Origin of the sequence: Pseudomonas sp. R28(2017) (assembly GCF_002112505.1) — a bacterium.
Taxonomy (GTDB): Bacteria; Pseudomonadota; Gammaproteobacteria; order Pseudomonadales; family Pseudomonadaceae; genus Aquipseudomonas.
Genome location: NZ_NEHW01000021.1, coordinates 1 through 57,671 on the forward strand (window position 1 = coordinate 1; position 57,671 = coordinate 57,671).

The window sequence follows — 57,671 nt, forward strand, 5'->3', positions numbered from 1 at the left end:
CCAGTTTGAAGGTGTATCGGGAAGGCAGACTTAGCGCCTGCCCACCCTGATATGTGCGTTGGTCGGGTGGAAGCGAAAGACAGTTGGCTCCTACGTTTGCTTCGGGCCAATTATTCCTGAGGATTTTCGCGCGAACGCCTTGGCGCATGGCGCGATATCGCGTCGTACCAACAAGGCGGTCGCGCGCGCCTGGCACAGGCGTTACTGGCCGGAAACAAACGTAGGAGCGAGCGCAGCTCGCGATGCGCCGCGCGGGCGGCGCTCGATCTCCCAGGCGCTGCAAATCTCAAGGCATACCCTTCAATGCCCGGGCGAGAAACGCGGCAGTGCGGCTGTCAGCACACCCAGCCACCACTTGCGGCGTGCCACTGACCACTACCTGGCCGCCGGCATCCCCAGCCCCCGGCCCGATGTCGATCACCCAGTCACTCTGCGCCACCACGCGCATGTCGTGCTCGACCACCACCACACTGTGCCCAGCCTCGACCAACCGGTTGAGCTGCACCAGCAAGCGGTCGATGTCCTGTGGATGCAGCCCGTTGGTGGGCTCGTCCAGCACATACAAGGTCGCCCCACGGGCCACGCGCTGCAGCTCGGTGGCCAGCTTGATCCGCTGCGCCTCGCCGCCGGACAGTTCGGTCGCCGGCTGGCCCAGGCGCAAGTAGCCCAGGCCGATGTCCTGCAGCACCTGCAGGCAACGCCGCGCCGCCGGCTGCTCGGCGAACACCCCAAGCGCCTGCTCGACCGTCAGTTGCAGCACCTGGGCGATGTTCATGCCCTGCCACGTCACCGCCAGGGTCTCGGGGTTGTAACGTGCGCCATGGCAGGTCGGGCAGGGCGCGTAGACGCTGGGCATGAACAACAGTTCGACGCTGACGAAGCCTTCACCCTCGCAGTTGTCGCAACGGCCCTTGGCCACGTTGAACGAGAACCGCCCGGCATCGAAACCGCTGGCCTTGGCCTGCTCGGTGGCGGCGAACAGCTTGCGCACATGGTCGAACAACCCGGTGTAGGTCGCGAGGTTGGAGCGCGGCGTCCGGCCAATGGGCTTCTGGTCCACCTGCACCAACCGCTTGATGCTGTCGAGCCCCGCGCTGACACGCCCGGCGCTGAACTGTTCGGGTTCATCCTCAAGGCTTTGCTCTTCAGGTTCGGCCCGTTGCTCGGCATGGCCGAGATGGGCACCGACCAGCTCCAGCAGGGCCTGGCTGACCAGGCTCGATTTGCCCGAACCGGAAATACCGGTGACCGAGGTGAAGCAACCCAGCGGAAAGCGCGCGCTGAGGTTGTCGAGGTTGTTGCGGGTGATGCCTTCGAGTGCCAGCCAGTCGTGCGGCTGGCGTGGCGTGTGTGCGTGACGCTGCTGCTCGGCGAACAGGTAGGCGGCGGTGCGCGAGGCTTCGACCTGCGCCAGTCCAGCCGGTGGGCCGCTGTACAGCACCTGCCCGCCGTGCTCGCCGGCTGCCGGGCCGACGTCCACCAGCCAGTCGGCGCGGCGCATGGTGTCCAGGTCGTGCTCTACCACATACACCGAGTTGCCGGCCTGCTTGAGCCGCTGCAAGGCATCGAACAACGCTTCGCTGTCGGCCGGGTGCAAGCCCGCCGAGGGTTCGTCGAGCACGTAGATCACCCCGAACAGCTGTGAATTGAGCTGGGTGGCCAGGCGCAGCCGTTGCAGTTCGCCAAACGACAGCGTCGGCGTGCTGCGCTCCAGCGCCAGGTAGCCCAGGCCCAGGTCGATCAGGGTGTCGATGCGCTCCAGCAATTCATTGGCGATGCGTTGCGCGGCCAGGCGCTTTTCCAGGGTCAGGTTGTCATCGTGCTGCTCCAGGTAGCCTGGCGCCGCGACCTGGCGGAACACCTCGGCCAGCGCCTGCAATGGCAGCCGCGACAGCTCGCCGATGTCGCGCCCGGCAAAGGTCACGTCCAGCGCTGCACGCTTGAGCCGCTTGCCCTGGCACGACGGGCACGGGCTGGGGCGCATGTACTGCGACACGCGCTTGCGCATCTGCGCGCTCTGCGAGTGCATGAAGGTATGCAGCACGTAGCGCCGGGCACCGCTGAACGTTCCCTGGTAACTCGGTTCCAGTTTGCGCTTGAGTGCGGCGCGGGTCTGCGCCGGGGTCAGGCCGGCATACACCGGCACGGTGGGCGTCTCTTCGGTGTAGAGGATCCAGTCGCGCTGTTCCTGGGGCAGGTCACGCCAAGGGATGTCGACGTCATAGCCCAAGGTCACCAGGATGTCGCGCAGGTTCTGCCCCTGCCAGGCCATCGGCCAGGCCGCAACGGCACGCTCGCGAATAGTCAGTGAAGGGTCGGGGACCATGGTCGCTTCGGTCACTTCATAGACCCGGCCCAGCCCATGGCACTCCGGGCAGGCGCCTTGCGGGGTATTGGGCGAGAAGTCTTCGGCGTACAGCATCGGTTGCCCGGCCGGGTAGCTGCCGGCGCGGGAGTAGAGCATGCGGATCGAGCTGGACAGGGTGGTGACGCTGCCTACCGACGAGCGCGCGCTGGGCGTGCCGCGTTGCTGCTGCAGGGCCACGGCCGGCGGCAGGCCTTCGATGGCGTCGACGTCCGGCACGCCGACCTGGTCGATCAGGCGCCGGGCATAGGGCGCGACCGATTCGAAGTAGCGGCGCTGGGCTTCGGCGTAGAGGGTGGAGAAGGCCAGTGACGACTTGCCCGAGCCAGACACGCCGGTGAACACCACCAGCGCGTCGCGGGGGATGTCGACGTCGACGTTCTTCAGGTTGTGCTCGCGGGCGCCACGGACGCGGATGAAGCCTGTTGGGGTGGTGGGGCGTGGCGACATGGCGCAGTCCTTGGCGGTGGGGAGCGCTCACGTTAACAGCATTTTCAACGGCAGGCGCGACCGGGCATGGTTTGTGGCGGGGGTGCTTCTGGGTAGACTGTGCCTTTTCAAGGAGCACTGCCCCGCATGACGCCTTTTGTTACCCGCTTGCCGCGCTGCCTCGGTTTTACCTCCCTCGCCATCGCCGTAGTCGGTGTGCTGTTCTCGCTCTATACCGCCTTCGAGGTAAATGGCTTTACGCCATTTCTGAGCAGCAACCACCCAGCCATTTGGGGCCTGGTGTTCTTCTTGCTGACTAACATGATTACCTCGGTATTGAATGCTCTGGTCTGGGTGTGTGGGTACCGGCCCAAGTGGTTCAGTTGCACCGTTGCCGTGCAGTTGCTGGTGACCATCGGCTTGCTGTTGTTGGACGGGTAACGCTACAGGCGTCTCAAGCTGCTGGTCAAACGATCCCAGAACTGCAGGGCTTGCGCGTCATTCATGAATCCCGGGCCGCTGTCCACGGTGCTGAGTTCGAGTACGGTGTAGGGCTCCAGGCTGGAATCTGGCGTGCCGGGGTATTCGAGGCGGAAGGCGTAGACGTTTTTGCCCTCGGCTCTGGACCTGATCAGCAGTTCGTCGAACATCAGGCCTGCTACTTCTTTTCGCGTCTTCCTCAATACAGTTGAGCGAGTGATGAGCTTCATCAATAGCGGCATGACGAAGCCCGACGTTCTTTGCTCATATCGCGCGATCAGCCCAGGCTCCGGCCGGCCTATGACTCGGGTGTCGAATGTCAAGTGAATGCCCGGAATCGAAGTCACCGGAAGGCCGATGGAAACTTGCTCGTTGAACTTGTCGATCGGTAGCTTCATGTAGCCATTTTCGATGGCAAACGTGTTTGTTGGTGGTGGATCGGAGAGGCTTCGGAAATGAATGTAAGAGTTCACTTCACGAGCCAGACTGGTGGCTTTGTTCAATGATGGGAGATCTATCATGTCTACTTTCTGGCGGTAGAGCATGTTTTTGTCGGTCAGATAAAATATGTCAAAATCATAATATCTATCTTTCGATACCACGATGGCCCCACCGCCATCCAGGCGAATGGTTTGGTCATAGGCGGCATATCCAAATTTCTGCATTTTTTTGAGGCCTGCAATGCGCTCGTCAAGATGCTTGTCGATGTCCTGCCTGCCATCGTGGCTGATCAGCTCGATTCTTTCGCCTATCACGTCGTAGGCTGACCAGATGCCGCTGCCGTCCGTGGGGGCAGTGAAGGTATACCTGCCAAAATAATACGCTTGATCGTCGCTGGGCATGGGCGGAGTCTGACTAAGCGAACAGGCACTCAAGGCAGCAACGAAGGTGCTGCCTAGAAGTAGCCATCTGGCTATTGTCGACTCTTTGAGCAGCGCCGATTTCATGACCTTGGCTCGCGGGTACCCAGTACATCGCGAATGTTGTCCACGACATTGCTGTCCTTGATTACATCGCTCAGCCAGCCTTCCAGCGGCATGTTGCCCCACTTGATGGCGCGCTCGATCAGGTACGGCACCGGGCTTTGCGGTTCGCTCTGCTTGAAGAACTGGGCAATGCCCGCGAGCATGGTGAAGGCCTCGTCGCGAGTCAGTGGCGTGGTGCGCATGGACGCGGGCGCGGTGGCCTGGGCGGGCGTGTTCATCGGTTCACCTGCTTCGCTGATTGGGGCAACGGTGGCGACGGGGTCTGCGACTGGCACGACCGCCGGGTGCAACTCGACGCCGCGGTCCTTGAGCAGTTTCTCGGCCAGCTGGCTGGCGCGCGACAGCATGTCGGCAAGGCTGGCGAAGCTTGGGGCTTCGTGGCCGAACAGGCGGTCGGTACTGGCTTGCAGGCGGTTGCAGGCCTGCAGGCTGGCGGCAATCTGCAAGGCCTTGGTGCGCAGGTGCTCGGTGTCGCTGAGGGCCACCGAGCGCTGGAAGATCTCGGCGTTGATCTTGCCTTCGTTCAACGCGGTCTGCATCGCCTTGGGGTTCTGCAAGGCGAGGTTTTCTACATGGCGTGATTCGTCATAGCGCAGTACGCCGAAATTCTGCCCTTGGGTGATGGGCAAGCCACCGGCAATGTCGGTAAGCGTGGTCTTGAGCCAGGAAAGGCGCGCGGCGCGCTCGTCCAGGCCGTCTTCGAGCGACGGGTAGACGCTGTCCCAGAACGTGTCGAGGATGCGTTCGGTCAGCTCGAGGCCGAAGCTGATACCTTCGAAATGCTCGCGCTGGGCCAGGCCTTCGCTGAGCCAGGCGACCAGCATCAGGTCCTTGCTCTGTTGCGCCAGCCCCTGGGCCGAAAGCTGGACGACCTGCTCCCAGTCGGCGGTTTTCAGGTCGGTCTGCCAGTCGCCCTGGGTCAGGTAGTCAGGGTCTGCCCGGCGTGCCTCCTTGATCTGGTCGAACAAGGCGGAGAAGCTCAAGTCTTCGCCACTGCCACCGTCGATCGGTGCGGCCAGCTCGGCCAGCGAAAGGTCGTTGAGGATTTCAGGCATATCACACTCTGATCAGGGGAGGGGAGCGGCGTGCCGGGCAAGCCGGCACGCTGCGGAACATGGGCCGCCTGCGCGGCCCATGGGCAAGCAAGTGCTTAGGCGAACACTTTGTTCGCGGTGCGGTCCCAGCCACCGACGATGTTGCCGCCAGCCTGGCCGTCGGTACGGTTCTGCTGGGTGTAGGTGGTCTTGATGCGGGCGAAGTTGAAGCTGATCTCTTCGATCGGCAGGTCGCTCACGGCCTTGTCTTCACCGCCCTGGTTGCCACCGGCGACGAACTTGACCGACGACACCACGACTTCTTCCATGTCGATGGTCAGGTAGGTGACCTTATCGCCACCGGCACGGTTGACGTTCAGCTTCAGCTTGGCGATGTGCTTGCCGGTGCAGCAGTGTTCGAACAGCTTGGCCGAAGCCTTGTCGACTGCCTTGCGGATCTTGAAGTCGCTCAGGGCAACACGCTCGGAGGACGCACCGCCCGAGGAGCTGGCGGTAGCCGAGGTAGCTTGGGTGGCGCCGTACTCGTAGCCCAGCACTTCGATCCAGTCCTTGTGTTTTTCATCCAGTACTTCGCCTGGGATGCCGTCGATTTGGATATACGCGTCAAAAGCCATTGTGAAACTCTCCATTAACATCATTTGAAGGGTTGCTCATGCACCCCTTGGTTTTGACCTCGCCGAACACGTCGGCCGAGGTAGCTTGCCGCCCTCCGGGCCTCCTCCTGTGAGGCCCAGGTGGCCGGTTCTTGCGGCGCGGCCTCAGTTGAGCCCGCGCACTTCGATTTCTACCCGGCGGTTGGGCTCAAGGCACTTGATCAGCTGCGCTCGCGGCTGCTGCATGTCGCAGTTGACCAGCGGCTTGCGGCTGCCTTCGCCCTGGGCGACCACCAGTTCGGCGGGCACGCCCTTGCCCACCAGGTAGGTGCGGATGGTCTGCGCCCGTTGTTTCGACACCTGCAGGTTGCCCTGGCTATCGCCGAGCTGGTCGGCGTGGCCGGAGATGACGATCTTGCCGATATTGGGCGTGTTCAGCAGTTTGCTGGCGATCGCGCTCAACTGGTTCTGGCCCTCGTTCTTCAGGCTCTGGAAGTCGGCGCGGCCGAAGGCGAACAGCGTGTCGGACTCCAGCGTGATGGTCTCGATCGAGCGCAGCGACTGGGCACGCAGGCTGTCGATGTAATTGCGCGAACTGGACATCAGGAACGCGTTGTCGAGGATGCGTGGCACGTCCGGCTCACGGATCTGGTCGCTGTAGAAAGTGATCTGGCGGCTGGCGTACAGGTAGTCCTGGTTGCCACTCTCGCTGCCGGCCACAGCCAGGCTCTTGCCGGTTTGGCGGGCGATGGCCGGGTACCAGTAGTCCGGCAGGCGTGCCTTGAGGAAGGCCGGGTCGGCCTTCTCGCGCTGGGCCGGGGATAGCATCACGTAGGTGTCCAGGGTCGCCTTGCCGAAGTCGGCGATGGATTGCGCGCGGTTGTCATGGGGCAGGGCCTCGGCCTCGACGCTGTCGACACCGCTCACCGGCTGCAGCTCGCGGGCGTTGCGCTGGTAGACCTTGAGCGTGGTCAGCAGGTACAGGGTGCGGGTCAGGTTGTCGGCCGTGGGCTTGAGCATCACGTTCTGAAGGGTGGCGAAGTAGCGATTGCGCAGGATCGGCTCCACCTCATGGCCCTGGTACAGGCCCAGGCGCATGCCCAGCGGCACGCCCTGATCGTGGTGCTGCTGATAGTAGTGCGCGGTCCAGAAGCGCAGGCGGTCAAGGCTGCGCCAGGCGGTGTACTGGCCGCTGGCGGCCTTGTCTTCGGCCTTGGCCTGGGCCAGTTCGCTGGCAATGCTGGCCAGGGTGGCGCGGTTGTTCAGGTACGACCAACCCCACAGGCTGCACAGCACCAGGCCCGCCAGGCTGGCAGCGGCCACCCAGGCGCCCTTGCGCCGGCGTTCGCGGTGGTTGCTGGTGTACAGCGCCACCAGGTGCTGGTCGGGGATGATCACCTTGCGGAACAGGCTGTTGATGAACAGCGGCGCCGGTTGGCTGCCGGCACCCGCGGCGTCGGCGTCCTGTTCGAGGGAGAAGCGTTCGGCCACATGCTGGCCGTGGCTGCCCCATTGGGCCTCGTCAGCCTCCAGTGCGGCGGTGAAATAGAAGCCACGCAGCATCTCGGCATGCTGATACGGGTTGGCACGCAACAGGCTGTCGACGAACTGCTGCAGGCGCGGCTTGAGCGCTGCCAGCTCCAGCGGGAAGCGGTAGGCGGCGTTGTTCTGCAGGGTCACCTGGATGTCCTGCTGCACCAGTTGCTGGCTCGCCACCTGCTGCCAGTAGCCGGTCAGCTCGTCCATCGCCCTGCCAAAGCGCTGGCCCCAGTCGGCCTGCTCAAAGCCCTTGTGCGAGAAGGTCTTGCCCATCACCTCGCCGCGCGCGGCGTCATCCAGCTGGCGGTAGAACGGGGTGAAGCCGGGGATCAGGTCGCACTTGGTGAACACCAGGTAGATCGGCAGGCGCACTTCCAGCAGCGCGCAGCTTTCCTGGATGCGTTCGCGCAGGCGCTTGGCCACGCGTTCCTGGTCTTCGGCCGAGCCATGCAGGATGTCGGTGATGCTGACGCTGACGATCAGGCCATTGAGCGGGCGGCGCTGACGGTGCTGGCGCAGCAGCTGCAGGAAGCCGCGCCACTTGCCGGCTTCTTCGGGGCTGTTCATGTAGCGCCCGGCGGTGTCCAGCAGTACCGCTTCGGAGCTGAAGAACCAGTCGCAGTTGCGCGTGCCGCCCAGGCCCGACACCCGTGCGCCTTCACGCTCGGCATAAGGGAAGTTCAGGCCCGATTGCAGGATCATGGTGCTCTTGCCCGCCGCCGGCTGGCCGATCACCAGGTACCAGGGCAGGGCGTACAGAGCATCCTTGGCAGCGCTACCGCGCTGTTTGTTGCTGTGCAGGCGCTCGATGCTCTGCAGCAGGCGTTCGCGCAGCAGGCTGATTTCCTCGCGGTCGGCCGGTACGGCGTTGAGCACGGCCTGGTCGGCATCGTCGCGCAGCAGGCCTTCGAGGTTGTGGTGCTGGCCGGCACCGCGGTACAGCAGCAGTACATAGCCCGCCGACAGCAGCAGGAACACGCCGATGCCCGCCAGCAGGCTGTGCAGCGAAGCGAAGCCCAGGGCGCGGCCGATGGCCCAGACCAGGAAAATCGCCAGAAAGAACGCCACCCCCAGCAGGTAGGGTTGGTAACGCAGGCAGTAGTACTTGATCTTGTTCATACAGGCGTCGCATCCAGCGCATCGACGAACTGGTCGATGACGTGTTCAAGAGGTCGGTCGTAATCGTGTGCGCGCGGCACCGCAGCCAGCGGGCTGAGCAGTTCCAGGTGCTGCTGCGTTTCGGCGCAGCCACTGAGCAGGCGATAGGCACTGCTGGCGTGGCGCGACGGGAAGCAGTAAAGGCGCGGGTGCATGAAGTCGTCGGCCAGCAGGCTCACCGCCGGCACGCTCGGTTGCCCGCTCATGCGCGTCAGCCAGGTCAACCAGAGGTCGGCCGTGGGGTTTTTCAGGCCGCGTTCGGCCGGCAGCGGCAGTTCGATGCCGCCTTCGAAGTCGCCGTGCAGCGTGGTCCGGCTGGCCTGCAGCCGCGCCAGTGCGGTGGCACTGTCGAAGCCCGGCCAGGAGCCGTGCAGGGCGCGGGCGACGTCTGCGAAGCTGTAGTCGTGGAGGAACTTGGCGTGCACACGGCGGAACAGGTCGAGGTCCTGGGCCTGCAGCGGGCGCAGGGCCTTGATCCGTTCGAACAGGCTGGCGCAGTCGGCGCCTTGCACTGCCTGGTGCAGCAACGGCTTGATCTGAGCGCTGAACAGCTCACCGAGGGTGAACGGGTTGACCAGCGCCGCGCCTTCCTCGCCCTTGAGCAACTGGAAGATGAAGAACGGGTAGCGCCGCTGGCTGGCGTCACGTGAGCTGAGCAGGCCACCGAGCAGCCAGTTGCCGTTGCGCGCACGGTAGTTGAACAGGCACATCGGCAGCGCGTCGAACAACGCCTGCCAGTCCTCGCGGTGGCGCATCGCCGCCAGCGAAGACTGCAGCCAGGCGTCGAACTCGCAGACTTCCTCCGCCGCGCCATGCAGGCTGACGAAGTCTGCGCTCGACGGCAGCTTGCCGAAGCAACCGATCATTGCGCGCCCCTGTCGTTGAGGGCGCTGAGGGCCTTGACGTCACCCAGGTCGGTCAGCTTTACCCCACCGAAGTTGCGCACCACCAGGCTCACCCGGCCGTTGGCGGTGTTCCAGCTGAAGCGCTGCTGGATGCCGTCGAGGTCTTCGACCCGGGCGCTTTCGTTCATGCGCAGCAGGCCCCAGCGCCCCGGGAAGTCGAACACGGTGACCCGTGCGCCGCTCAGGGTGACCACGTCCAGGCGGGCGCCAGGCGCGTTGCTGGTGCCCGGCCAGGCAAAACGGTTCCAGCTGCTGCGACCGTTCCGGTAGTGCTGTTCCTGGCCGTCGAGGGTGAACACGATGTCAGTAAAGTTGGCCGATGGGTCGAGCATGATCTCGAAACCGTTGTCACGGTCCGACAGGCTGGCGATCACCTGGCCCACGGAGCTGGCCTTGTCGATGCTGTTGAGCATGCGCGGGTTGACCAGCGCCGGTCCCTTGCCGTCGCCGGCACCCAGGCCTTCACCGCCGGCCAGGTTGCCGATCTCGTTGCGCTTGAAGGCTGGCAGCAGGCCGCTGTCAGGGTCGACGAAGCGCTGCAGGTCTTTCACCGATGCCTCGTTGCGGCTACCGCCAGCAATCGGGTAGCGGTGCGCCATGACCTGTTCCCACGGTTTGGCAATCTGCTGTGCCCAGGCTTTGGCGATCTGCTGGCCGGCTGGGTCGCGCAGGGTCGCCCAGGCGTACTGGATCGGCAGGCTGAACAGCCCCTGCAGCGAGCGCGACAGGCCGTCCTGGCTGGTGTCGATACTGCTTTCCACGTAGTTGCGCACGGTGGTGACTTCGCTCGGCTGGCCTTCCAGGGTTTCGCTGATCAGCTGCTTGCTGCTCTTGCCCACATCCTGCGAGCGCTGGATGTTGTTCATGCGCACCTTGAGCTTGCGCAGCGCAGCCAGGTAGCGGTCCATGATGGTGCTGTCGGCGCCTTCGGCATTGTTCTCGGCAAACACCCGCGCCACCGGCTCGAAGCGCTTGGCCAGGCTGCCGTCATCGACCGCCGGCAGTACCGGGGCGACGTTGACGGGGAGGGCGTCTTTGCTGTCGATCAGGCCGGAGACCTTGCTCCAGAAGCCGTCCTCGCGGGTGGCACCAGGGGTCGGGATGGCGTGCTTGACCGGCAGGTCCCACTGGGTGTTGTCGTTGACCGCCGCCAGCAGGTTCTTCACCGGCGAGTTCTGCACATCACTGAGCAGGCCCAGTTGCTGGGTGGCCGAGGCCAGGTCGGCAAAATGACGCACGCCGACGCTGCTGACCATCTTGTACCAGGCCTGGGTGTAGTCGCGCTTGTAGCGGGTCATGAACTCGCGAACGAAGTTGGCCTTCTGCACGATGGCATCGCCGCCTTCGCCGTCCAGTACCCAGTCAGACTCGTTGCGCAGGTTGCCTGATACCAGCTTGATCAGCTCGGGCTTGACGAAGGTGTCCCAGCCCTGACGGGTGTAGATCGCTGGCACGCCGGCAGAGCCATACAGCAATGCGCGCCCCGGTTGCGGCACCAGGTCATTGAGGCTCAGCGCCGGGAACTGGCGGCTCGATTCGAGCTGCAGGCGCAGGTATTCGCGATCGACCAGCGAGCTGGAGATCATGAACGCCTTGAGGTTTTCCCGGGTTTCGTTGATCAGCTGCTCGTTGCGTGGCAACGACGGTGCTTCGCCTTGTTCCAGCAACTGCACGTACAGGGGGGCGTTTTCTTCGATCACGCCGGCATCGGCCGGGGTGCCTTCACCGGCGGCGCTGGCCCAGGCCTGCGGCAGGCTGGCGGCGACGAAGGCGGCGTCTGGATGGGCCTTGGGCTCGGTCAGCAACAAGTAGAGCTTGAGGGTGTTGTAGGCATCGATGATCGACGCCACTTGCTGTTCGTCCAGGCGCCCGAGCATTTCCTCGGACAGCGACAGGCCACCGGTGGTGGCCGACAGTTCGGCGGCATCGCTGGCGGTGGCCAGGTTGACCTTGGCTGCATAGGCGCCGGCGCGGGTGTTGCCCAGCGCGGCCTGGGCCCTGGCGGCAACGGCGGGTGCCAATGGCTTGCCGTTGCGCTTCTTCGGTTGCGGCGCGGGGGTGAACTCCAGTTCCTGGTTGATGCCGCTGGCGAAGGTGTTGAAGGCGCGCATCTGCACTTGCAGGCTGCGGGCGATCGGCTCCAGCGCCTGGCTGCGCAGTTGCGTCAGGTAAGCCGTGCGGGTTATCTGGTGGATGGCCTCGCCATGGTACAGGCCGGCGCTCAATGGCAGCGGCACACCTTGCAGGCGATGGGCCTCGACGGTGGCCATTTGTTCGCGCAGCACTTCCAGGCCCTTGCCGGCGGCCAGCAACTGCTCGCGGTCTTCGGCCTGCTCGATCTGCGCCAGTTGCCCGCGCAGGCTGTAAAGCCACTGGCGGTTGTTGGCGAACGACAGCGCCTGCCAGCCGATGAACAGCACGCCGGTGGCTGCCGCCAGGCCCAGCAGCAGCGGGCTGAATGCACGCTGGCGGCCCATGCGCGACTGGAACAGCGTCAGGTCACGATCGGGGAAGATCACCCGGCGGAAGGTATCGGTAATGAAGTAGCTGCGGTTACCCGCGGCCTTGCTGGCGTTTTCAGTGCCGTCATCATAGGCGAGCTTCAGGGCGAACTCGTCGGCGATGGCATCTTCGTAGACCTGCCCAAGGTGCTGCTCGGTCTGCAGGGCACTGGTGAAGTACAGGCCGCGCAGCAGCAGCGGGGCGCCGCCGCGGTGGCCGTGGGTGAAGTGTTCGAGGAACTGTTCGAGAATGCCGCTCAGTTCGGCGAAGTACTGTGGGAAGTTCAGCAGGGTGCTGTCAGCCTCGGCGCCAAGGGCGATCATCTGCGCGTCGACGTGCTGGCGAACATGGCCCTGGAGGTTCTTCAGGCGCGTCTGCAGCACGGCATGCAGGCCATTGTTGCGGATTTCCGAAAGGCCGAAGGTCATGCCCAGCGGCTGCTGGCGTTCGTGCAGGTCGAGGCCGTCGAAGGCCTGGTTGAAGCCCGGCAGCTGGTCGGTCTTGCTCAGCATCAGGTAGATCGGCGGGTTGGCGCCAAGGCACTCGGCGTACTCTTCCACCCGCGCCGCCAGTTGGGCGGCCCAGGCAGTGCGTTGTTCGCTATTGGCAGCCAGCAGTTCGGGCAGGCTCACCACCAGCACCAGGCCGTTGATCGCGGCCTTGCCACGCTGCTTGCGCAGCATGCGCAGGAAGGCCGAGAACTCGCTGGCCGACTGGTCGTCGCGCAGGTAGCGGCCGGCAGTGTCGATCATCACCGCGTCAGGGCTGAAGTACCAGTCGCAGTGCTGGGTGCCGCTTTCACTGTCGCTGGCCGTGGCGATGCTGGCCGACAGGCCCGAATGGGTCAGCAGCGAGGTCTTGCCGGCGGCCGACATGCCGATCACCAGGTACCAGGGCAGGTCGGACAGCGCCGCCTTGCCGCCACCGCCGGCGGAGCGGTCGGTGCGCAGCATGGCGATGGCGTGCTTGAGGCGCTCGCGCAGCACCTGCTGGTCACGGAATTCGCCGGTGGCATTCCACGAGCGGTCGACCTCCATCTGCAGGAGGTTCTCCAGGTTGTGCTCGGCGCGGATGCGCTGGTACTGGCGCAATACGATCACCAGCAGGAAGCAGGCGCTGATGATCGCCAGCGCTTCGGGCACGTGATGGCGCAGCCACGGCACCAGCGGCGCGACCAGCCAGCAGATCAACAGGCTCGCCAGCCACAGCAGTGGCAGGAGAATCCAGAAACTTTTCAACAGACGCAGTAATGTTTTCATGTCTTCCTGACTCGGCTACCTGAGGTGTGCTCAGGCACTGAACAGCTGGCGGATTTGTTCGGAAAGCGCAGCGACGTCCTTGTCCAGCAACCAGTCGAGCGTCAGGTACACGGCGACGCAGACCAGCGCGATCAGCGCCAGGTACACCCACAGCGGCACCTCGTGGCGCAGCATCTGCGACACCTGGTCGGGCAGCGCCCAGTCCGGTGACAGGGCCTTGGGCGCCTTGCGGTAGCGGGCGATGTCCTGGCCGAGGGTGTTGGCCAGGTAGCGCAGCTGGTCCTTCTGGCCGACGCTGAACTTGCCTTCGAAGCCCAGTGCCAGGCACAGGTGGTACACCTCCAGCACGTCGATGTTCTGCTTGACGTCGGCACGCAGTGCGTCGACCTTCTCGTAGAAGCCTTCGCCGGCAAGGTGCACACCGAAGTAGCGGAACTGCAGCGGCTGCAGCTCGAAGTGCCGGCGCAGTTCGTTGTCACCCGAGCGCAGCACGCTTTCATCGAGGAACGCGCACAGGGCGTACTGGGTGTCCTTGACCTGCTCGACGCTGTAGTTGGCGGCACGGGCATCGCGTTCGAGGTTGGCGAAGAAGCGCTCGACGCTGCCTTCGAAGGCCTGCACCGAGGTGACCTGGCGGCCACGGCGCACGATCAGCGCCATGCTGATGAAGTCCTGGACCAGGTCCTTGAGCGTCGGTTTGTCGTTGGCGGCCGCGACGGCGCCCTGTTGCAGTACGGCTTCGGTCATTTGAGCACCGCCATCAGTTCAAGCTTGAGGTTGGTAAAGGCGCTGGGCGCGTAGAAGCAGATGGTCTGGGCATTCATCATTCGCTCGTACACATGGCCGTGGGGCTCGATGGCGAAGTACTGGTTGTCCAGGCGCACCGGGATCGCGTTCGGCAGGCGTGCAGCGTGGTTGAGGGTGACGCCAGGCATGGCGCTGTTGACCACCACCTCGATGTCTTCCGGCGAGCCGACCTTGAAGGCCCGCGGCACCAGCTCCAGCAGGCTGGCACCGGGCATGTCGGCGTGCACCGCGATATAGAAGTCGGCTTCGACCAGGCGCGGGTCGCGCAGCTTGCCCTGCCAGTGCCCCGGTTTGGTCAGGGTCAGGTCGATGACGATGCACTGGTTGGGCACGACGTTGTCGAGCATCACCCGGATCATTTCGTCGAGCTTGACCAGCGACGCCGCCGGGTCATGGTGATCGTACTCGGGGATATCGCTGAGCTGGGTGTCCAGGCTGAAGGTCAGCAGGCCGCCAGCCAGGTCGGCGAGGAACAGGTACAGGCGCTCCGGGTGCAGGCGCGGGTGGGCCAGCAGGTGAGCGAGCTGCGGGTGGGCCCGGTTGACGGTGTTCAGCAACCAGAACAGGGTGACGTCGCTGGAACCGAACTCGGCGATCTGGTCGGCGCGCTCGCGGCGCCGGCCCGACAGCGCCTTGTTCTTGGCCTGCAAGGCGCCCAGCAAACGCTTGCCGATGCCGGCCAGGGTCTCATGGCTGCCCAGGTGCAGGGTCGGGTGAACGAAATGCGGGTCGAGGCTGAAACCGCCCATGCTGTTGCGCGTTAGCTGGGCCAGCGGGCAATGGCTGTAGCCGTCCAGGTTGTCACCGTCGACCAGCAGCACCACGTTCAGGCGCAGGCTGGTGATCTCGTTTTCCAGCTCGCCTTCGTTGAGGTCGGGCAGGGTGTCGAACTGCTTGCGAAAGCGCCGGGCGGCCTTGTGCTCATGGCCATCCTCGACGTAGTTGAGGCCGAACGGCTCGGGCAGCTTGAGCGCGGCATAGACCTTCAGGTCGTTGGCCTTGAGCAGGTCCTTGAGGTCACGCGCGGCCGGCAGCGGGTCGTGCTGCGGGGCGTCGTACAGGCTGCCATCGGGAAACACCAGCTTCAGGCGCTTGAGCTGCAGCGAACCGTTGGCCAGGGCATCCTCGTCCACCTGCAGCGTCTGCACACCCCAATGGAACGGGGTGCCGCGCAGGGTAGCCTCGGCCAGCTGGTGCTGGTGGAACTCATCCTGGTACTGGAAGTGCTGGGGCAGCAGGAACATGCCTTCCGACCACATCACCCGGCTCTGCTTGCTCATTTGACGCTATCCACTAAAGAGTTGAGGGTTTTATCTGCCGCGTTCTGCGCCGACCGGCCGGCAACATCGGTGGCCTTGTCGAGCACCGCGTCCTGCACCTTGTCGGTGAGGGTCGGTTCGGCTTCCTTGGCCTTCTGTGCGGCCGCCAGCTGGTCTGCGGTCGGCGGCTTGTTCAGTACGTCGACGCCGCGCATGGCGCTGATTTCGGTCTTGTCCACCAGCACCCGCAGGCCGTCGGAGGAGAACCAGATGCCGTCCTTGCGCAGCGAGTTGGCGTCGAAGGCGACTTTCCAGCGCGCGTCCTGTTCGTCACGGAAGAACGCCGCCACACCCACGTAGCGCGCGCTCTTGGCCAGCGGCCACTGGTCGATTTGGCCGATGCCCGGCAGCAGGGTGATCTCGCGGGCTTCCACCAGGGTGTTGCCGAGGGCCTTTTCCGGGGTGTCCCAGAGGGTCTCGGCATCGGTGGCGGCGAAGCGTTCGAGGTCGGTCAGCTGGTACACGCGCATCACCACCGACAGCGGTTTGCCCTCGACATCGGGGTTGAGCTGGTTGCCGCCGTCGGACGTCAGGATGACCTTCTCGCTGTCGGCCAGCATGTCGGCCGCCCAGCTGTCATCCATGCGTTTGCCGATACGGTCGGTGACCCCGCAGCCGGCCAATGCCAGCAGCAGGGCGGCGGTGGTCAGGCGCTTGAGGGCGGTGGGCTTGTGGTGCATGACGGCTAAACCTCCTTGTACGGTTCAGGCCAGGCGATAGGCGAAATCGCCATCGCTGCCCAGCTCGATCGCCAGGCGCTCGATCGGCGCGTCCTGGGCCATGCGCTCGAGTACGCGCTGGGCGAGTTCGGGCATCAGGGTCTGGGACAGAATGTTGTCGATGTTGCGCGCACCGCTGTCGACCTCGGTGCAGCGCGCGGCAATGGCCTTGACCAGCGCCTCGTCGTAGCTCAGTTCGGCCTGGTGGTTGCGGGCGAAGCGCTTGGCGATGCGTTCGAGCTTGAGGGCGACGATGCGCTCGAGGATCTGGTCCTGCACCGGGTAGAACGGCACGATGCTCAGGCGGCCGAGGAAGGCCGGCTTGAACACCTGGTTGAGCTCGTCGCGCAGGCCTTCGACGATGGCGGCCGGCGTCGGCAGTTCGGCGGCGTTCAGGCAGGTCTGCATGATGCGCTCGGTGCCGGTGTTGGAGGTGAGGATGATCACCGTGTTGCGGAAGTTGATCTCGCGGCCCTCGCCGTCGTCCAGCACGCCCTTGTCGAACACCTGGAAGAACAGTTCGAGCACGTCGGGGTGGGCCTTTTCCACCTCGTCGAGCAGCACCACGCTGTACGGCTTGCGGCGCACGGCTTCGGTCAGCACACCGCCTTCGCCGTAGCCGACGTAGCCGGGTGGCGAGCCCTTGAGGCTCGACACGGTATGCGCCTCCTGGTACTCGGACATGTTGATGGTGATCAGGTTGCGTTCACCGCCATACAGGGTGTCGGCCAGGGCCAGGGCGGTTTCAGTCTTGCCGACGCCGCTGGGGCCGAGCAGCAGGAACACGCCGATCGGCTTGTTCGGGTCTTCCATGCGCGCGCGGGAAATCTTGATGCGCTTGCCGATCTCGTGCAGGGCGTGGTCCTGACCCAGCACGCGCTCGCCGAGCAGGGCTGGCAGGCGCTGCACGGTGTCGATCTCGTCACGCAGCATCTTGCCCAGCGGGATGCCGGTCCAGCCGCTGATGACCTGGGCGATGGCGCCGCTGTCGACCAGCGCGTGGACCAGTGGCTGGTCGCCTTGCACGCGGGCCAGTTCGCTGCGCAGGGCGTTGAGCTGCGCGGCGTCGGCGTCGTTGGCGGCATCCAGCGCCTTTAGCTGTTCGACCAGCGCCAGCTCCTGCTGCCACTGCTCGTTCAGTTGCTGTTCCTGCTGTTGCTCGCTTTGCAGGGCCGCCTGCAGCTCACCGAGGCGGCGGGCGTGGTCGTGGCCCTTGCCGGCTTCGTGGCCGAGCACGGCGATTTCGGCCTGCAGGTTGTCGATCTGCCGGCGGCAGTCTTCCAGCGCACCGGGCTGCGACGACTGCGCCAGGGCGATGCGCGCGCAGGCGGTGTCGAGCACGCTGACGGCCTTGTCGGGCAGCTGGCGGCCGGTGATGTAGCGGCTGGACAGGCGCACCGCCTGCACCAGCGCTTCGTCCATCACCGCCACCTTGTGGTGCTCGCGCATCTTGCCGAGCAGGCCACGGAGCATGTGAATGGCCTTGTCTTCGTCAGGCTCTTCGACCTTGACCACCTGGAAGCGGCGGGCGAGGGCGGCGTCCTTCTCGAAGTACTTCTTGTATTCGGCCCAGGTGGTGGCGGCGATGGTGCGCAGCTCGCCACGGGCCAGGGCCGGCTTGAGCAGGTTGGCGGCATCGTTCTGCCCGGCCTGGCCGCCGGAGCCGATCAGGGTGTGGGCTTCGTCGATGAACAGGATGATCGGGTGCAGGCTGCGCTTGACCTCTTCGATCACGGCCTTGAGGCGGTTCTCGAACTCGCCCTTGACCCCGGCACCGGCCTGCAGCAGGCCCAGGTCGAGGGTGTGCAGGGCGACGCCCTTGAGTACCGCTGGCACGTCACCCTGGGCGATGCGCAGGGCCAGGCCTTCGACCACGGCGGTTTTACCGACCCCGGCTTCACCGGTGAGGATCGGGTTGTTCTGCCGGCGGCGGGTGAGGATGTCGACCATCTGCCGCACCTCGAACTCGCGGCCCAGCACCGGGTCGATGCGGCCTTCACGGGCGCTCTGGGTGAGGTTGACGGTGTACTGGTCCAGCGCCGGGGTCTTGCCGCCGGCCTTGGTGTTGCTGGCCACCGGTGCTGCCGGGCTGGCAAGGGCGCTGGCCTGTTTCGATTCGGCGCTGCCTTCGACCAGGGCGGCGAGGTTCAGGCGCAGGTCGTCGGCGTTGATTTTCTCAAGCTCAGGTGCCGAAGCGACCACCACGCGGCGCAGTTCGGCATCGTCGAGCAGGGCCTGCAGCAGGTGAGCGCTGCGCACCTGGCCGACGCCGTACTCGATCGAGGCCAGCAGCCAGGCCTGTTCGATCATGCGGGTGATGTGCGGCGACAGCGCCGGGGTGCGGGTGTTGCCTTTCTTGAAGGTGCCCAGGGCGGTAACCAGCTGCGCCTGCAGGCGCTCGGCGACCACGTCGTAGTGGCGCAGGATCGGTGCCAGGTCGCTGTCGTCGTTGTCGAGCAGCTGCAGCAGCAGGTGCTCCACCTCGACGTCGTAGTGGTGCTCCGACAGGCACAGGGCCGCCGCGCTTTCGGTGGCCGTGCGGCTGGTTTCGTTGAGCTTGGCGAACAGAGACTTCAGGTTCACAAGGCGACCCCATCGTAAGGAATGTGGAAAACGGCGCAACGCGAAGGCTCCGCGTCACGGCCAGGGCGTTTGAGCCAGCCCAGCCAGCCCAGCGCGACATTGCCGCTGCGGCCCAGCTGGGCGCGTGGCACGGCCTCGCGCTTGAGGCGCGGGGCGATTTCGAAGTCCAGCTCGGCGCCTATATAGAAGCGCACCAGCTCGACCAGCTTGCGGTAGCACGCGGTACCCGGCTGGAAACGCTGGTAATCGGCAAGGCTCAGCGGGCCCAGTTCGATACGGATGCTCGACTGGTAGTCCCAGACCCGGTTGCCGGCGACCGCACTGTGGCCCAGCTGCGCGTTCTTGCGCCCCAGCTGGGTACATTGCTCGGGCTGCAGGTTCAGCCAGCGCCCGGCGAACTGCTTGGCCTTGATCGGCAGCGAAAAATAGAAGCCGAGCATCACTTCGAGATTGAGCGCGTTGCGTGGCTTCTGGCTGAGCAGCCCGGCAAAGTAGCTGAACAGCTCGCGGCGCAGCGCCGACGGCTGTTCTTCGAACTTGAGCTTCTGCGCACGCGGGCCCAGGCCGACCAGGTTGAGCAGATAGCCATCGAAGCCCGAGGTGCCGTTGCGCTCGTGCTCGATATGGAATTTGTACTTCTGCCAGGCCTCGTAGAACAGCGTGGTCATGCGGTGCGAGAAGATGTCGAGAAACGCATGGGCTGCATCGTCGCGGTACTGCACGTGGCGCTCGAGCAGCAGCTCGGTGTACGGGCGCGGCAGCACGCCCGAGGGCCCGACCAGGCCCATGAAGGTGACTTGCACCTCCGACAGTGGCAGGCCGGCCGCAGATACCTTGCCTTCGCGCTCGAAGTGCAGGTCGCTGACCTCGCTGGCCGGGAACGCCAGCGACAGCTGGGTGCGAAAACGCAGCGGGTCTTCGTGCGGCCGGGTTGCCAGGTCCATGCGCCCGGTACGGCTGTAGTGCAGGCGGAGCAGGCGCACCAATTGAAAGAATTCGAATCGGTGCGGCTCGGCTCGGGCCTGATCGATCAGACCAGGGGCTGATCGCCAGTGCGTGCTGGCCATTGGACGATTCTCTTTTCTCGTTGTTGGGAGCGCAGGCTCAGTTGGGTGAAACTGTTCATCGAGCAGTACTGGCCGAAGAAGTGGTCCAGCACCATGCCGAACAGGAACACGCCGCTGCCGGTGAACTGGCTTTCGTCAAGGGTCAGGGTGATGCCCACGCCCCGCACGAAGTTCGGCCGTGGGTGGCCGATGCGCGCGACCACCGGCTCGCTGCTGATCGCCTTGATGCCGTTGATCTGTTTGCGAATGGCCGAGACATTGCGGTAGTTGTACAGCGACAGCAGCTCGAGCAGCACTTCGCGGCCCTGGCTGACCAGCGACAGGTGGTTCAGCGACAGGTGCGAAATCAGACGCCAGATCAGGCCCTTGCCCAGCGGCACGCGCACGGTGGCGGTCGGTTTGCGCAGGCAGCGGATATCCTTGATCACCGAGTTGGCCGGGAAGTTGAACTCACCCCGGTCGCCACCGAACGGCAGCATCAAGGGCACATCGCGGTTGCTGCAGGTGAGGCCGATGCTGAGGGTGTCAGTGCTGGCGTCGATCAGTTCCAGGTCACGGTCGACCACGCGGATGCTCATGGCCGTGGCGTCGCCCTGGTTGCGCCGCCGGGCGATCCAGAAGCTGGTGTGCGGGTCTTGCTCGCCACGCGGCTCGAAGAACGGCTGGCAGGTGGCGACCTGGTCGATGCCGCCGATCTTGCGCACCCGCCGCACGCGGTCGATCGACACCACTTCGGCAGCATTGTGCAGCCGGGTGTCGGGGATGACCGGGTATTCGTGCTGGGTGTGGGTCAGCTTGATCGGCTCGGCCTGCTGGCGGAACAGGTTGATGATCGGCGTGCAGTTGAGCTTGAAGTTGTTGCGCCCGATGTTCTGGCTCAGCCGCGCCAGGCGCTCGCTGAGGTCGTAGTCGCTGAAGTAGAAGTTGACCTCGACCTCTTCGATCGCCTTGCCCTGCAGGATGCGGGCAAAACCACTGAGGTCGAAGAACATGAATTTGTCGGGGAAGGTGAAGTACTCGTGCAGCAGGCGGTAGCCCAGGAACGAGCGCTCGGAGTAGTCCACCAGGCCTTCGTCGCGGGCATAGCCCACGGCCTTCAGGGCTGTGGCCGGCAGCGCGACTTCGCGGCTGCGGCCTTCGTCCTGGAAGCTCAGGGTGGCTTTGGCCAGGTTGTTGAACAGCAGCTCGTACAGCTGCAGCATCAGCGTCGCTTCGCCGTCGAGGAAGAACCGCAGGCGGTCGATTTCCATCTGGCCGAACAGCGCATCGCTGGTGGCTCGCAGGCGGATGCGCAGGCGTGCCACCAGCGATGCGCTGTGGCCATTGAACGCCGAACGCTCCATCTCTGCGAACGAGGCCTGTTGCACGCTGATCGGCCACAGTTCTACCGGGTAGCAGGTGCGGAACTTGCAAACCACGCCTTCCACGGCATTGGCCTGCATCTCGGTGTGGCGCGCCACGCGGTAGGCCTCGGTGACCTTTTCATGCTTGCCCAGGCTCAGCTCGGCGATCGACATCGACGGCGTAGGGCGCAGGTAGTGCGGGTACAGCACCTCAAGGAAGGATTCGACGATTTCCGGAAACTCGTCATCGAGCTTTTTGTGCACCCGCGCAGACAGGAACGAGAACGCCTCGATCAGGCGCTCGGTGTGCGGGTCTTCGCAGTTGTCACCCTCGATCAGCAGCCGCGAAGCAATCTTCGGGTACTGCGCGGCAAACTCCTGGCCGAGGAAGCGCAGGTGCGACAGTTCCTTTTCGTAGTAGGGCAGCAGTTCGTCGAGCATCAGTTGAGGTTCTGCACTTTGTATTCCTGGGTGTTGACCTGCAGCACGGCGTCGAACGACACCTGGCGGCTGATGTCCTGCAGACGCAGCACGGCGTCCACGCGGAAGGTCAACATGCGGTGGCCGTTTTCCTGGGCCAGCAGTTGCACTTGCACCCGGCGGAAACGCCGGTCGCCGGTGCTGATCGCCCGCTCCAGCTGTTGCTGGATGAGCCGGCGATCATGGGGGTCGAGCACGCTGCGGCTGATGAAGTCGGGCATGCCGTATTCAAGGATGGAACCACCGAGCTGCTTGAAGCCGTCGAGTTCCTCGGCGACCAGGGACTGGCGGGTATTCACCAGCACCTCGAGGTCGCGGACGATGCTCGCCTTGTACTCGGCCAGCGAACAGGTGCGCTGCGCAGCCGCTTCGGCCGACTGGTACGGACGGTCGTCCAGCAGTCGGTCGAGCAGCGAGGGCAGCAGGCGGGCCTGATTACTCATGTGTCATCCCTGTACACAGCGGCCGGTCAGCCGCGGGCGCCTTGCGGCAGTTCGGCGACCAGGCGCAGCGAGGCGGTCAGTTCGTCGAGCTGGTAGTGCGGGCGCAGGTAAGTCACGGCCTTGTACACGCCAGGCTTGCCGGGCACTTCGAACACCTCGGCGCGGGCTTCGCGCAGCGGGAACTTGGCCTTGGCCTCCTGGCTGGCGGTGTCGTCGAGCAGCACGTAGCTGGCCAGCCACTGGTTGAGGAAGCGTTCCACATCCATGCGCGAGGCGAAGCTGCCGATCTTGTCGCGCATGATCGCCTTCATGTAGTGGGCGATGCGCGACGTGGCGAAGATGTACTGCAGCTGCGCCGACAGGCGTGCGTTGGCGTTGGCGATGTCGGTGTTGTACTGCTTCTGCTTCTGCGCCGACTGGGTGCCGAAGAATGCGGCGTAGTCGGTGCCCTTGCAGTGCACCAGGGGGATGAAGCCGAGGTCCGACAGCTCTTTTTCGCGGCGGTCGGTGATGGCGATCTCGGTCGGGCACTTGAGGGCGATTTCGCCGTCGTCGGTCTTGAAGGTGTGGGTCGGCAGGCCTTCGACCAGGCCGCCACCTTCCACGCCGCGAATCGCCACGCACCAGCCGTAGCGGGAGAAGGCATCGGTGACGCGGGTGCCGAGGGCGTAGGCGGCGTTCATCCACAGGTACTTGTTGTGGTCGCGGCCGTCGACGCTTTCGACGAAGTTGAATTCTTCCACCGGCGTGGTATCCGGGCCATAGGGCAGGCGGCCGAGCACGTGGGGCAGGGTGAGGCCGACGTAGCGCGAGTCTTCCGAGGCGCGGAACGACTTCCACTTGGCGTATTCGACGGTGTCGAAGATTTTCGCCAGGTCACGCGGGCCGGACATCTCGGTGAACGAGTCCCAGCCGAACAGCTCGGGCGAGGCCGCCGAAATGAATGGCGCGTGGGCCGCGGCGGCCACGTGCGAGATCTCTTCGAGCAGGTACATGTCTTCGGGGCTGCGCTTGAACTCGTAGTCGCCGATCAGCATGCCGAACGGGGCGCCGCCGAAGGTGCCGTACTCTTCTTCGTAGACCTTCTTGAACAGCGCGCTCTGGTCGAATTCGCTGGCGGCCTTGAGGTCGCGTACCAGGTCCTTCTTCGAGGCGTTGAGCAGGTGGATCTTCAGCGTGGTGCTGGTTTCGGTCTGGTCGACCTGGTACTTCAGGCCGCGCCAGGAGGCTTCCAGCTGCTGGAACTCACGGGCGTGCATGATCTCGTTCATCTGCTCGGAGAGCATCGAATCGATTTCGGCGATGCGTGCGTCGAGCACGGCGATCAGGTCTTTGCTCGGGGTCATTTCGCCCTCGAGCACCTGGTTCACCAGCTCGCCGATCAGGTCGCGGGTGCGGTTGCGCTCGGTGTCGGAGCGGGCCACGCGGCTTTGCGAAATGATGCTGTCGAGCAGCGAAGGCTGAGGGGCGAAGTTTTCCACTTCGACCAGGTCGCCGGCCTGTTGCGGTGCGGTTTGCTTGTCGGTCATGTTCGGGCTCCTGCTCAGGCGCGATCGTCGCTGGACGGGTCTTTCACTTCGGCTTCACGGCCGAATTCCTGGCCCAGGGTCTTGAGCTTTTCGGTGTTCTGCAGCACGTCCATCAGCAGCTCTTCGAGCTTGTCGTTGCCGCCCATCTTGTTGCGCAGGTCGGCCAGCTTGTTGCGCACTTCCAGCAGCTTGCGCAGCGGCTCGACCTGCTTGACCACGTTCTGTGGCTCGAAGTCTTCAAGGCTGTTGAAGTTCAGTTCGACGCCCAGCTGGGTGCCGTTCTTGGCCAGGGTGTTGTCGACGCGGTAGGTCAGGCGCGGCTTGATGCCCTTGAGCACGCCGTTGAAGTTGTCGCGGTCGATGAAGACGAACTTGCGGTCCTTGAGCTTGGGCAGCGGCTCCAGCGGGTTGCCGGAGAAATCGCCCAGCACGCCGACGACAAAGGGCAGCTCTTTCTTCTCGATGGCATCGCCGATGTCCACGTCGTAGGTGATATGGACCCGAGGTGCGCGAACGCGGTCGAGTTTGTGCTGGGTGCTTTCCTTCTTCGCCATCGTGTTCTCCAGTGCGAGCAATTCGCTGCGAATCATTGCGCGGCCCGCGAGCGGGCGCTGCGCGTTACAGTCCTTCGATCGTCAGCAGCAGGCGCTGACGGATGTCGTCGTTCATTTCCAGAATGTTGTCGCGCCCCACCAGCTCTTCGAAGCTGGTGTTGCCGGCAATTTGCGTGCTGCTGCGGATCACCGAATCGTCAGGCAGTTGCGAACGCACCGGCGAGCTGATGACGCAGAACGGCAGGTCGCCAAAGCCCTTGAGACGCTCGAAGCTGAGCCCGTAGCGCAGGCCTTCGAACAGCCGGCCAAGGCCTGGCGATTTGCTCAGGCAGTAGAACAGCACCAGGTAGTGCACCACGAAGCGGTACAGCTCGGCGCTGCTGCGGTTGGGGTCTTTGATGACGGTGCGAAACTGCGCCAGGTCGAAGGCGTGGAAACCCACCACCCAGCGCGTCGGGCTGGTGATGCGGATGACCTGGCCGCTCTGTTCGAGGACCTTGTCGTATTCCAGCGGGAACAGTTCGGGGGTGGTGCTGATCAGGTTCAGCGGCACTTCCAGCTCGCTGACCAGCTGGAACGGCGCGGCCGAGCCGATGCGCTCGTAGAGTTCGATCAACGACTGGAAGTGGCCCTGGGTTTCGCGCCCGCTGCTGCGCTGGGCGCCTTGCAGGTATTCGCCAAACAGGGTCTGCGGACGGATCAGCGGTGCCACGGTGGCAAGGTAATCCGCCGCCTGCGCCTTCAGCGCATCGGAGATCGCCCGCGTCTGGCTACGCAGCTTGATCAGTGCTTCGACATCGAATGTCTGTGTCATCGGTACATCGTCCATGAGCCTGCTTGATCGTCCTGAAACGCCAATGGCGTGGACCTGAAAATCGCGCCTCTCGGCTGCGGCAAATTCGAGTGCTGGCACATGAATATCGTGTTGCCAGCAATGCCGAGTAGGGCACCCCGCTGCGGAAGAAGTTCCGGCAAGGGGCGCGATTTTTTCCCTGTTTTGTGAAGTTGCGCAATGATGGCTGGATAGTGGCTATGTAGGGTTTTGTCTACTGGAGATGGGGCCTTGGCCCCCAAAGTCAGGGGGCTGAAGTGCTAAGGAGACGGTAAAAATTGACGTAAAAAGTTTTTGTTAAAAAGTGAAGCGGGTCTCATTTTTTTGCCCCGATCCGATGGCGCTCGGCTTCCATCGCGGCGCGTTTCAATGATGGCAACGCGACGGAATATGCCGCGCCAAAGCGGTTTCGCAGGGGGTGCTACAGCGGCTTTGCACCGGCCATGCGGCCCTCGACTCCCCACTCCCGCAACCACCCGAGCAAGGCGTGTAATTCATCGGTGGCCTCGACCGACAGCGTGCCGTTTTCATGCAGGACGGCATCGCTGAGCGTACCCATGCCGCAGGGCATCGCGAACACACTCAAACGAACCTGTTCGGGGTCGCTGTGCAGCCGTGCGTGGTAGCCCAGGAGCGTGTTGGCCCAGCTTGGGTAGCCGCCATCGCGCAGCAGCAAGGTTGCTATTCGCGCCAGTACCGCAGCGACTTCCGTCAGCTCCCAGGTGCAGGGGGTGGCCGTGCCGCGCTGGGTGCCAGGTTGCATCATCAAGAGGTGGTCCAGTTCGCGGCGGCGGCAGCGAACGACCATGGGCAGCGCTGCCGAAGGTTCCTTGAGCCAGGCATCGTAGCGGGCCTGGTCGATGCGGTAATACTCTTCGTAATCGACCAAGGGACTGCTCACCGGGATGGACAGGTAGCACTGCTGGGAAGTCAGTTCTTCTCCGAGCGAAAAGCGATGCTTGCAACTTGTGTAGGTATCGTTGAATTTCATGCTGAGAAGCGCCTTCGATGTAAGCAGCTAGCGGCCATCCACCTGGATGCAGATGTTCTGCTTGCCCACGATCTTGCATGGCCAGTTATCGTTGATGTAGCTGTCTGGTGTGAAGCACATGCGCTCATCGTTCACCCAGAACATTTGCCATCCTGAACCCGAGATGCGCAGCTTGGGGCATGACCAGTAGCCCTTGGCGGAGAGTGTGGCAGTGGTCAGCGCGATCATGACAGGCGCTACGACCATGAGTGCAACCGTCAATTGCATCGAGCGCAGTTGGAACCCGTAGAGCCAGGTCTTTTTGGGCGGGGCGAATTTCTGGCCGGTCCAGGCTGCGATCAGGCAGCCCAGGGCCATGACCGGTGCGAACGGTATTGCCGCGACAACGAAGAATGATTTGAGGGACGTTTCCACGACCGGTGCATTCCGGTAGATGCGACCGTAGAGCGGTACGATTTCAGTCCAGAGCACGTAGGCGCCAAGCGCCCCTACGGCCAGTAGGCAAAGGGCCAGGCCAATGCCCGCCAGTTTGAAAAGGATCGGGGATCTTACATGGAGTTCGGCATGATTCTTCACGGTAGCCTCAGCGTTCCTTGCTGCATCGGTCTGGTCTTTGCTGCTGTCTGGACGGGTCGTTGCCAGTGAGCAGCAGGTTCAGCAGAATGTTCGCATGGATGAGCGCAACCCACAGCAAGGAATGAACATGATCGATCTGAGAAGCCCGGATGCAACCCTGAGCGAGTACGCCCAGCGCTACGTCGACCTGCTGCCCGAGTGGTCGCCGCAGTTGCAGCAGCGCATGAGCTACACGATCGAACCCGATGCCCCCAGGCTGCCGCGTATCAAGCCTGCCTGGTTGAGCGACAGGCCCTGCACGTTGTCACCGGAGCAAGCGTTGGACCGTGCACAAGGGGCGCTGTTGGGACTGGCGATTGGTGATGCGGTAGGCACGACCCTGGAGTTTCAGCGGCGCGATCAGGGGCAGGTCAGCGATATGGTCGGCGGTGGCCCTTTCCGCCTGGCGCCAGGTGAATGGACCGACGACACCAGCATGGCCCTGTGCCTGGCGGACACCTACGCGAGCCAAGGCAAGTTCGATTTCGCGACCTTTGCCGATGCCATGGTGCGCTGGTATCGGCAGGGCGAAAACAGCGTCAATGGCCGCTGCTTCGACATCGGTAATGTCACGCGCCGAGCCCTGGAGGGGTGGGAGGCCCAAGGACTTGGGTGGATGGGTAATCTCGAGGCCTCGACAGCAGGCAATGGTTCGTTGATCAGGCTCGCGCCCACGGCCATTTTCCGACGCCATTCACTGTCGGCAACCTGGTGGCAGAGCGTAACGCAGAGCAGTGTGACTCACCGCGCAATTGAGGTATTGGAGTGCTGCAAGTTATTTGGTGCGCAGTTGCATTTGGCGCTCAATGGCGCGGACAAGGAAGAGGCATTGTCGCCGAAGGTGCGCCCCTTGCAGCCCCGGGCCTTGATCATCAATGCCGGCGAGTACAAGCACAAAACCCGTGAGCAGATTCGCTCGTCCGGGTATGTGGTCGATACCTTGGAAGCAGCGCTCTGGGCCGTATGGAATACGGACAATTTCCGGGATGCGATTCTGTTGGCGGCCAACCTTGCCGATGATGCCGACAGTGTGGCGGCGACGGCGGGGCAGATTGCCGGAGCCTTGTATGGCGTGTCGGGCATGCCGCCGGAGTGGGTGGCTAAGGTTGCCTGGTCGCAGCATATTCGTGGCTTGGCAAGGAGGCTGTTCGAGCTGGCACCGCTGGGCGATGAGCTTGATGGCCTCCTTTACAGTGGTAACGGCTAGCACACACTGCTTTGCCTGGGCGACGAGATCAGCTATTGGTCTGCCAAGCCCTGCAGCGGCTCCAGTTTCCTGTGCAGCTAACCAAGAGGCGTCGTGGGTATCATGGCGTACCTAGAGTGATCAGTTTGAAGTGATCAAGGTTTGTTCATTTCAGCGAGTAGCCTCTGAAAAGCTTTCGAGCGTCGTCCGTCGATGAGTTCGATGTAAAAGGAAGCATAGCGCTCTTCAAGGTCACGGTACGCGCCCAGCCGGGTTTCGGTAAAGTAGCGATGGCCAGGGATATCACGCGCCTCCATGGGGGTGGCGATTTCTTCATTCGTAGCACGCTTGAGCAGGCCATCCAGTTCCTTAAGCAATAGGGCCGCAGCGCGCTCATGATGTTGATAGTGCTCAAGCAACCCGCGCAGCGCCGTAGCCGCGTGTTTCAGTGCAGCTGGATTCATGGTGGGGTTCCCGTCATGCCAGGTTGTGGTTCACCTCCCACGGTCGCAGTCGAAACCATAGTCGTTTGGCGGTCGGCGTCCCCTCGGTAATCATTTTTCGCCAGGCAGGCGGATCTTGAGGCCATTGGCTGATTGCTCTGCAATGTAATAAACATGAAGTAATGCCTCGGCGAGGGCTTCGTCCGTGGGTTCAAATTCCTTAGCCGCGATAGCACCAATCGTCAGTCTGTGCAGCTTCGATTTATCCTTCTCCGTACCGTCGAACACGGCCCTGATGTACTTTAACTGATCGATGACGGTGGCATAGACAGGAAAGCCAGGGATGCGTTTTTGGCGGTCAATGGCGAGTGCGAGCGCTTTGTCTACATACTCGAGTGGTGTAGTCGGTTTCATGTTAATCACTTGGGCTTACCAACTTGAAAAATGATTTCTCGGTGGAGGTTATCTGCCTTGCCCCGCCCAGCGTCTGGAAAGGCTGGGCTTTCACGGACCAATCATCCAGCGCGGGCGCAGATATGCTGCGCAGGACAGAGACTTTTTCTGTGGTTTCGTAAACTTTCACGACTTTGGTCGCTAACGTCTCGGTTTTGTAAAGCGTCCCAATGGGGTTGATCCCTAACTGGGTTGGCAACACATCAGGAGTGGGAGAGTACCACATCCCTTGCACGCCACCGGGCACCTGGAATTGCCAAAGTTTTTTCCCGGCATTGAATGTCTCGATGCTCACGGGTTGAGAGAAATCCAGCCCGTTCATGTAACCACGGTAATTTTCGGGGAGCATCCCTTGTGATTCAAAGTAACTTGCCGCTTTGGCCTTGTTGCCGCGAATGTAGATGTCCTTGAGGACATCGCCTGTGCGGCCGAATTTCTCATTGAGGTATTCCCGGCGCGTTACTGCAGCTTGCGGGGGTTCAGCAAGGGTTGGGGGCGCAACCTCAGTCGTACGGGGCGGCTGGTAAAACGGCTGCTCGGGTTCGGCTTTCTTGAGGGGCGTCGCTTCTTTTGCCTGCAGTTCCGGATGCTCCAGTAACTTCTGCTCATTCTTCGACAGCCAGGCAGCCAGTTGCCGATTGGAGATATCCGCCTGTAGCCTTGCACTACGTGTCGCAATGTTTTCCATGCTGCTCATGACGCCGGCCTTCATCTGCCCCCGAGTCAGGTAGGTGACAATGGCCGTCAGCAGCAGCAACACCAGTTGCTCCTGACCGCGGGCCAGTTGGCGCGCGGCGCGCTCGACGCGCTCCTGGGCTTGCGCCGACGAGCCGCCGGTTGGGTCCAGGCCAGCGGGCTTGAGGCCATCCTCGGCAAACCAGGCCGTGGCCATGCCTTGCTGAAGTGTCGACAAACAGGCCGGCAGGCCTTGGTAGAAGTACTCGGCGATGGCGGACAGCCCCAGGCCCATGAGGATCAGGTTGCCGACCTGCAGGCCAATACCAGCCCCGGCCACCGCGCCTGGCGCCGCGCCGACCCCAAAGGCGAACGCCCCGGCCACGCCACCGGCGAGCGAGCCAACCGCCACGCTGCCGCCGAGGATCATCGACACTTCTTTGACCAGCTGCAGCAGTACCGGCAGGATCTGCTCGATGCCGATGGAAGACCACTTGCGCTTGAGGTTGTCCTGGATGATCGGGTAGGACAGGGCCATGGCCTGGCGTACGTTGTCGATGCGCTGGCCACCCAGGTAGCCATAGGCCTGATTGGCACCATTGCTCACCCGGCGGCTGAACCCGTCCCAGGCTTCGTGGGCGCTGTTCAGGCCGCTGTCGACGCTCTGGTTGAGCTCGCTGAATTTCTGCTCGAGATTGCGCTCGATGTCGCCCCAGCTGGGGATGTTGGTCAAAAGATCCATTTTCGCTTCACTGTCCATGGAGGTAGGCGGCGCTTCGGCGGCGAGCGCAGCGTGTCGCGTCAGACCTCAAGATTGGCGTGAAGATCCGACGGAGCGTTCATTGTTCTCACGACAGGGGTGTGGGGCAATGATGGCAATTGAGCATCGTCGCACGAATCATGGCTCTTCGCTTGCCGAAAGTGCCAGTACCACCAGTGCCTACGCTAGCCATTTGCCAGAGGGGATGAATGTCGAAAAATTTGAACCAATCCACGTTATGAAACATTTTTCTCCGCGAGTGCCGTGGACGCAAAAGGAAGCGGACCGCTCGAGTTGGTGTGGTGAGGTATGGGGTCCGATCAGCACTTCAAAAACCTTCTGCTACGGGCCATTCGGCGATGGTCCGTAGCGCTTTGGCGCAGCAGTGACGGTTGCGAAAAGTGGCGATGTGATATCGCTTTGCAGGGCTCTAAGCTCAGCGTTACAAGGCTTGTGATGTGTTGACAGGGCATCATTTGCCGGTGTCTCCTTTTGGGCGCTTCTGCCTGCCTGGCATTCGGAAATGTGAACCAGGTCGCATTAAATTCGACGCATGATGGCACTTCCCATCATGCCGGCAGTCGCATGATTCCGCAGGGCACGCGCGTGATGCGCGCATGCTGAACAAGCCCGCAAGATCAGAGTTGTAGCTGAGCATCGCATTAGCGTGCTGGCCGTGTTTTCAAGGAGATTTCGCATGATCATGGACCTGGCCTCCGCGCTGCTGTCGCCGCAGAACCGCCGCCTGTTCAAGTTTCACAACCTGGCCAACCCCGAGCAGGAGCTGCTGCTGGAAACCTTCAAGGGCACCGAGGCCCTGTCGCGGGCGTTCAACTACGAACTGCTGCTAGTTTGCGAAGACTCCGGCGTGCCGCTGAAATCGATGATGGGCCAACACGTCAGCATCGAGATCGAGCTGGCCGAAGGCGGCCCGCGCTACATCACCGGTTACCTCACACGCTTTGCCAGCATCGGCAGCGACGGTGGCATGGCGCGTTACACCGCTACCCTCAACCCGTGGTTCTCGATGCTCAAGAACCGCTTCGACACGCGGATCTTCCAGGGCAACACGGTCGAGGAAGTGGTCACCGAAGTGTTCGCCCTGTGCCCGGCGTTTTCCCGCCACGAATTCCGCCTGACCCGCCCGCAGAAGCGCTACACCTACATCACCCAGTACCGCGAGACCGACTTCAACTTCGTCCAGCGCCTGCTGGAGGAAGAGGGGATGTTCTACTACTTCGAGCACACCGCCGAAGGCCACACCATGATCATCTGCGATGATTCCAGCACCCTGGTGGACATCCCCGAACAACCGCAGATCCGCTTCCACAGCGCTTCGGTCACCGAGACTGCCGACTCCATCACCCAGTGGAGCGGCAACCGCCAGTTGCAGTCCGGCAAGATGGCCACGCAGACCTTCGACTACCGCCAGCCCAACAACCGCCTGCCGGTGGCGATGAACAGCGTGAACAAGCAGGGCGACGTAGAAAACTTCGAAATCTACGACTTCCCCGGCCAGTACACCCACGGCACCTACGACGAAGGCGAAACCCTGCTGCGCCTGCGCATCGAGGCACTGGAGTTGCGTGGCAAGAAGTTCGAGGGTGCCAGTAACTGTCGGGCCATGAAGCCCGGCTACACCTTCGAGCTGCTGCAGCACTACACCCACGACCAAGGCGCCGTCGAAGACCGTCAGTTCCTGCTGATGAGCGTGGAGAGCGAAGGCCACAACAACTACCTCAGCGGCCAGCAGGCCAGCTACTACAACACCTTCAGCTGCGTGCGCAAGAAGATCCCGTTCCGCCCGCAGCTGAGCACGCCCAGGCCGACCATTGCCGGCCCGCAGACCGCCATCATTGTCGGCCCACCGGGTGAGGAGATCTTTACCGACGAACTGGGCCGGGTGAAGATCCAGTTCCACTGGGACCGCAAGGGCCAGCACAACGACCACAGTTCGTGCTGGGTGCGCGTCGCCCAATCCGGCGCCAGCGGCGGCTTCGGCAGCATCCAGATCCCGCGTGTAGGCGACGAGGTGGTGGTGGTATTCCTCGACGGCAACCCCGACCGCCCGCTGATCATGGGTAGCCTGTACAACAGCTCCAACACCCCGCCATGGTCGCTGCCGGCGAACAAGACCCAGAGCGGCTTCCTGACCCGGTCGATGAAGGGAGACGGCGGTACCGCCAACTTCTTCCGCTTCGAGGACAAGGCCGGTGCCGAGCAGATCATCATGCATGCCGAGCGCAACATGGACACCGAGATCGAGCTCGATGAGACCCATGATGTGGGTAACAACCGTGCGATCACGGTTGGCGGCACGCACACCGAGACGGTCAAGAAAGACACCGTGGTGAAAGTGACCGAGGGCTCGTACACCCTGCAGGTCGACAACCAGTTCATCCAGGTGGCGGCCAAGCAGCACATCATCCTGCAGGTTGGCGACAGCAGCATCACGCTGACCCCGGAAGGCATCGAAATCAAGGGCAAGGTCATTACCACGACCAGCACCGACATCACCAAGATCACAGGCGCCCCGGTGCGGATCAACGACTGAGGCCAGGCTCATGTACAAACCCTCGATCTACGACCGGATCTCCGCCAGGCGCGAAGCGCTGGAAGAGGAGGCGCGCCTTGCCAAGTTGGCGGAAGAAGCCAAGGCCGCCGAACCTTTGCCCGAGCCGGAACCGGTACCCGTGGCGCTGCAGGAGGTGGCCAGCAGTTTCACCTTCGGTGGGTTCAACCTGCAGTTTCCGGGCGGCTTTCGTTTTCGCGACATCCAGACCACCCTCGAACACGAAGGTGAGCCAGTCACCTTGCATATTCGCCGCCGTGAGGTGCGTGCCAGGCAGACCCTGGAGCAGCTGTTCGACGCTGCGATCCAGGCCCTGCGTGAAACCAACCCGCAACTGCGGGTAATCCGCCAGCGTGATTGCTATGTGGCGGGCAGTGCGGCCAAGGCGCTGGATTTCCACTTCAATGCCGGCCATGCGCCTCGACACGGCCGACTGGTTGGTGCGCTGGTCCCGGTCGAAGGAAGCGACATGCCCCAGTGGCTGGATATCGCCTGCGTGGTCGACCCGAGCAGTCCAGGCCTGAGCCAGTGGCTGGTCGAATTCGACCGCATGCTCGATGGCATGGCGCTGCGCTGACACCCCTTATTTTTGCTATCAGGAATTTTCATCGCATGGATTACGAGTTGCAGGAAGGCAGCATCGCGCTGCCGGCAGGTTTCGAGGACCGCACGGTCAACATGTTCGTCCTCGGTGCCAGTGTCCCGGCGCCCTTGAGCATCACTATCTCGCGTGACACCTTGCTACCCGACGAAGCGCTGCAGGCTTATGTCGACCGCCAGATCAAGATGCTTACCTCCAAGCTGCGTGGATACACCCGCATGGGCAACAAGGCTGTCTTGCTCGGCGCGACGGCACCTGTCGCCGGCATCCAGATCGACGCCTACTACATGAACCAGGGCCGCCCGCTGTACCAGCGCCAGGCCGCGTTCATCATCAGCCCCGGGCGTGCGTTGATTTTCTCCACCACCGCGCAAGCCGATTTCAGTGCCCAGCAGAACCAGGACTGGGACAACCTGCTGGCCAGCTTCACCCCGCGCAACCCGGCCATGGCCAACGCCGAGCCCGGCGAACAGGAGTAACCCCTCATGTTCGAAGCGGCCAGGTTCGGCGACGACATATCGCACACCAGCGCGCTAGGAGGCTTCCTGATCGGGGCTGCCTTGGGTATCGCACTGGTGGCCACGGTGGCCATCGCCACCTTCACTTGCGGGTTCGGCGTGGCCTTGCTGGCCGGCCTCGCAGCCGGTATCGGAGGCAGCTTGCTGACCGCCGCCGGAGAGGCGATAGGCAGTATGTTCTCGTCTCCTTCAGGGACGATAACCACTGCCTCACCCAACGTCTTCATCAACAGCCGCAAGGCCGCCCGGGTCGAGAAGAGCATCGGTGCTTGCGACAAGCACCCAGGGCCGGTGCAGATCGCCGAGGGCTCGACCAACGTCTTCATCAACAGCGTTGCCGCTGCGCGCAAGGGCGACAAGCTGACTTGCGGCGCGACCATTTCTGGTGGTTCCGATAACGTCATCGTTGGCGGCGGCACCTATCGCTACCTGCCGGTGGACGACGAGATTCCGCAGTGGCTGCGTACCACCGTGGACGTACTGATGGCCATCGCCGGTGCCGCCGGTGGTATCGCCCAGTTGATCAAGGCCGGCACCCAGGCCGGCATGAAAGCGATCATGCCCTGCGCCCTCAAATTCACTGCAGGCTTCGTTGCAGGGGAGGTGGCAAGCCGCTACGTGGTCGAACCCGTGGCACGCCGAGCCATCGGCGGCCTGGTCGGCAACCCGGTCGACCTCACCACCGGGCGCAAACTGATCCCTGATGAAATCGACTTCAGCCTGCCCGGCCTGATGCCCATCGAATGGTCGCGCTTCTACGCCAGCGACCTCACCGTCGACAGCGTGCTCGGCAGCGGCTGGGTGCTGCCCTGGGAACAAAGCCTGCGCCGCCAGGGCTCATTCATCTACCTCACCGACAACCAGGGCCGCGAAGTTCCATTCGTGACCCTGCAACCGGGCGAACGCATCTACAACCCGCATGAGCAGGTGTACCTGGTCTGCACCGAAGGCGGTCACTACCTGCTGCAGACCCTCGACAACCTGTTCTTCTATTTCGGTGAAGTCCCCGACAGCAACACCGAAGTGCCGCTGCAGCGCATCGAAAACGCCCTCGGCCACTTCCTGCACTTCACCCGCACGCCCGACGGCACCCTGACCGACATCAGCGCCACCGGCGGCACCCGCATCCACCTGCACTACGACAACCCACTGGGTCGCCTGACCGACATCAAGCGCGTGGTCGACAATCAGGCCGTCGAAACCCTCACCCAGTACCGCTACGACGAACATGGCCAGCTGAGCGCGGTGATCAACCGCAACGGCGACACCGTGCGCAACTTCAGCTACGCCGAAGGCCTGATGGTCACCCACAGCAACGCCCTGGGCCTGGGCTGCCACTACCGCTGGGAAATCCTGGGCGATAAACCACGCGTGGTCGAGCACTGGACCAGCGACGGCGAGCACTATCACTTCCGCTACGACCTCGACGCCCGCACCAGCTGGGCCACCGACGTGCTCGGCCGCGAGCTGGAAGTGCAATACAACGCCGACCACCGTGTCATCGCCAGCCGTGACTACGGTGGCGAGCGTTACGCCATCGAGCTGGACGAGCAGGGCAACATGGTCGGCCTGGACCTGCCGGACGGCAACCGGCTCGCCTTCCAGTACGACGAATTCGCCCGCCTGCTGGAAGAAACCGACCCGCTGGGCCGCAAGACCACCTACGAATATCACCACCTGACCACGCTGGTGACCCAGGTCAGTTATCCGGATGGCAGCACCTGGCGAGCGCGCTACGACGACAAGGGCAACCTGCTCGCCGAATTCGATGCCCTCGGCCAGATGACCGAGTACCTCAACAGCGACGACGGCCTGCCGCACACCATCATCGATGCGACCTACAAGTCCAAGTACCTGTGGTGGAACACCCTGGCCCAGGTCGAGCGTTATCAGGATTGCTCGGGCAAGAGCACTTACTACCGCTACGACGAGCGTCAGCACCTGGTCGCGGTGACCGATGCGCTGAACCAGACCACCACCCTGGAGCGCAAGCCGGACGGCGAGGTGGTGCGCATCATTCATCCGGACGGCACGAAGGAAACCTTCAGCTACAACGTCTACGGCCAGGTGCTCAGCCACACCGACGGCAAGGGCCAGACCACCCGCCTGATGCGCACCGCCCGTGGCCTGCCCAGCAGCCGCGAGGATGCCAAGGGCCAGCGGGTACGTTACGAGTACGACAAGGCCATCCGCCTGACCGCGCTGGTCAACGAGAACAACGCGGCCTACCGCTTTGCCTATGACGCCTCGGACCGACTGAGCGAAGAAGTGCGGGTGGACAACCTGACCCGGCGCTTCAGCTACAACGTCGGTGGCCATCTGACCCGACTGGATGAAATCGGCTACGGCGAAAATGCCGAGCGGCCCGAGCGTCACACGCTGTTCGAGCGCGACAGCATTGGCCGCTTGATCGCCAAGCTGAACCGCGATTCACAGCAGCAGTTCACCTACGACGAAGGCGACCGGCTGCTGAGCATCGAGCGGCATCCGAGTGGACTCGGCAAGCAGCTTGGGGTGACCGAGGAAAAGCTGACGTACACCTACGATGTGCTGGGCCGGCTGACGCAAGAAATTACGTTGGAAGGTGCAGTTACCTATGACTATGACCCGCTCAGCAACCTGACCACCCTGACTGTGCCGGATGGGCGCAAGCTCAACTATTTGTATTACGGTAGTGGGCACCTTCACCAGCTGAACCTGGATGGCCAAGTCATCAGCGACATGGAGCGTGATGACCTGCACCGCGAGGTGTACCGGACCCAGGGCAAGCTCACCAGTTGTTTCGGTTACGACGCCATGGGGCGCAAGGCCTGGCAGTTTGCTTCGACCTTGCCCGCCGACAAGCTGTCGCAGGTGCACAATACCGGCATCAATACCTCACTGCTGGTGGAGCATGCCTACAACCCGATTCACCGTCGCTATCAGTATGATCCGGCGGGTGAGCTGGTCCGCACGCTCGACAAGCTGCGGGGCGAGATCAAATACGAGTACGAAGCCAATGGCCAGTTGCGCAGCCGTGATACTGGCTCGCTGGTAGGCAGTGAAGAGTTCCGCTACGACGCAGCCGCGAACCGTCTGGACTTCAATGCTCGGCAGTTCGACAAGGTCAAGGACAACCGGATCAAGCAGTGGCGCGATCAGGAATATCGCTACGACCCGTGGGGCAACCTGATCGAGAAGCGCTCGGGGCACAGCAAGCTGCAGCACTTCGCCTATGACTGCGAGAACCGGCTGGTTAAAGCTGAAAGGTATGTCGGTGGCAGACTGGAGAGCACCGGGCAGTATCGTTATGACAGCCTGGGACGGCGGGTGGCCAAGCAGGCGGAGATCAACGGCGAAGTCGAGCAGAAGCGCTTCCTCTGGCAAGGCTTGAGGATGTTGCGCGAGGAGACGCCTGGGCAAAGCATCTTGTACCTGTATGAGCCGGGGAGCTATGCGCCGTTGGCGCGGGTCGACCAGGCAGAAGGGGAAGAACAGAAGCTCTACTACTTCCATACGGACCAGATTGGTACGCCGCTGGAGCTGACCGACAGCGATGGCAAGATCGTATGGCAGGCGACGTATCGCTCGTGGGGTTCCGTAGAGGGGCTGGCCGTTAGTGATGTCGAACAGAATCTACGATTCCAAGGCCAGTACTTTGATGGCGAAACTGCGTTGCATTACAATACTTTCCGTTTTTATGACGCAAATGTAGGGCGGTTCATCACACAAGATCCCATTGGTTTAACTGGCGGTTTAAATCTTTATCACTACGTCCCCAACCCGATGTCATGGATCGATCCTTGGGGCTGGATGCCATTTTGGAAGCCTTTAAAACCTGATGGCATGGGGCATCATCCGTTTCCTCGACCTCATGCAAACACGCATGGGTTCCCTGAACTCGGAACCAAACTCGACTCACCTTCATGGTTCCCTAATGAGGTTGATGGTTCTGATAAGCTTCATCAGCAGTTCCATGATGCGATTAAAAAGGAAGGCGTGCCATTTAATAAGAAATTCGACGGAACATCTGATGATTTGGTTAAGAAGCTGAACAAAGCTTACGAAGGGTTCCCTCAGAAGGGTACTCTTAAAATTCCTCGTACTGGACAAGTGCTTGCGAAAGATGTGACTATTGGAGAAGCTTTAACTAAGTCGCTTGGTAAAAGTGGTGGCAGTAATTCAGCAGGAGGGTGCGGTTGATGAAGCGAAGTGCATTGGTGGAATTGTATTCCCCTGGAATTGTTTTGTTCGATCCGGTGATGCTGGCGAAGTTTTTAAAAGATTGGAGCGTGGCAGATAGTAATATTTTCAATGCGTTCTTGCAGGACGAGAATTTAGGGCGTCAAGCGATTGAGCAGGGAGTGGTTTGCCCAATCTATCAGATTTCTGAAAATGAGTATGCGGTGTTTGTAGAGGGTGGAGGTGAGATGGCAGGCGGTTTGCCGGAGCCGGTTTTCGTGCATTCAGGTCTGCCCCTGAGAATAGCTTCTGGCATCATGATTGTTTCAGATCTCAATGCCCTGCTTGATTGGGATGAAGGCTTTTTCTTGAATTACAAGGCTGAATTTAGCTCGCGCCTCCCTAATAATGATTACATAGATGTCCGTCCGGGGGATTATAGTTTGTCTGTTAAAGGCTATAAGAGTCTCGGTGGATACGGTTCGGATTTTGGGTATGGGCTAGATTTTACTTCTGTTCAAACTTTGCCAAGGGTTGGAAGTGACGCATCTGTGAGTGATCTAGATTTTGAATTGGTCACTCGGTGATGTCATAGTCACGCGACCGGGACTGTAGATTCAGTTGAATGGAAACTCGAATATTATCTGGGGAGTAGGCTTACGAGTGTAGTGATCTTAAGGTTCAATTCAGATAGCCTTTTCTGGTCCGCACTCTGCTTTCCATGTCCTGTCTAGCATTTCGAGGATTACAGAGGGTTAGAGGGGGCACGAATAGACAGGGCCATCCGCTAGGCAGCGTTGGGTCAATAAGAATAGTGCGACCTACTGTTTAGTAAATGGCGTATTGAACCGTCTAAACGGCGAGTACCCGGATCACCGCGCTAAATTAAAATTCTGTTCTGGGGCAGGTTGTGGCTAAGAATTTTATATTGACTATTTCAGACGAGTATCCGGAAGGTTACTGGCTCAAGATGAAGATGCTGTCGGGTCAGGATTCAGGAATATTTAAGGGGGGAGTGGTTGTAGATAATGGCATAAAAGTTTGCTTCGAGGTGGTAAAGAAAGTTAGCGCCTCAAGGCTGTTGGTTTATGACTTCTTCTTTAGCGATGGTCCCAATTTGATCTCGCCACGGCTTCATGAACTGATGAGTCGAGAAAATATTTCTGGTGTTCAGTTTGTAGATGCCGATCTAGTGCTGGATGGGGAGTCTCATGCCGGCTACAAAATATTAAATGTAATAGATAGGTCGCCTGCATTTAACTTGAAAGAATCAGTAAGTGAGCCATTGCTTAGCTATATGCCAGATGGTCCTAGATGGTTCAGCAAGATTGTTTTGGATGATAATGCTGATCTCTCTAGTGATATTGTTAGGGCTGAAGAAGAAAGTGCTACGATTGTAGTGGTTGCTCGCGTTAAATCTGTTTTCGAGAGTAACTCAATCCGTGGCGTGCAGTTCACGGTGTAGATAGCGTAGGCTTGACATTGTTTGGGGATGTTTTTTGCTGAGGTGTAATTTAGATTTAGATTAATGCGGCTAATTTGAAGTTATCTGGTCTTTAATAATTGATATTTTTAATTGGTTCTACTGAGGTACTGGTGGAACCATATTCTTGAGTGGCATATCTTGGCAAGTGCAACAGGCCGCACAAGCGAGGATATCTGGTCACTTGTACAGACCCCGACGCCCTGGGCCTGGGCTGCCACTACCGTTGGGAAACCCTCGGCGATAAACCACGCGTGGTCGAGCACTGGACCAGCGATGGCGAGCACTACCATTTCCGCTACGACCTCGATGCCCGCACCAGCTGGGCCACCGACGTGCTCGGCCGCGAGCTGGAAGTGCAATACAACGCCGACCACCGTGTCATCGCCAGCCGTGACTACGGTGGCGAGCGTTACGCCATCGAGCTGGACGAGCAGGGCAACATGGTCGGCCTCGACCTGCCAGACGGCAACCGGCTCGCCTTCCAGTACGACGAATTCGCCCGCCTGCTGGAAGAAACTGACCCGCTGGGCCGCAAGACCACCTACGAATATCACCACCTGACCACGCTGGTGACCCAGGTCAGTTATCCGGATGGCAGCACCTGGCGAGCGCACTACGACGACAAGGGCAACCTGCTCGCCGAATTCGATGCCCTCGGCCAGATGACCGAGTACCTCAACAGCGACGACGGCCTGCCGCACACCATCATCGATGCGACCTACAAGTCCAAGTACCTGTGGTGGAACACCCTGGCCCAGGTCGAGCGTTATCAGGATTGCTCGGGCAAGAGCACCTACTACCGCTACGACGAACGTCAGCACCTGGTAGCGGTGACCGATGCGCTGAGCCAGACCACCACCCTGGAGCGCAAGCCGGACGGTGAGGTGGTGCGCATCAGCCAACCGAAGTGCACGGGTGCGCTACGAGTACGACAAGGCCATCCTCGCGAATAAATAGTGGTTGTCAGGCATGGCGCTAGACGGCACGGGCTGCGCCCGTGTTCGCGGGCAAGCCCGCTCCCACAGGTTTCGCGTCAGTCCTTGGAAACTGGGCAAGCACCTGGGATCAGACGACTGCCACTTTGCAAGGTCAGCGCACTAGGGCGTCTCGATCGTGCAGTTGAGGCCAAACGCGTTTTGTTCTGTGAGCAAGCAGCCAAGGCTGTGATAATGGAGGGCAATCACAAGGGCCATGCCATGCTGACCATCTCTAACACCGTGCATCTGCCCGATGCCGACATCGAACTGACCTACATCCGCGCGCAAGGCGCAGGTGGGCAGAACGTCAACAAGGTGTCCAGCGCCGTGCACCTGCGCTTCGACATTCCCGCCTCGTCGCTACCCGCGTTTTACAAGGAGCGGCTGCTGGCGCTGCGTGACAGTCGTATCACCGGCGACGGCGTGCTGATCATCAAGGCCCAGCAGTACCGCACCCAGGAGCAGAACCGCACTGACGCACTGGCGCGTCTTGCCGAGTTGATCATCGCTGCCGGCAGGACCGAGAAAAAACGCCGCCCCACCAAGCCGACCCTCGGCTCGAAGACCCGTCGCCTCGAAGGAAAAGCCAGGCGCAGCTCGGTAAAGGCGGGGCGGGGCAAGGTGGAGTTCTAGGTCTCTGTGAAGTCCCGAAAAACCAACCGTCGCTTTCCCGGTTGATCGGAGCGCATGGAGGCATCGGTACAGTGAATTCAAACGGAGTTCCAAATGCCCTCAAGGACGACCAAGCGCAAGAAAAAACCACCGCACCCCGGCGGTGAAGTACACGATTACCTGGTAGAAATGGATTTCTGGGTCAAGTGCGCCTACCTGTTCACGCCGGCTTTCCTGGCGCTTTTTGGCGGCCTGGATGCTGTGGGAATAGCCCTCTTCATCTACCCCGTGATCAGCATCATCTACTTCATCATCCGCCACCGTTTTTTGAAAAGCCTACCGCCGGAGAAGCTGGTCCATGTGGTGCCCTGGAGTCATATCTATGAGGGGCGGAGCATATCCATGATCATCCTGAACCTCTGGGTACTGGCGGGTGGATACGCACTCTACAATCACTTTTTCTAAGTGGTTCCACTGCGTGGAACCACATTCGTTTGTACTCCCTCGCCACTCGCGCTTATCTGTCGCCAAGCACGACCTGCCTTTCCCGTCGTGATCTCAAGCGAACAACAAGAACGGGACCCACCCGCGCGAGGAGATTTCCCATGCAGCGACACCAGCACATCCTGGCCTGGCTCAACGACGTGGCCAGCGACTTGCAAGCCATCCGCCACGATATCCACGCTCACCCTGAACTCGGTTTCGAAGAAAGCCGCACCTCGGCCCTGGTGGCCACGCTGCTGCAGCAGTGGGGCTACGAGGTACACACCGGTATCGGCAAGACCGGTGTGGTCGGTGTGCTGCGCATTGGCAGCAGCCCGCGCAAGCTGGGGCTGCGTGCCGACATGGACGCGCTGCCGATCGACGAGGCCACCGGTGCCGCCTACAGCAGCCGCCACCAGGGCTGCATGCACGCCTGTGGCCACGATGGCCACACCACCATGCTGCTGGGCGCGGCGCGCTACCTGGCGGCGACGCGCCAGTTCGATGGCACGCTGACGCTGATCTTCCAGCCGGCCGAGGAGGGCCAGGGCGGTGCTGAGGCGATGCTCGCCGATGGGCTGCTGGAGCGCTTCCCCTGCGATGCGCTGTTCGGCATGCACAACATGCCGGGGCTGCCGGCCGGGCATCTGGGCTTTCGCGAGGGGCCGATGATGGCCTCGCAGGATCTGCTGACGGTCACCATCGAGGGTGTCGGCGGGCATGGTTCGATGCCACACCTGACGGTCGACCCGCTGGTGGCGGCGGCCAGTGTGGTGATGGCGCTGCAGACGGTGGTGGCGCGCAACATCGATGCCCAGGAGGCGGCGGTGGTCACGGTCGGCGCGCTGCAGGCGGGCGAGGCGGCCAATGTGATTCCGCAGCAGGCGCTGCTGCGCCTGAGCCTGCGCGCGCTGGATGCCCAGGTGCGGGCGCAGACCCTGGAGCGGGTGCGGGCGATCATCGTCAGCCAGGCCGAAAGCTTTGGCTGCACTGCCCGCATCGAGCACCGCCCGGCGTACCCGGTACTGGTCAACCATGCCGCGGAAAACGCCTTTGCCCAGCAGGTGGGTGAAGCGCTGCTGGGCGCCGACAAGGTCGATGGCAACACCCGCAAGCTGATGGGCAGCGAGGACTTTGCCTGGATGCTGCAGCGCTGCCCGGGCGCCTACCTGTTCATCGGCAACGGCGTGCAGCGGCCGATGGTGCACAACCCTGCGTACGACTTCAACGACGACATCCTGCTGACCGGCGCCGCCTACTGGGGCGCGCTGACCGAGAGCTGGCTCAAGCCGGCCTGATTCCCCCTGTATTGACGACTGCCGCTGGTAACCCGGGCGCCGCTGCGCCGGGGTGATCACTTGAACAGAAGATGGAGTGTTCCGCATGCAGATTTCCAATTCAGGCGCGTCGCGTACCCGGCAAGTGGTCGCGGCGGTCATCGGCAATGCGCTGGAGTGGTATGACTTTATCGTGTACGGCTTTCTGGCGAGCATCATCGCCCGCCAGTTCTTCCCCTCGGACGACGAATACGCCTCGCTGCTGATGGCCCTGGCGACGTTCGGCGTGGGCTTTTTCATGCGCCCGGTGGGCGGGGTGCTGCTGGGTGTGTATTCCGACCGCAAGGGGCGCAAGGCGGCGATGCAGCTGATCATCCGCCTGATGACCGTGTCGATTGCCATGATCGCCTTCGCCCCCAACTACCTGGCCATCGGCATGGGCGCGCCGCTGCTGATCGTGGTCGCGCGCATGCTGCAGGGCTTTGCCACCGGCGGCGAGTACGCCAGCGCCACGGCGTTTCTGGTGGAGAGCGCGCCGGCCAACCGCAAGGGCCTGTATGGCTCGTGGCAGCTGGTGGGGCAGTGCCTGGCGGTGTTTTCCGGGGCGGCGATGGTCGCGCTGGTCACCCACCTGTGCACGCCCGAGGCGCTGGACAGCTGGGGCTGGCGGATTCCGTTCGTGCTCGGCCTGCTGATCGGCCCGGTGGGGCTGTGGATTCGCAAGCACATGGAAGAGCCCGAGGAGTTCCTGCAGGCGCGCAAACAGGCCAAGGGCCAGGCGCCGAGCCTGTGGCAGGTGCTGCGTGAGCACCGCCGCAGCTTGCTGGTGTCGATGGGCCTGGCCTGTGGCGCGACGGTGTCGTTCTACGTGGTGCTGGTGAACATGCCGACCTTCGCCCACAAGAACCTCGGCCTGCCGCTGGACCAGGTGCTGCTGGTGCAGATGCTCGCGGTGGGCCTGATGACCGTGGTCATTCCGCTCTCCGGCGCGCTGTCGGACCGGCTCGGCCGGCGGCCGGTGCTGATGGCCTTCACCCTGGCGTTCTTCGTCATGGTCTACCCGCTGTATGTATGGGTGGCCGCAGCGCCGTCGATCGAGCGCCTGCTGGTGATGCAACTGCTGCTGTGCACTGCCATTGGCGGCTTCTTCGGCCCGGCGCCGACCGCGCTGGCCGAACAGTTCCCGGTCGAGGTGCGCTCAACCGGCGTGTCCGTGGCCTACAACGTGGCGGTGATGGTGTTCGGCGGCTTCGCGCCGCTGATCGTCACCTGGCTGAGCAAGGTGCTCGGCACGCCGGTGGCGCCATCGTTCTACGTGCTGTTCGCTTGCCTGCTGACCCTGCTCGGCACCTATTGCCTGAAAGAAGCACCGCGCGCCAGCAAGGCCGTGGCCTACAACCTTGGAGTGAAACCGTGAACGCGTTAGCTATCGACCCGATCGTCGCCCTCGACGCCGAGGCCCTGTCCCGGGCCATTCATGCCCGCCAGGTGGCGTGCCGCGAGGTGATGCAGGCTTACCTGGGCCATATCGAGCGTTGCAATCCGCAGGTCAATGCGCTGGTGTCGCTGCGCGAAGGGGAAGACCTGCTGGCCGAGGCCGAGGCCTGCGACCGCGAACTGGCGCGCGGCCAGTCCCGGGGCTGGATGCATGGCGTGCCCCAGGCAATCAAGGACCTGGCCGCCACGGCCGGGCTGCGTACTACGCTGGGTTCGCCGCTGTTCGCCGAGCAGGTGCCGGCACACGACGCCATCAGCGTGGCGCGGGTGCGGGCGAGCGGGGCGATCATCATCGGCAAGAGCAATGTGCCGGAGTTCGGCCTGGGTTCGCAGAGCTACAACACGCTGTTCGGCACCACCACCAATGCCTACGACCACAGTCGCGTGGCCGGGGGCAGCAGCGGTGGCGCCGCGGCGGCGCTGGCCATGCGCCTGCTGCCGGTGGCCGATGGCAGCGACATGATGGGCTCGCTGCGCAACCCGGCGGCGTTCAACAACGTGTTCGGCCTGCGCCCGTCGCTGGGGCGGGTGCCCTATGGGCCGATCCCGGAGTTGTTCGTCCAGCAGTTGGCCACCGAGGGGCCGATGGGGCGCAGCGTCACCGATGTCGCCCGCCTGCTGACGGTGCAGGCCGGCCATGATGCGCGGGTGCCCTTGTCGCTCAATGACGGCGGGCGGGATTTTGCGGCGGGGCTGCAGCGTGACTTCAAGGGGGCGCGGATCGGCTGGCTGGGCGACTACGACGGTTACCTGCCGATGGAAGATGGGGTGCTGAGTCTGTGCGAAGCCGCCCTGGCCGATTTCGCCGAGCTGGGCTGTACCGTCGAGGCCTGCCAGCCCGCGTTCGATCAGGCGCGCTTATGGCAATGCTGGCTGACCCACCGCCACTTCCTGGTGCACGGCAACCTGGCGGCGGCCTATGCCGACCCAGCCAAGCGGGCGCTGCTCAAGCCCGAGGCGCAATGGGAAGTGGAGGGTGGCCTGCAGCTCAGCGCTGCTGCTGTGTATCAGGCGTCGCTGGACCGCAGCGCGTGGTACCAGGCCATGCAGAAACTGTTCGAGCGTTACGATTTCCTGCTGTTGCCGGCGGCCCAGGTGTTCCCTTTCGACGCAGCCGAGGCGTGGCCGAAGGTGGTCGGGGGGCGGACCATGGACACCTACCACCGCTGGATGGAGGTGGTGATCGGGCCGACCCTGGCTGGCTTGCCGAGCATGAGCGTGCCGGTCGGTTTCAACGCCGCCGGGCTGCCCACGGGCCTGCAGATCATAGGCCCGGCCCAGGCCGACCATGCCGTGCTGCAGCTGGCCTACGCCCATGAACAGCTGACCCGTTGGGTGGAACGGCGCCCGCCGCCAAGCCTGTTGGTACGCTGAAAGGGCTGGCCCGGCCCGTATCTTGCTGGGCATGATGACCATCCACGCACAGACAGGGAGGTCGGAGACATGGGCACAGCCACAGACAGCGGCGGCGTGCGCTCGGTGGAGCGTGCGCTGGCCATCGTCGAACTGCTTGGCGAGCATCAGGCCCTCGGCCTGGAAGAGCTGCATTACCTCACCGGGCTGCCCAAGGCCACGGCCTCGCGCATGCTCGCCACCTTGCAGGAACAGGGCTGGGTCTACCGTGGGCTCAGCGACCGGCGCTACCGCCTGTGCGCCCGTCGCCTGTTCGGCGACCGCCAGCAGCGCTTCAAGCGCCAGCTGGTGGAAAGCGCCGCGCCGCTGTTGCTGGACCTGAGCGAGCGCACCGGGCTGGTGGTCGACCTGTCGTGCTTCGACGGCGAGCGGCTGGAGGTGATGGAGAGCGCGATTCCCCAGGTATTGCGCAAGCGTTACCCGAACAACTGCCAGATCGTCGGCCAGCATGCCAGCCTGTTCCATTCGGCAATGGGCCGGGCGTGCCTGAAGGAGTTGGCGGTGGATGAGGTGCAGCGCCTGGCCCAGCATGAGCGGGTCGGCGGTGAAGCGTTGCTGCGTGACCTGGAAGGCGATGTGCAGAAGGGCTTCGGGCAGCGTACCGAGGGGTATTGGGAGTATCCGGTGCGCTTGCCGTTCCTGATCCGGGCGATTGCCTTGCCGGTGCGGGTGCAGGGGCAACTGGCCGGGAGCATTGCCTTGCACTGGCCGCTGGACCAGGCGCCGGTGGAGCAGGTGCTCAGTTTGCACCTGAACAGCCTGGCGGCGACGGTGGGGGAAGTGCAGCATGCGTTGGTGAACTAGGCTGCCTGCCCCGGCCCCTTCGCGGGCAAGCCCGCTCCCACAGGATCACCTTGGACCTCAGCCCTGCGCAGTACCTGTGGGAGCGGGCTTGCCCGCGAAAGGGCCCTGAAATACAACACAAGCATTTGCCAACAAGCGCTGCAAGCAGCTATGCCTAAGGTCGGACCCGAGTCTAAAGGCCAAAGCCCCCATGTTGGTCATCGAGCAATTGCAAAAATCTTTCCCCACCGCCCAAGGCCCGCTCCAGGTCCTGCGCGGCGTCGACCTGACGCTCTCCCACGGCAGCAGCCTGGCCCTGATGGGCGAGTCCGGCAGCGGCAAGAGCACCTTGCTGCACCTGGTCGCCGGCCTGGATCGCGCCGACAGCGGGCGCATCCTCATCGACGGCACCCCCCTGCATGGCCAAGGCGAAGCCGCCCTGGCCCGGTGGCGGCGCGAGGGCATCGGGCTGGTGTTCCAACAGTACAACCTGATCAGCAGCCTCGACGTGGCCGCCAACCTGGCCTTCCAGGCACGCCTGGCCAAGCGCCACGACCCGCAGTGGCTGGCCTACCTGGCCGAGCGCTTGGGGCTGACAGCCTTGCTCGACCGCTACCCGGAGCAGCTATCCGGCGGCCAGCAGCAACGGGTCGCCATCGGCCGGGCACTGGCCAGCCGACCGGCGCTGTTGCTCGCCGACGAACCCACCGGCAGCCTCGACGAAGCCAGCAGCGACGAGGTGCTGGCCTTGCTCCTGCAACTGGTTGGCGAGGCCGGCAGCAGTGTGCTGATGGTGACCCACAGCCCGCGCCTGGCCGCCTGCCTGCAGCGCCGCTGCGTGCTCCACCAAGGCCGGGTGCAAGGCTGATGAACAACCTGCTGCTCGCCCTGCAGGCACTGGGCAGCCACTGGTGGCGCCACCGCTTGCAGTGCATCAGTATTTTCACCGGCTTGTGGCTGGCCACGGCCTTGTGGACCGGTGTGCAGGCCCTCAACGCCCAGGCGCGCAGCGACTATGCCCAGGCCAGCGCCGTCTTGAGCGGGCCGGCGCACCTGCAGATCGTCGCGCGCGACGGGCAGCGTTTCGACCAGGCGCTGTACGTGCAACTGCGCAGGCAAGGCTGGCACGTGACGCCGGTGCTGGAGGGGCGCTTGCGCCTGGCCGGCGAGCCGGCCGTTACCGTGAGGCTGATCGGCATAGAGCCGCTCAGCCTGTTGCCTGGCATGGCCGTCGCCGGTGCCGACCCGGCAAGCCTCGATCTACAGGCCTTCATCGGCACACCCGGGCAAGCCTGGGCCGGGCCGGATACCTTGCGCCAGTTGGCGGGCAAACTGCGCACGGCCGATGGTCAGGCTTTGCCGCCACTGGCCCTGAATGAACAACTGGCGCCCGGCGTGCTGCTGGTCGATATCGGCGTGGCCCAGGCCTTGCTCGATGCGCCGAGGCAGTTGACACGGCTGCTCAGCGACACCGACCAGCCATTGCCACCGGCTTTCGCCGAGCGTTTGAAGGTACAGCCAGCGGGCGATGACAGCGACCTGCAACGCCTGACGGCGAGCTTTCACCTCAACCTGACGGCCCTTGGTTTGCTGGCGTTCGTGGTCGGGCTGTTCATTGCCCATGCCGCCATCGGCCTGGCGCTGGAGCAGCGACGTGGCCTGATGCGCACCCTGCGCGCTTGCGGCGTGAGCCTGAAGGCGCTGCTGGCTGCGTTGGCCCTGGAGCTTGGGCTGTTCGCGGTAGTCGGTGGCCTGGCGGGCGTGGCGGCGGGCTACCTGCTGGCTGCGCTGCTGCTGCCCGACTTCGCTTCCAGCCTGCGTGGCCTGTATGGCGCCCAAGTGTCCGGGCAGCTGCACCTGCCGCTGTACTGGTGGCTGGTGGGTATTGCGGTGAGCCTGCTCGGCGCCTTGCTGGCCGGCATCGACAGCCTGTTGCGCGCCGCGCGGTTGCCGTTGCTGGCGTTGGCTCAACCGCAGGCCTGGCGGTTGGCCCAGCTGCCCTGGTTGAAGCGCCAGGCGCGGTTTGCCGCAGCCCTGGCGTTGCTGGCCTTTGCCTGCGGCGCCTTCGGCAATAGCCTGCCCAGCGCCTTCACCCTGCTGGCCGCACTGTTGCTGGCGGCCGCATTGCTGTTGCCGGGCGCGCTGGCCCTGTTGCTGGCTGGCCTGGCGCGGCATGCCCGGCGGCCGCTGGTGCAGTGGTTCATCGCTGACAGCCGCCAGCAGTTGCCAGCGCTGAGTCTGGCGCTGATGGCGTTGTTGCTGGCCTTGGCCGCGAGTGTCGGTGTGGGCGGCATGACCGAAGGTTTCCGCCGCACCTTCGTCGGCTGGCTCGACCAGCGCCTGGCCGCAGACTTGTATGTCACACCCCGCGACAGCACGCAGGCGCTGCAGATGTACCAGCACTTGCAGCAGGCCCCCGACATCTATGCCGTGCTGCCGAGCTGGCGAGTGGAATGGCGCCTGCAGCAGTGGCCGGTGCAGGTGCAAGGGGTGATCGATCACCCGTTCTATCGCAGCCACTGGCCACTGCTGGAGCAGGCTCCGGACGCCTGGGCGCAGCTGGCCAACGGGCAGGGCGCCATGCTCAGCGAACAATTGGCGCGGCGCCTTGGAGTAGGCATCGGGGATGCCGTGCAGCTGCCGGGCGAACCGCCACAGGCCATGCGGGTGGTTGGCATTCACGCCGACTATGGCAATCCGAAAGGGCAGGTGCTGGTCAATGCCGACTGGCTGCGCCAGCACGCTGCGACGGCCAGCCTGAGCGGCCTGAGCCTGCTGATCCGGCCTGGGCAGGTTGCCAAGGTCAAGGACGCGTTGCAGCAGCGTTATGGCCTGGACGAATCGCAACTGGTCGAACAGGCCAGTCTGAAAGCCTGGTCGACGCAGATATTCAGCCGCACCTTCGCCGTCACCGCAGCCCTGAACAGCCTCACCCTGGGCGTGGCCGGCGTGGCGCTGTTCATCAGCCAGCTGACCCTGGGCCAGCAGCGCCTGGGCCAGCTGGCACCGCTGTGGGCGCTGGGCGTGCCGCGCCGCCGGCTGGCCTGGCTGAGCCTGGGCCAGACGCTGATGCTCAGCAGCTTTACCGTGCTGCTGGCCATCCCCCTCGGGTTGCTGCTGGCCTGGTGCCTGGTGGCGGTAGTGAATGTCCAGGCCTTTGGGTGGCGGTTGCCCTGGCACGTGTTCGCCAGCCAACTGCTGCAACTGGCGGCGCTTGGCGTGCTCACCAGCCTGCTGGCCAGCGCCTGGCCGTTGTGGCAACTGGCGCGGCGCCAGCCGAGTGAGTTGTTGCGGCGGTTTGCCGATGAAGGTTGAGGCCTGGCTGTTGCTGGCCTGCCTGCTGCTGGCCGGGTGTGACGCGCCCGCGCCGCCGGCCAGGAGTTATGCCGGCCTTGGCGCCGAGGCGGCGGCGTTCAGGCAGGTCACGCGCAACACCGCGCTGGTGTTCCCCCGCGACCACGGCGCCCACGACGGCTATCGCATCGAATGGTGGTACGTCACCGCCAACCTGCGCGATGCCCAGGGCCGTGACTGGGGTGTGCAATGGACGCTGTTCCGGTCAGCTTTGCGCCCCGGCCCCGAGACCCACGGCTGGAACAGCCCCAACCTGTGGATGGGCCATGCCGCCCTGACCGACCCGAGCGGCCACCAGGTCAGCGAAACCCTGGCCCGTGGCGGCATCGGCCAGGCTGGCGTCGAGACTGGGCCGTTCCGGGCGTGGATCAACGACTGGTCGCTGCAAGGTGACGACAGCATCCAGCGCTTGCAGATGCGTGCCAGCGGCCAGGGTTTTCGCTATGACCTGACATTGGCCAGCGACAAGCCGCTGGTGTTGCACGGCGATCGGGGTTACAGCGAAAAGTCCGGCAAGGGCCAGGCTTCGTACTATTACAGCCAGCCGTTCTACCAGGTCAGTGGCGAGGTCGAGCGGGACGGGCAGCGCATCCCGGTAACCGGGCAGGCGTGGCTTGACCGGGAGTGGAGCAGCCAGCCGTTGGCGGCCGGGCAACGTGGCTGGGACTGGTTTTCGCTGCACCTGGGCAGTGGCGCCAAGCTGATGCTGTTTCAGGTGCGTGAAGACCAGGGGCAGCCGTACCGGGCGGGTACCTGGGTGGGCCCTGACGGGCAGGTACGTGCGTTAAAGGCGGCGGAGGTCGAGCTGACGCCGATGGACTGGACGAGCCAGGACAACGGCAAGCGCGTGCCGACCCGCTGGCGGGTTCAGGTGCCCGCGGTGCAGCTGGATGTGCGAGTCGAGGCGGTGCAGGCCAAGGCCTGGATGGGCACCCGGTTCCCCTATTGGGAAGGGCCCGTGCGGGTGAGCGGCAGCGCGCAAGGGCGGGGGTATCTGGAGATGACGGGGTACTAGCGCCGGCCTTTTCGCGGGCAAGCCCGCTCCCACAGAAATCACCGGTAGTCGGCTGTCATGCAGTACCTGTGGGAGCGGGCTTGCCCGCGAAGAGACCGGCACAGGCGGCACATTACCCTGGCTTCTCACCGCGAAACTCACTCGGGCTCACCCCACACTGCTTGCGAAAGAACCGGCTGAAATACCCCACATCGACAAACCCCAGTTCATGGGCAATCGCCTTCACGCTCGCATCCGAATGCCCCAGTACCCGCTTGGCCTCCAGCACCAGCCGGGCATTGATCACATTCATCGGGGTCATCCCCAGGTGCTCCTGGCACAGGCGCCCCAGCGTCGCCAGGGTCATGCCCAGCTCACGCGCATAGAAGCCCAAGGGCCGATGCTCGCGGTAATGCCTGTCCACCAGCTCGCGAAACCCGGTCAGTTGCTGGCTGCGCCGTGACGCGGGGCGATGTGCCGGGTCGGGTGCCACCTGGGCATGGCGCAAGGCCTGGATCAGCAGGGCCAGCAGCAGCGCCATGCTGCTGGCCACGTGCTCGGCGGCGCGGTTGTGGTATTCCTCGCGCAGGGCAAGGCACAGCGGCAGCAGCGGATCCTCTTCGGCGGGCCAGAGGGGCAGGGCGATCACCTGAGGCTTGCGGATCGGTGCCAGCAGGTTGGGTGCGAGCACCTGGGCAATGCTCTCAAGGGGTGGCTGAGCAGCGGTAATCACTTGGCCTTCGACCTCGCCGGCCCAGTGAAAACCGTGCACCACCTGCGCCGGCACATACACCACGCAGGGTGCGCAAACCTGCACGCGCTCGCTGTCGAACAGCACTTCGCCGCTGCCGCTCTGCAGGTACAGCAGCTGCAGCAGGCCGTCGTGGCGGTGCGCGGCGATTTCCCAGTTGTGCGCGCCGGAGCGTTGGGAGATCTGCTCCACATGCAGGGATTCGTGCCACACCGGCTGCGCGGTTTCGCCGTACAGGGCGTAGTTGGGGATCTTGTTCATGTTGTTGTAATTGTTCTGATCGCTACCCGGCCACTGTGCCACAGCCAGGCGCGGGCTTCAGGTGCCGGGCACAAAATTGACCGGAATGTGGCCACGCTTGCAGGTTTTGTCCATTCTGCCGGCCTGCCACTCGGCCCTAGGCTGTTCGCCAGATCAAGCGACACTCTGGAGAGCAGCATGCATAACAACAAGATTTCCTCCAACTGGCTGGGCCTGGATTCAGCCGTTTGCGTGGTCACCGGCGCGGCCGGTGGCATCGGTGCGGCGCTGGCCGCCGCGCTGGTCGAGCAGCAGGCCCATGTGGTGCTGCTGGACCGCGACTTCGACAGGTGCCGCGAGCTGGCTGCCAGCCTGGGCGAGCACAGTGTCGGTGAAGTCAGCGCGCTGGCCTGCGATATCGCCGACCCGGCCAGCGTCGAGCAGGCCGCTGCCCAGGTGCAGGCGCTGCATGGCCGTTGCGACGTATTGGTGAACAACGCCAGCGTGTTGCGCCCTGGGGCGCTGGAAACACTGAGCCTGGAGCAGTGGAACCAGGTGCTGGCGGTCAACCTCAGTGGCTACCTGCTGTGCGCGCAAGGCTTCGGCCGCGCGATGCTTGCCCGCGGCCAGGGGCGCATCGTGCATGTGGCTTCGATCGCCGCGCATTACCCGCAACCCCATAGCGGCGCCTACAGCGCGGCCAAGGCCGGGGTCAGCATGTTGTCGCGGCAGATCGCCGTGGAGTGGGGGCCGCGCGGGGTGCGCAGCAACGCCGTGTGCCCGGGGCTGATCCGCACACCGCTGTCGGCGGCGTTCTATGCCGACCCGCAGGTCGAACGCCAGCGCAGCGCGATGACCGCCAACCAGCGCATCGGCGAACCGCAGGATATCGCCGATGCCGTGCTGTTCCTCGCCAGCCCGCGTGCCGACTACATCAATGGCGCCGAACTGACCGTGGATGGTGGCCTGGAGAGCATGCCCATGGCGCTGATCCCGCGCCCCGGCTTCGAGGGGGTGAAGGCATGAACACGCGCAGCTGCGATGTGCTGGTGATCGGTGCCGGGGCCGGTGGCCTGGCGACGGCGATCACGGCGAAAAAGCACGGCCTGGATGTGCTGGTGATCGAGAAGGACGATTGCTTTGGCGGCACCACGGCGTTTTCCGGTGGCGTGCTGTGGGTGCCGGGTAACCGGCATGACCGCAATGGCAGCCATGAGCAGGCGTTGACCTACCTGCGCAACGAAACCGGCGCCTGTTTCGATGCGGCTGGCGTCGAAGCGTTCTTGCAATATGGGCCGCAGATGGTGGAATTCTTCGAGCGCGAGACCACGGTCAAGTTCGTCCCCACGCTGTACCCGGACTACCACCCGCAGGTCGAGGGCGGTGTCGATATCGGCCGTTCGATCCTGGCCGCGCCCTACGATATTCGTGGCCTTGGCGCAGACATGGCACGGCTGCGCCCGCCGCTGAAAACCATCACCTTCATCGGCATGATGTTCAATTCGTCGAACGCCGACCTCAAGCACTTCTTCAACGTCACCCGCTCGCTGGCCTCGTTCGGCTACGTGGCCAAACGGCTGCTGACCCACTTCAAGGAACTGCTGCTGTATCGCCGCGGCACCCAGGTCACCAGTGGCAATGCCCTGGCGGCGCGGCTGGTGAAGTCGGCGCTGGACCTGGGCATCCCGATCCTCACGGGTACCCCGGCGCGGCAGCTACTGCGCGAAGGCGGGCGGGTAAGCGGGGCACTGGCCCAGCAGCAAGGGGGCGAATTGCGCATCGAGGCGCGCCGGGGCGTGGTGCTGGCGTGCGGGGGGTTCTCCCATGACCTGCAGCGCCTGAAACAGGCTTACCCGCATGTACGCCGGGGCGGCGAGCATTTTTCGCCGGTACCGGCGGGCAACGCCGGCGACGGTGCCCGCATGGCCGAGGCCCTGGGCGGCAAGGTGGACATCCGCCTGCAGGCAGCGGCGGCCTGGATGCCGGTTTCGAAGGTGCCGATGGCGGGTGGCAAGCCGGTGGCGTTCCCGCACCTGCTCGATCGCTACAAGCCAGGGGTGATCGGCGTGCTGCGCAGCGGCAAGCGCTTCACCAATGAATCCAACTCGTATCACGATGTCGGCGCAGCGTTGATCGAGGCTTGTGCCGAGCAGCCGGAAACCGCCATGTGGCTGGTCTGCGACCGGCGCACCCTGGCCAAGTACGGCCTGGGCTATGCCAAGCCTGCGCCGATGCCGCTGGGGCCGCTGTTGCGTAACGGTTACCTGCTCAAGGGCAACACCCTCGCCGAGCTGGCGGCCAAGGCAGGTATCGATGGCCAAGGCCTGGAACACACGGTGCGCGAGTACAACCTGGGTGCGGTGCATGGCGAGGACCGGCAATTCGGCCGTGGCAGTACCACGTTCAACCGTTACCTGGCCGACCCCCAACAACAGCCCAACCCGTGCGTGGCGCCGCTGGGTGACGGGCCGTACTTTGCGGTGAAGGTGGTGATGGGCGACCTGGGCACGTTCGATGGCATCCGTACCAGCGTGGTCGGCGAGGTGCTCGATGGCGAACGGCGCGCCATCACCGGGCTGTACGCGGTGGGCAACGACCGGGCCAGCATCATGGGTGGCAACTACCCCGGCGCCGGCATCACCCTGGGGCCGATCATGACCTTCGGCTACATCACCGGGCGGCACCTGGCCGGGGTCGAGCAGGGGCTGGCCAGTGCCGATCAGGCGCGGGAGGTGGCGTGATGGACAGGGCCATTGTCGACCACCGTATCTACACCATCCGGCCACGCTGCATGGCGGCGTTTCTCGAAGCCTTCGAGCAGTTGGCGATGCCCATCCTGCGCCGGCACCTGGGGGCTCCGCTGGGGTTCTACGTCAGCAGCATCGGGCCGCTGAACCAGGTGGTGCACTTGTGGGCCTATGACAGCCTGGAGGATTTCGAGCGGCGCAGCGCGGCGCGCGATGCCGACCCGGATTTTGCCGCGTACCTGCAGGCCACCCGCGACCTGGTGGTGGCGCAGGAGACGCGGATCATCAAACCGGTGCGCCTGCGCGGTTGAAGTCGCCTGTACCGGCCTCTTCGCGGGCTTGCCCGCCCCCACAGGATACGGGTGAACCTGAAGGCAGTGGAGTTCCTGTGGGAGCGGGCATGCCCGCGAATGGCCTCAATAAGAACAACAAGAGGTTAGGCAAATGAACCATCCAATCGACATACGCCAACTGATCGACCAGCAACCCATCGGCGCCTACCAGAAATGGGTGGTCTTCCTCGGTTTCCTGATCATCGCCCTGGACGGCCTTGACGTCGCCATCATCGGCTTCATCGCCCCGCAACTGAAAAGCGAATGGCAACTGGGCGCCCAGGCCCTCGGCCCGGTGCTCAGTGCCGCGCTGATCGGCCTGGCCCTCGGTGCCCTGGTCGCAGGCCCCTTGGCCGACCGCTACGGGCGCAAGGCGGTGCTGCTCGGCAGCGTGCTGCTGTTCGGCCTGTGGACCCTGGCCTCGGCCTTTTCCCCCAATCTGGAAACCCTGGTGGCGCTGCGTTTTCTGACCGGCCTGGGGCTGGGCGCGGCGATGCCCAACGCCAGCACGCTGGTCAGCGAATACGCCCCGGCGCGCAGCCGCTCGCTGCTGATCACCCTGGCCTTCTGCGGTTTCTCGCTGGGGGCGGCGCTGGGCGGCTTCGTCAGCGCCTGGATGATCCCCAACCTGGGCTGGCGCAGCGTGCTGGCGCTGGGCGGGGTGTTGCCGCTGCTGGTGTTGCCATTGCTGTGCTGGCGGTTGCCTGAGTCGGTGACCTTCCTGGTCAGTCAGCGCGCCGACCCGCAGCGTATCCGGCGCATCGTCCAGCGCCTGGCACCGGCATACGGCGGCCCCGACAGCACCTTCGTGGTGCCCGCCACCCGCACGCACAAGGGCGGTGCCATCGGCACCATCCTCTCGCCACGCTACCGCTTCGGCACACTGATGCTGTGGACGGGCTACGTGCTGGCGCTGTTCCTGGTCTACCTGTTCAGCGGCTGGCTGCCAACCCTGGTGAAGGAGGGCGGTGGTTTCACCGTGTCGCAAGCGGCCATCGTCACGGCCTGCTTCCAGATCGGCGGGCCGGTCGGCGCGATTTCGGTGGGCTGGGCCATGGACCGCTGCCATCCGCAGCGGGTGCTGATGCTGACCTTCCTGTTCAGTGGTGCGGTGATTTTCGCGATTGGCCAGGTGGCCGGCGATTTCGCCTGGCTGTGCGCCATCGCCTGGGCCGTGGGCTTTGGCCTGAACGGGGCGAGCGTGGGCATGAATGCGCTGGCGGCGGCGTTCTACCCGACCGAGGCGCGCGCCACCGGCGCCAGCTGGATGAGTGGTATCGGCCGCTTCGGTGCCATCCTCAGTGCCTTTGCCGGTGCGCAGATGCTGGCGCTGGGCTGGAGTTTCGCCCAGGTGTTCGCCTCGCTGCTGGTGCCGGCGGGGCTGGCGGCCCTGGCAGTGTTGCTACAGGGTTGGCACGCCCAGGCCGGCAGGAGTACAGATGTACTCCAGTCGTCACAACAGTAACCGGAGGCCAGCGCAGGTTTACTTGAACCCTGTCACCGCATGCGGCACATAGGGCGCTTCCAGCCGGGCGATATCCTCGTCGTTCAGCTGGAACGCCAACGCCGCAATCGCATCATCCAGCTGTGCCACCTTCGAGGCGCCGACAATCGGCGCCGACACCCCGCGCTTGCCCAGCACCCAGGCCAGCGCCACCTGCGCCATCGGCACGCCGCGCTCGCCGGCGATCTGCTCGACCACGTCGATCACCCGGCCATCTTCCACTTCGGTCTTCTCGTAGAACGATTGCCCGGAGATGTCGGTACGGGTACGCGCGGTCTGCTGCCCATGCGGCCGGGTCAGGCGGCCGCGGGCCATCGGGCTCCAGGGCATCAGGCCGACGCCCTGGTCGAGGCACAGCGGGATCATCTCGCGCTCTTCCTCGCGGTAGATCAGGTTGAGGTAGTTCTGCATCGACACGAAGCGGCTCCAGCCATTGCTGGCCGCCACCTGCTGGGCTTTGGCGAACTGCCAGGCATACATCGACGACGCGCCGATGTAGCGCGCCTTGCCGGCCTTGACCACGTCGTGCAGGGCTTCCATGGTCTCTTCGATGGGCGTGTGGTAGTCCCAGCGGTGGATCTGGTACAGGTCGACATAGTCGGTGCCCAAGCGGGCCAGGCTGGCGTCGATGTTGGCCATGATCGCCTTGCGTGACAGGCCCTGCTCGTTGGGGCGGGTGCTGCCTTCCCACATGTTGGCGGGGAAGAACACCTTGGTGGCGATCACCGTTTCCTCGCGGCGGGTGAATTCCTTGAGCAGCTTGCCGAGGATGATCTCGGAGGTGCCGGCCGAGTAGCTGTTGGCGGTGTCGAAGAAGTTGATGCCTTGCTCGACGGCGTGGCGGATGATCGGGCGGCTGTCGGCTTCGCCCAGGGTCCAGGGGTGGGTGCCGGCATCCGGTTCGCCGAAGGTCATGCAGCCCAGGCACAGTTTCGAGATGTCCAGGCCGGTGTTGCCCAGTTTGACGTATTGCATCCGCTGCTCCTCAGTGATCGGTTGTGCGATGCAGGGAAGCTTAGCGGTGATGCCTGGCTGCGAAAATCCCGAATCGGCGCAGTCGCCATCCGCAAAAATTCACAAGCGCAGCAGCGGCTTGACCTGTTGCTGCAGGAAGTCGGTGACGGCCTTGATGCGGGGGGTGTTGCGAACGTCCTCGTGCACGGCCAACCAGATCTCGATGCTCATCTGCTGTTGGTCCTGGCCGGCGACCTCCAGGCCATGCTCCTGCGCCATGAATGCCGGCAGGCAGGCGATGCCAACCCCGCCGGCAGCCGCCTGGGCCTGGATGCGCAGGTCGTT

Annotated in this window: 45 protein-coding genes and 2 pseudogenes (1 of these 47 running past the window's edge); 22 read left to right on the forward strand and 25 right to left on the reverse strand. The window is 63.5% G+C overall.

The features are described 5' to 3' along the window. Positions 1–286: 286 nt before the first annotated feature. Positions 287–2,815: an excinuclease ABC subunit UvrA gene (gene uvrA, locus CAF78_RS25705; protein WP_085679548.1), complete on the reverse strand. Its 2,529-nt coding sequence runs from the start codon at positions 2,813–2,815 to the stop codon at positions 287–289. A 126-nt stretch (positions 2,816–2,941) separates the two neighbouring features. On the opposite strand from uvrA, the gene CAF78_RS25710 reads away from it, so the two are divergent. Next, positions 2,942–3,235, forward strand: coding sequence for a hypothetical protein (locus CAF78_RS25710; RefSeq protein ID WP_085679551.1), 294 nt, complete (start codon positions 2,942–2,944; stop codon positions 3,233–3,235). A 2-nt stretch (positions 3,236–3,237) separates the two neighbouring features. On the opposite strand, the gene CAF78_RS25715 is transcribed toward CAF78_RS25710, so the two are convergent. The 18 genes from CAF78_RS25715 to CAF78_RS25800 all read right to left on the reverse strand — a co-directional run bounded on the left by CAF78_RS25715 (position 3,238) and on the right by CAF78_RS25800 (position 26,514). Further along, complete coding sequence (locus CAF78_RS25715; protein ID WP_143515123.1) at positions 3,238–4,221, reverse strand: T6SS immunity protein Tli4 family protein; 984 nt, start codon at positions 4,219–4,221, stop codon at positions 3,238–3,240. After that, positions 4,218–5,315 carry a type VI secretion system protein TssA gene (gene tssA, locus CAF78_RS25720; protein ID WP_085679557.1) on the reverse strand — a complete coding sequence of 366 codons (1,098 nt, stop codon included), beginning with the start codon at positions 5,313–5,315 and terminating at the stop codon, positions 4,218–4,220. The genes CAF78_RS25715 and tssA overlap by 4 nt, the downstream gene beginning before the upstream one ends. A 95-nt stretch (positions 5,316–5,410) precedes the next feature. Beyond that, positions 5,411–5,929: a type VI secretion system tube protein Hcp gene (locus CAF78_RS25725; protein WP_085679560.1), complete on the reverse strand. Its 519-nt coding sequence runs from the start codon at positions 5,927–5,929 to the stop codon at positions 5,411–5,413. A gap of 144 nt (positions 5,930–6,073) precedes the next feature. After that, the gene (gene tssM / locus CAF78_RS25730) at positions 6,074–8,566 is read right to left on the reverse strand and encodes a type VI secretion system membrane subunit TssM (protein WP_085679563.1); all 2,493 of its coding nucleotides are present in this window, start codon (positions 8,564–8,566) and stop codon (positions 6,074–6,076) included. After that, positions 8,563–9,471 carry a type VI secretion system-associated protein TagF gene (gene tagF, locus CAF78_RS25735; RefSeq protein WP_085679567.1) on the reverse strand — a complete coding sequence of 303 codons (909 nt, stop codon included), beginning with the start codon at positions 9,469–9,471 and terminating at the stop codon, positions 8,563–8,565. The genes tssM and tagF overlap by 4 nt, the downstream gene beginning before the upstream one ends. Next, a complete protein-coding gene (locus CAF78_RS25740) occupies positions 9,468–13,271 on the reverse strand; it encodes a type VI secretion protein IcmF/TssM N-terminal domain-containing protein (protein WP_085679570.1) in 3,804 nt (1,267 codons plus the stop codon). The genes tagF and CAF78_RS25740 overlap by 4 nt, the downstream gene beginning before the upstream one ends. Positions 13,272–13,301: 30 nt before the next feature. Further along, positions 13,302–14,018, reverse strand: coding sequence for a type IVB secretion system protein IcmH/DotU (gene icmH, locus CAF78_RS25745; protein WP_085679573.1), 717 nt, complete (start codon positions 14,016–14,018; stop codon positions 13,302–13,304). Further along, positions 14,015–15,358, reverse strand: a complete 1,344-nt coding sequence (tssK, locus tag CAF78_RS25750) for a type VI secretion system baseplate subunit TssK (protein ID WP_085679576.1) — start codon at positions 15,356–15,358, stop codon at positions 14,015–14,017. The genes icmH and tssK overlap by 4 nt, the downstream gene beginning before the upstream one ends. Then, entirely contained in the window at positions 15,355–16,077 is a 723-nt protein-coding gene (tssJ, locus tag CAF78_RS25755; RefSeq protein ID WP_085679579.1) for a type VI secretion system lipoprotein TssJ, read from the reverse strand. The genes tssK and tssJ overlap by 4 nt, the downstream gene beginning before the upstream one ends. 24 nt (positions 16,078–16,101) lie before the next feature. After that, positions 16,102–18,699, reverse strand: a complete 2,598-nt coding sequence (gene tssH / locus CAF78_RS25760; protein ID WP_085679582.1) for a type VI secretion system ATPase TssH — start codon at positions 18,697–18,699, stop codon at positions 16,102–16,104. Further along, complete coding sequence (gene tssG, locus CAF78_RS25765; protein ID WP_085679585.1) at positions 18,696–19,766, reverse strand: type VI secretion system baseplate subunit TssG; 1,071 nt, start codon at positions 19,764–19,766, stop codon at positions 18,696–18,698. The genes tssH and tssG overlap by 4 nt, the downstream gene beginning before the upstream one ends. Then, positions 19,730–21,550 (reverse strand): type VI secretion system baseplate subunit TssF, encoded by a 1,821-nt coding sequence (gene tssF / locus CAF78_RS25770; RefSeq protein ID WP_085679588.1) that lies wholly within the window; start codon positions 21,548–21,550, stop codon positions 19,730–19,732. The genes tssG and tssF overlap by 37 nt, the downstream gene beginning before the upstream one ends. Then, positions 21,550–22,032 carry a type VI secretion system baseplate subunit TssE gene (gene tssE, locus CAF78_RS25775; RefSeq protein ID WP_085679592.1) on the reverse strand — a complete coding sequence of 161 codons (483 nt, stop codon included), beginning with the start codon at positions 22,030–22,032 and terminating at the stop codon, positions 21,550–21,552. Before tssE ends, tssF begins: the two co-directional genes overlap by 1 nt. 26 nt (positions 22,033–22,058) lie before the next feature. Further along, on the reverse strand, positions 22,059–23,561 hold the full coding sequence (gene tssC, locus CAF78_RS25780) for a type VI secretion system contractile sheath large subunit (protein WP_060511716.1): 1,503 nt from the start codon (positions 23,559–23,561) through the stop codon (positions 22,059–22,061). Between the two features lie 14 nt (positions 23,562–23,575). Further along, the gene (gene tssB, locus CAF78_RS25785; RefSeq protein ID WP_060511758.1) at positions 23,576–24,115 is read right to left on the reverse strand and encodes a type VI secretion system contractile sheath small subunit; all 540 of its coding nucleotides are present in this window, start codon (positions 24,113–24,115) and stop codon (positions 23,576–23,578) included. 64 nt (positions 24,116–24,179) lie between these two features. Beyond that, entirely contained in the window at positions 24,180–24,929 is a 750-nt protein-coding gene (locus CAF78_RS25790) for a hypothetical protein (protein ID WP_085679696.1), read from the reverse strand. A gap of 439 nt (positions 24,930–25,368) precedes the next feature. Further along, entirely contained in the window at positions 25,369–25,938 is a 570-nt protein-coding gene (locus tag CAF78_RS25795; protein ID WP_085679595.1) for a hypothetical protein, read from the reverse strand. 27 nt (positions 25,939–25,965) lie between these two features. Next, positions 25,966–26,514, reverse strand: coding sequence for a hypothetical protein (locus CAF78_RS25800; RefSeq protein ID WP_085679598.1), 549 nt, complete (start codon positions 26,512–26,514; stop codon positions 25,966–25,968). Between the two features lie 127 nt (positions 26,515–26,641). On the opposite strand from CAF78_RS25800, the gene tri1 reads away from it, so the two are divergent. After that, positions 26,642–27,760, forward strand: coding sequence for an ADP-ribosylarginine hydrolase Tri1 (tri1, locus tag CAF78_RS25805; RefSeq protein ID WP_177408574.1), 1,119 nt, complete (start codon positions 26,642–26,644; stop codon positions 27,758–27,760). A 134-nt stretch (positions 27,761–27,894) separates the two neighbouring features. Here tri1 and CAF78_RS25810 read toward each other — a convergent pair whose 3' ends face one another. The 3 genes from CAF78_RS25810 to CAF78_RS25820 all read right to left on the reverse strand — a co-directional run bounded on the left by CAF78_RS25810 (position 27,895) and on the right by CAF78_RS25820 (position 30,052). Beyond that, entirely contained in the window at positions 27,895–28,203 is a 309-nt protein-coding gene (locus tag CAF78_RS25810) for a hypothetical protein (protein ID WP_085679604.1), read from the reverse strand. A 90-nt stretch (positions 28,204–28,293) separates the two neighbouring features. Continuing rightward, positions 28,294–28,596 (reverse strand): immunity protein Tsi6 family protein, encoded by a 303-nt coding sequence (locus CAF78_RS25815; RefSeq protein WP_085679607.1) that lies wholly within the window; start codon positions 28,594–28,596, stop codon positions 28,294–28,296. Between the two features lies 1 nt (position 28,597). Further along, entirely contained in the window at positions 28,598–30,052 is a 1,455-nt protein-coding gene (locus tag CAF78_RS25820; protein WP_085679610.1) for a polymorphic toxin type 46 domain-containing protein, read from the reverse strand. A gap of 715 nt (positions 30,053–30,767) precedes the next feature. Between CAF78_RS25820 and tssI the strand changes: the two genes are divergently transcribed. From tssI to CAF78_RS25900, 16 genes and pseudogenes are all read left to right on the forward strand, one after another. Then, entirely contained in the window at positions 30,768–32,624 is a 1,857-nt protein-coding gene (gene tssI / locus CAF78_RS25825; RefSeq protein ID WP_085679613.1) for a type VI secretion system tip protein TssI/VgrG, read from the forward strand. A gap of 10 nt (positions 32,625–32,634) precedes the next feature. Continuing rightward, positions 32,635–33,219 (forward strand): hypothetical protein, encoded by a 585-nt coding sequence (locus CAF78_RS25830; RefSeq protein ID WP_085679616.1) that lies wholly within the window; start codon positions 32,635–32,637, stop codon positions 33,217–33,219. 35 nt (positions 33,220–33,254) lie between these two features. Next, a complete protein-coding gene (locus CAF78_RS25835) occupies positions 33,255–33,722 on the forward strand; it encodes a DcrB-related protein (RefSeq protein ID WP_085679619.1) in 468 nt (155 codons plus the stop codon). Between the two features lie 6 nt (positions 33,723–33,728). Beyond that, positions 33,729–37,943 (forward strand): RHS repeat-associated core domain-containing protein, encoded by a 4,215-nt coding sequence (locus CAF78_RS25840; protein WP_085679622.1) that lies wholly within the window; start codon positions 33,729–33,731, stop codon positions 37,941–37,943. Beyond that, on the forward strand, positions 37,943–38,509 hold the full coding sequence (locus tag CAF78_RS25845) for a hypothetical protein (RefSeq protein WP_085679625.1): 567 nt from the start codon (positions 37,943–37,945) through the stop codon (positions 38,507–38,509). Before CAF78_RS25840 ends, CAF78_RS25845 begins: the two co-directional genes overlap by 1 nt. A gap of 323 nt (positions 38,510–38,832) precedes the next feature. Continuing rightward, positions 38,833–39,387 (forward strand): imm11 family protein, encoded by a 555-nt coding sequence (locus tag CAF78_RS25850; protein ID WP_256573978.1) that lies wholly within the window; start codon positions 38,833–38,835, stop codon positions 39,385–39,387. 206 nt (positions 39,388–39,593) lie between these two features. Continuing rightward, positions 39,594–40,322 (forward strand): annotated as a pseudogene (locus CAF78_RS25855) (type IV secretion protein Rhs); the annotation flags it as partial. Positions 40,323–40,604: 282 nt separating this feature from the next. Beyond that, positions 40,605–41,018: an alternative ribosome rescue aminoacyl-tRNA hydrolase ArfB gene (gene arfB, locus CAF78_RS25860; RefSeq protein ID WP_085679702.1), complete on the forward strand. Its 414-nt coding sequence runs from the start codon at positions 40,605–40,607 to the stop codon at positions 41,016–41,018. A 93-nt stretch (positions 41,019–41,111) separates the two neighbouring features. Beyond that, complete coding sequence (locus CAF78_RS25865; protein WP_085679628.1) at positions 41,112–41,462, forward strand: hypothetical protein; 351 nt, start codon at positions 41,112–41,114, stop codon at positions 41,460–41,462. A 140-nt stretch (positions 41,463–41,602) separates the two neighbouring features. Continuing rightward, a pseudogene (locus CAF78_RS25870) lies at positions 41,603–42,834 on the forward strand (M20 aminoacylase family protein). Positions 42,835–42,863: 29 nt separating this feature from the next. Continuing rightward, positions 42,864–44,174, forward strand: a complete 1,311-nt coding sequence (locus tag CAF78_RS25875) for a citrate-proton symporter (protein ID WP_085679634.1) — start codon at positions 42,864–42,866, stop codon at positions 44,172–44,174. Then, positions 44,171–45,628: an amidase gene (locus tag CAF78_RS25880; protein ID WP_085679637.1), complete on the forward strand. Its 1,458-nt coding sequence runs from the start codon at positions 44,171–44,173 to the stop codon at positions 45,626–45,628. Before CAF78_RS25875 ends, CAF78_RS25880 begins: the two co-directional genes overlap by 4 nt. Positions 45,629–45,697: 69 nt before the next feature. Next, positions 45,698–46,471 (forward strand): IclR family transcriptional regulator, encoded by a 774-nt coding sequence (locus CAF78_RS25885; RefSeq protein ID WP_085679640.1) that lies wholly within the window; start codon positions 45,698–45,700, stop codon positions 46,469–46,471. 190 nt (positions 46,472–46,661) lie between these two features. Continuing rightward, complete coding sequence (locus CAF78_RS25890; RefSeq protein WP_085679642.1) at positions 46,662–47,318, forward strand: ABC transporter ATP-binding protein; 657 nt, start codon at positions 46,662–46,664, stop codon at positions 47,316–47,318. Then, positions 47,318–49,765 (forward strand): FtsX-like permease family protein, encoded by a 2,448-nt coding sequence (locus CAF78_RS25895; RefSeq protein ID WP_085679645.1) that lies wholly within the window; start codon positions 47,318–47,320, stop codon positions 49,763–49,765. The genes CAF78_RS25890 and CAF78_RS25895 overlap by 1 nt, the downstream gene beginning before the upstream one ends. Next, a complete protein-coding gene (locus CAF78_RS25900; RefSeq protein WP_085679648.1) occupies positions 49,755–50,819 on the forward strand; it encodes a lipocalin-like domain-containing protein in 1,065 nt (354 codons plus the stop codon). Before CAF78_RS25895 ends, CAF78_RS25900 begins: the two co-directional genes overlap by 11 nt. 112 nt (positions 50,820–50,931) lie before the next feature. Here the strand turns inward: CAF78_RS25900 and CAF78_RS25905 are convergent, their stop codons facing one another. Next, positions 50,932–51,810, reverse strand: coding sequence for a helix-turn-helix domain-containing protein (locus tag CAF78_RS25905; protein ID WP_085679705.1), 879 nt, complete (start codon positions 51,808–51,810; stop codon positions 50,932–50,934). Between the two features lie 177 nt (positions 51,811–51,987). Here CAF78_RS25905 and CAF78_RS25910 point away from each other — a divergent pair, with 177 nt between their 5' ends. The 4 genes from CAF78_RS25910 (at position 51,988) to CAF78_RS25925 (ending at position 56,333) form a co-directional block, all read left to right on the forward strand. Continuing rightward, positions 51,988–52,815, forward strand: a complete 828-nt coding sequence (locus tag CAF78_RS25910) for an SDR family NAD(P)-dependent oxidoreductase (RefSeq protein ID WP_085679652.1) — start codon at positions 51,988–51,990, stop codon at positions 52,813–52,815. Next, entirely contained in the window at positions 52,812–54,530 is a 1,719-nt protein-coding gene (locus CAF78_RS25915) for an FAD-dependent oxidoreductase (protein WP_085679655.1), read from the forward strand. Before CAF78_RS25910 ends, CAF78_RS25915 begins: the two co-directional genes overlap by 4 nt. Continuing rightward, positions 54,530–54,847 carry an NIPSNAP family protein gene (locus CAF78_RS25920; RefSeq protein WP_085679658.1) on the forward strand — a complete coding sequence of 106 codons (318 nt, stop codon included), beginning with the start codon at positions 54,530–54,532 and terminating at the stop codon, positions 54,845–54,847. Before CAF78_RS25915 ends, CAF78_RS25920 begins: the two co-directional genes overlap by 1 nt. A gap of 133 nt (positions 54,848–54,980) precedes the next feature. Then, positions 54,981–56,333 carry an aromatic acid/H+ symport family MFS transporter gene (locus tag CAF78_RS25925; RefSeq protein ID WP_085679661.1) on the forward strand — a complete coding sequence of 451 codons (1,353 nt, stop codon included), beginning with the start codon at positions 54,981–54,983 and terminating at the stop codon, positions 56,331–56,333. An 18-nt stretch (positions 56,334–56,351) separates the two neighbouring features. On the opposite strand, the gene CAF78_RS25930 is transcribed toward CAF78_RS25925, so the two are convergent. After that, complete coding sequence (locus CAF78_RS25930; RefSeq protein WP_085679664.1) at positions 56,352–57,347, reverse strand: aldo/keto reductase; 996 nt, start codon at positions 57,345–57,347, stop codon at positions 56,352–56,354. A 99-nt stretch (positions 57,348–57,446) separates the two neighbouring features. Further along, a protein-coding gene (locus CAF78_RS25935) for a LysR family transcriptional regulator (protein WP_085679667.1) crosses the window boundary here: on the reverse strand, positions 57,447–57,671 show its 3' end. The gene runs 627 nt beyond the window's last position; the window shows 225 of its 852 coding nt (coding positions 628–852); its start codon lies off the right edge, out of view; it ends in the stop codon at positions 57,447–57,449.

What these genes read in the sequence shown, in the direction of transcription:
- CAF78_RS25920 (WP_085679658.1), top strand. Translation starts at nt 54,530, where the DNA reads ATGGACAGGGCCATTGTCGACCACCGTATCTACACCATCCGGCCACGC.
- CAF78_RS25930 (WP_085679664.1), bottom strand. Translation starts at nt 57,347, where the DNA reads ATGCAATACGTCAAACTGGGCAACACCGGCCTGGACATCTCGAAACTG.
- CAF78_RS25910 (WP_085679652.1), top strand. Translation starts at nt 51,988, where the DNA reads ATGCATAACAACAAGATTTCCTCCAACTGGCTGGGCCTGGATTCAGCC.
- CAF78_RS25815 (WP_085679607.1), bottom strand. Translation starts at nt 28,596, where the DNA reads ATGAAACCGACTACACCACTCGAGTATGTAGACAAAGCGCTCGCACTC.
- tssI (WP_085679613.1), top strand. Translation starts at nt 30,768, where the DNA reads ATGATCATGGACCTGGCCTCCGCGCTGCTGTCGCCGCAGAACCGCCGC.
- CAF78_RS25865 (WP_085679628.1), top strand. Translation starts at nt 41,112, where the DNA reads ATGCCCTCAAGGACGACCAAGCGCAAGAAAAAACCACCGCACCCCGGC.
- CAF78_RS25905 (WP_085679705.1), bottom strand. Translation starts at nt 51,810, where the DNA reads ATGAACAAGATCCCCAACTACGCCCTGTACGGCGAAACCGCGCAGCCG.
- tssJ (WP_085679579.1), bottom strand. Translation starts at nt 16,077, where the DNA reads ATGCACCACAAGCCCACCGCCCTCAAGCGCCTGACCACCGCCGCCCTG.
- uvrA (WP_085679548.1), bottom strand. Translation starts at nt 2,815, where the DNA reads ATGTCGCCACGCCCCACCACCCCAACAGGCTTCATCCGCGTCCGTGGC.
- CAF78_RS25710 (WP_085679551.1), top strand. Translation starts at nt 2,942, where the DNA reads ATGACGCCTTTTGTTACCCGCTTGCCGCGCTGCCTCGGTTTTACCTCC.
- tssM (WP_085679563.1), bottom strand. Translation starts at nt 8,566, where the DNA reads ATGAACAAGATCAAGTACTACTGCCTGCGTTACCAACCCTACCTGCTG.
- CAF78_RS25895 (WP_085679645.1), top strand. Translation starts at nt 47,318, where the DNA reads ATGAACAACCTGCTGCTCGCCCTGCAGGCACTGGGCAGCCACTGGTGG.
- tssA (WP_085679557.1), bottom strand. Translation starts at nt 5,315, where the DNA reads ATGCCTGAAATCCTCAACGACCTTTCGCTGGCCGAGCTGGCCGCACCG.
- CAF78_RS25890 (WP_085679642.1), top strand. Translation starts at nt 46,662, where the DNA reads ATGTTGGTCATCGAGCAATTGCAAAAATCTTTCCCCACCGCCCAAGGC.
- CAF78_RS25820 (WP_085679610.1), bottom strand. Translation starts at nt 30,052, where the DNA reads ATGGATCTTTTGACCAACATCCCCAGCTGGGGCGACATCGAGCGCAAT.
- CAF78_RS25875 (WP_085679634.1), top strand. Translation starts at nt 42,864, where the DNA reads ATGCAGATTTCCAATTCAGGCGCGTCGCGTACCCGGCAAGTGGTCGCG.
- tri1 (WP_177408574.1), top strand. Translation starts at nt 26,642, where the DNA reads ATGATCGATCTGAGAAGCCCGGATGCAACCCTGAGCGAGTACGCCCAG.
- tssB (WP_060511758.1), bottom strand. Translation starts at nt 24,115, where the DNA reads ATGGCGAAGAAGGAAAGCACCCAGCACAAACTCGACCGCGTTCGCGCA.
- CAF78_RS25810 (WP_085679604.1), bottom strand. Translation starts at nt 28,203, where the DNA reads ATGAATCCAGCTGCACTGAAACACGCGGCTACGGCGCTGCGCGGGTTG.
- CAF78_RS25915 (WP_085679655.1), top strand. Translation starts at nt 52,812, where the DNA reads ATGAACACGCGCAGCTGCGATGTGCTGGTGATCGGTGCCGGGGCCGGT.
- CAF78_RS25885 (WP_085679640.1), top strand. Translation starts at nt 45,698, where the DNA reads ATGGGCACAGCCACAGACAGCGGCGGCGTGCGCTCGGTGGAGCGTGCG.
- CAF78_RS25845 (WP_085679625.1), top strand. Translation starts at nt 37,943, where the DNA reads ATGAAGCGAAGTGCATTGGTGGAATTGTATTCCCCTGGAATTGTTTTG.
- CAF78_RS25900 (WP_085679648.1), top strand. Translation starts at nt 49,755, where the DNA reads ATGAAGGTTGAGGCCTGGCTGTTGCTGGCCTGCCTGCTGCTGGCCGGG.
- CAF78_RS25725 (WP_085679560.1), bottom strand. Translation starts at nt 5,929, where the DNA reads ATGGCTTTTGACGCGTATATCCAAATCGACGGCATCCCAGGCGAAGTA.
- CAF78_RS25840 (WP_085679622.1), top strand. Translation starts at nt 33,729, where the DNA reads ATGTTCGAAGCGGCCAGGTTCGGCGACGACATATCGCACACCAGCGCG.
- CAF78_RS25790 (WP_085679696.1), bottom strand. Translation starts at nt 24,929, where the DNA reads ATGACACAGACATTCGATGTCGAAGCACTGATCAAGCTGCGTAGCCAG.
- tssC (WP_060511716.1), bottom strand. Translation starts at nt 23,561, where the DNA reads ATGACCGACAAGCAAACCGCACCGCAACAGGCCGGCGACCTGGTCGAA.
- tssF (WP_085679588.1), bottom strand. Translation starts at nt 21,550, where the DNA reads ATGCTCGACGAACTGCTGCCCTACTACGAAAAGGAACTGTCGCACCTG.
- CAF78_RS25835 (WP_085679619.1), top strand. Translation starts at nt 33,255, where the DNA reads ATGGATTACGAGTTGCAGGAAGGCAGCATCGCGCTGCCGGCAGGTTTC.
- CAF78_RS25830 (WP_085679616.1), top strand. Translation starts at nt 32,635, where the DNA reads ATGTACAAACCCTCGATCTACGACCGGATCTCCGCCAGGCGCGAAGCG.
- CAF78_RS25795 (WP_085679595.1), bottom strand. Translation starts at nt 25,938, where the DNA reads ATGAAATTCAACGATACCTACACAAGTTGCAAGCATCGCTTTTCGCTC.
- tagF (WP_085679567.1), bottom strand. Translation starts at nt 9,471, where the DNA reads ATGATCGGTTGCTTCGGCAAGCTGCCGTCGAGCGCAGACTTCGTCAGC.
- CAF78_RS25925 (WP_085679661.1), top strand. Translation starts at nt 54,981, where the DNA reads ATGAACCATCCAATCGACATACGCCAACTGATCGACCAGCAACCCATC.
- tssE (WP_085679592.1), bottom strand. Translation starts at nt 22,032, where the DNA reads ATGAGTAATCAGGCCCGCCTGCTGCCCTCGCTGCTCGACCGACTGCTG.
- tssG (WP_085679585.1), bottom strand. Translation starts at nt 19,766, where the DNA reads ATGGCCAGCACGCACTGGCGATCAGCCCCTGGTCTGATCGATCAGGCC.
- arfB (WP_085679702.1), top strand. Translation starts at nt 40,605, where the DNA reads ATGCTGACCATCTCTAACACCGTGCATCTGCCCGATGCCGACATCGAA.
- CAF78_RS25715 (WP_143515123.1), bottom strand. Translation starts at nt 4,221, where the DNA reads ATGAAATCGGCGCTGCTCAAAGAGTCGACAATAGCCAGATGGCTACTT.
- tssK (WP_085679576.1), bottom strand. Translation starts at nt 15,358, where the DNA reads ATGAGCAAGCAGAGCCGGGTGATGTGGTCGGAAGGCATGTTCCTGCTG.
- CAF78_RS25740 (WP_085679570.1), bottom strand. Translation starts at nt 13,271, where the DNA reads ATGAAAACATTACTGCGTCTGTTGAAAAGTTTCTGGATTCTCCTGCCA.
- icmH (WP_085679573.1), bottom strand. Translation starts at nt 14,018, where the DNA reads ATGACCGAAGCCGTACTGCAACAGGGCGCCGTCGCGGCCGCCAACGAC.